The sequence below is a fragment of the Bradyrhizobium sp. NBAIM01 genome (assembly GCF_020194115.1).
In the GTDB taxonomy this organism is placed as follows: domain Bacteria; phylum Pseudomonadota; class Alphaproteobacteria; order Rhizobiales; family Xanthobacteraceae; genus Bradyrhizobium; species Bradyrhizobium yuanmingense.
This window is the reverse complement of record NZ_JADYVU010000002.1, coordinates 55471-112083: the sequence shown is the minus strand read 5'-3', so window position 1 is coordinate 112083 and position 56613 is coordinate 55471. Positions and strand designations below refer to the sequence as shown.

The following is a 56613-nucleotide window of genomic DNA, read 5'->3' as shown; positions in this document are numbered from 1 at the left end:
TTCGGCCCGGTCGTCCCGGTGGCGATCGCGTTCCTCAATGGATGGCCCACGGAAGTTCAGCTCTACCCGGAGTGGCAGCTCGGTGAGTCCTGGCGGTTGTTTCTTAGCGCCTATCTATATTGGGGCGCATCGTACGCACTCAGCCGCGCGGTGTCGTTCGCGAAGGGAAGTATCGTCCCATGATCCTGCTCCGCGATTTCGCGCTTTTCGTCCTGCCCGTGCTGATCGCCGCAGGCGGCTGGTTCTATGCGCTCAGCCTCCGCAAGCAGGCTGACCCCGGCCGCGCCCGCGATGGACGCGCCCCGGCAACATGACCGCTGCCGGCCGGTGTCGCATGGCGTGGAGTTTCAGCGCGCCGTGGCGAGTTGCGCGTGCACCGAGGCCAGGAAGTATTCGTAGGCGTGGTCGACGATCTCGTTGAGCGATCGCGTTCGCGCGAACATCGCCTTGGCCTCCGCGAGAAACTCCTCGCGTGTCGGGATCTTCGGCAGATGCAGATGCGTCAGCGCGTCGACACCTTCGTGCGCGCGATTGAGAATGTCGTGCAGCGACGGCAGCTGCAACTGGGCGAGATCGGCCCGGCGGCGTGCCGACGAAATCGCATGCGCCAGGGTCTGCGCATCGAACCGTCCGGCGAGCTGGCGGGCCGCCCGCTGGATGACCCGCGCGCCGAGCGGCTGCTCGTTGCGCAGCACCTGTTCGGGCGGCGCCTTCATGTTCCAGACGACGCCGATCCACGACAGCAGCGTCAGGATGTAGTAGGTCACGTCGACTTCCCACCAGCGAAAGCCCTGTCGCACGCTGCTCTGATAGGCGTGGTGATTGTTGTGCCACCCTTCACCGAGCGTGAACAATGCCAGCAGCCAGTTGTTACGGGAATCATCGCCGGTCACGTAGCGCTTGCGCCCGTGCACATGGGCAAGCGAATTGATGCAGAAGGTCGCGTGATAGACCAGCACCGTGCTCCAGAGGAAGCCGACCACCAGACCCGACCATCCTGCAACCAGGAAGCAGAGCCCTGCCAGCACGAAGGCCGGCAGCAGCTCCAGCCGATGCAGCCACATCAGCTCGGGATAGGCGGCGAGATCGCCGACCTTCACGAGGTCGGTTGCGTCGTGCTGCCGGTAAAAGATCCAGCCGAGATGGCTATAGAGGAAGCCGCGGTGACGCGGTGAATGCACGTCGTTTTCAGTGTCGGAATGCAGGTGATGGTGGCGATGCTTGGCCGCCCACCACAACACGCTCTTCTGGGCGCTGCTTTGCGCAAGGCAGGCCAGGATGAACTGAAACACCCGGCTGGTCGCAAACGCCCGATGCGAGAAATAGCGATGGTAGCCGGCTCCGATCGCGAACATCCGCAAGCAATAGAGTGAGACGCAGATCGCGACCGCCTGCCAGGTGACGCCCGACCAGATTGCCGCAAGGCAGCCGAGATGGACCAGCAGGAACGGCAGGGCGGATGGATACATGATGTCGTTGTGCTGGTCGTCGGCGGGGGCGTTGAGCGGCATATTTGAGCGTGACCTCGGATGACGTGGATTCGGAACTGGCCGGCAGCTTGACGTCCGGCGGGTACCAAAACCCGCGGATGCCACCGCGGGCTTCGGCCGAAGGCTGGCCGCAGCTCTCTGGCAAGCAAGCCCGTAGTCTTACGGGGAGCATGGCGCACAGGTGGCCGCGCGTGTTGCCGACGCCAATTGGCGCGCAGGCGGCCTGCGTCCTATATTCGACAGCGAGAAGCAAGCGTCAAAACACCGCAGGCGGCAATGCGGACGGAGACTGCGATCGTGGCGAGCGACATCCTCTGGCAGGAGATACGCGGCGAGGCGCGGCGCACCGCAGCGGCGGATCCCGTCTTCGGCAAGGCTGTCGCCGATGCCATCCTTGCCCATGACGATTTTACCGCTGCCTTGGCCGATCTGATCGGGCGTCGGCTGGGCGGCAGCGCCGCCGATCGCGAGCGCTTCACGACGTTTTCCCGCGATGCCTTTCGCGGCCAACCGGATCTGGTCGAAGCGGCCGGCCGCGACCTGCGCGCCATCGTGCTCCGTGATCCCGCCATCGCCGGATTGTTGCCGCCGCTGCTGCACTTCAAGGGCTATGTCGCGCTGCAGTCCTGGCGCGTCTCGCACTGGCTATGGCGTCATGACCATCGTGATGCGGCGCTGCTGTTGCAGAACGAGGCTTCGAACGTCCTGCAGGTCAGCATTCATCCGGCCGCGAGCCTCGGCTCGTCGGTTTATCTCGACCATGCCACCGGCATCGTGATCGGTGCCAATGTCGTCATCGGCGACGAGGTCACCATCCTTCAGAATGTCAGCATCGGACGCCATGGCGACCTGCCGATGCGCTCGCCTCGCATCGGTCGCGGCGTGTTCATCGGCTCCGGCGCGACCATCCTCGGCGACATCGAGATCGGCGACTTCGCCAAGATCGGCGCCGGGACTGTCGTGACCGGTGACGTGCCTGGCGGCTGCACCGCAATCGGCAATCCCGCGCGGCTCACCAATTGCCTTGCGGCCGCTTCGTCCGCTTGACTGTCGCTCAGGCGGCGCGGCGGTGGCTTTCGCCGCCATGATGCGGGTTGACCGGCTCCGAGCTGGTCTGGCCCGGCGCATCCAGCACCGCGACGTGGTGGCGATAGACCATTTCCCAGCCCTTCCATCCCGTGAACAGAAGGATGCCGACCACGACCAGGGACAGCACGACGCCCCAGGGCTTGATCGCCGCCTCCGCGCCTTGGGCGTAGCGGAGATAGAAATTGACCAGGGCCAGCACCACCGCCGCGAGATTGCCGACCATGTGGTACCAGGCATCGTTCAGGCGGCGGATGCGTGGCTCACTGACGAAATCGGTGAAGCCGGCTGCGGCGGCAACCAGCGCCATGACGATGCCGGCGCCGATCAGCCACATCGCGGCGCGTGCCCAAAAACCGTCGCCGGTTCCGATGAAGGCCAGATCGGCGATGGGAGCGCCGACCAGGAACGCGACGGGGAACGGAATCAGCATGGGGTGGAGCGGGTGATCGCCGATCGCGGCGGTCGTCTTGGGGTTGATGGACATGGCAGGACCTCGCTGAGAGTGATTTTCCGGACAATTTTTGGCACGAGAGCAGGTTCCTCCGGCCGGTGCGTCTGGAACACGGGATCCGAGGTCCATCCCCCTGCACGGACTGTCTTTCCTGCAGCCAAATGCGCCGCCGGTAACCCCGCATTAACCATCGGCGGGCTCTGGTATGTGCGGACAGGCGTGCCCGGAGCCCGACGTCAAGGCCTGGGGTCGAGGCCCCTTAGTTTTGACATCTTGGCGGGGAATGCAGGCGGCCGGCTTTTGACGAGCCTTTGGACGAGCCCTGCACCCCAGAAAGACAAGGCTTTGAGCGGGCTTGCCCGCCGCGCGGGTCCAGCGCGGCTGTTGGGGAACACCGGCCGCGATTTGCTGGCCGAAGGACATTAGGTAACGATCGCCTTGAGAGGATACTGCTTATGAATCCGGCCGAATTGGCTCAGTCAGCCCTTCCGGTTGCTGCCTCCGCCGACGTGTCGCTGATCGCGCTGTTCTGGCAGGCTCACTGGATCGTGAAAGCGGTGATGCTGGGGCTTCTGGCCTGCTCGGTCTGGGTCTGGGCGATCGCTATCGACAAGATCTTTCTCTACGCGCGCACCCGCCGCTCGATGGACCGGTTCGAGCAGGCGTTCTGGTCCGGCGAGTCGATCGAGGAGCTCTATCGCACGCTGTCGGCCAAGCCGACGCATTCCATGGCGGCCTGCTTCGTGGCGGCGATGCGCGAGTGGAAGCGCTCGTTCGAGAGCCATGCCCGCTCGGTCGCAGGGCTTCAGATGCGCATCGACAAGGTGATGAACGTCTCGATTGCGCGCGAGGTCGAGCGGCTGGAACGGCGCCTTCTGGTGCTGGCGACCGTCGGCTCCGCCGGCCCCTTCGTCGGCCTGTTCGGCACGGTCTGGGGCATCATGTCGAGCTTCCAGTCGATCGCGGCCTCGAAAAATACCTCTCTGGCGGTGGTCGCCCCCGGTATCGCCGAGGCGCTGTTTGCGACCGCCGTCGGCCTTATCGCCGCCATTCCTGCCACTATTTTCTACAATAAGTTCACCTCCGAGGTGAACCGGCAGGCCCAGCGGCTCGAGGGCTTTGCTGATGAATTTTCAGCCATTCTGTCTCGTCAGATCGACGAGCGGGGCTGACGGACGGCATGTATAGTGTGAAGGGCAATCTGGGCACGCGATCATGGCCATGAACGTTGCGAGTTCGTCCGGCGGCGGCGGGCGCCGCGGCCGGCGGAAGCCGGTCGTGGCCGAGATCAACGTCACGCCGATGGTCGACGTCATGCTGGTGCTGCTCATCATCTTCATGGTGTCGGCACCGATGTTGACGGTCGGCGTCCCGCTCGACCTGCCCCAGACCAGTGCCAAGAGCCTCGAAAACAACGACCAGAAGCCGATCCAGATGTCGGTCGACATCAAGGGCAAGGTGTTCATCAACGACACCGAGATTGCGCTGAACGAGCTGATCCCGAAGCTGAAGGCGATCACCGATGCGCGCGGCGGCCTCGAGGAACGCATCTATCTGCGCGCCGACAAGAAGGCGGATTACGGCACCGTGGCCAAGGTGATGGGCCAGCTCTCGGGCGCCGGATTCAAGAAGCTGGCGCTCGTCACGGAAGCGGATCAGGGGTCTTGAGGCCGTGAAGGTGAACGTCGACAAGACACTCGTTGCGTCGATTGCCCTGCATGTCCTCGTGCTGGGATGGGGGCTCGTCACCTTCAGCAGCAAGGCCTACATCGCTACGCAGGAATCGCTTCCGATCGACATCATCTCCTCCGATCAGCTCGCCAAGATGATGGCGGGGCAGAAGACCGGCAAGAAGGAAGAGCCGAAGCCGAAGGTCGAGAAGATCGCGGAGCCCAAGCCCGAGGAAGACGCCGTCGGCAAGGTCACCGAGAAGAAAGAGCTGATCAAGACCAACTCCCAGCCGGAGCCGCCGCCGAAGCCGGTCGAGAAGCCGGTGGAGAAGAAGCCGGAGCCGCCGAAGCCCGTGGCGGAGGCCAAGCCGAAGGAAGAGCCGAAGCCGCAGGAAAAGAAGCCTGATCCGGCCAAGGAAGATCCGATCGCCGAGCTGCAGAAGAAGATGGAGGCCAAGAAGCCGCCGCCCAAGCCCGTGGAGCAGAAGGTCGCGGCGGTGCAGCCGCAGCAGCAGCCCAAGCCCAAGGAGCGCACCTTCGACCCCGCGCAGATCCAGCGCGACCTCGACAAGCGCGCCGCGACCCGGCACGAGCAGACCGGCTCGGCGTTGAATGCATCAGCGTCGCTGGGAGCAGCAACCGGGACGGCCGCCAACAATGTTGCGACCTGGCAGGGCGCGTTCATGTCGGCGGTCAGGCGCTGCTTCACGCCCACCTACAACGGGCAGGATGCCGACCAATACGAAGTCGACATCGATATTTTTATGAAGATCGATGGAACACTGGCATCCGAGCCGGTTGTCGTTGCAGCGCGTGGGCCGTCCAGGTCGATCGCTCAGGCCGTGGCGGAGAGTGGCAAGCGTGCCATCGTCCAGTGTCAAGTCTATTCGTTCCTGCCGAAGCAGCAGTATGACACTTGGAAAACCATTCCGATGCGCTTCGGCCTGAAGGATATGTTGTGATCCGAACAAAAGAATTTTGCGATGAATGACATTCGATCGATGAACCGCCGCCGCTTCATGACGCTGACCGGATCCGCGCTTGCGACGCTTGGGGCTGGACATGCGCTCGCCCAACCGCAAAAGCGGCTTGAAATCAATCCCACCGAATTCCAGCCGATCCCGATCGCGATCAGCAACTTCCTGCCCGGCTCGCCCTCCGACGGCGACGTCGGCAACGGCGTCACGCAGGTCATCACCAACAATCTGAAGCGCTCGGGCCTGTTCGCGCCGATCGATCAGGCCGCCTTCATCGAGCGCATCAACAACATGGATGTCGCGCCGCAATTCCAGAACTGGAAGACCATCAACGCGCAGGCGCTCGTCACCGGCCGCATGACGCGGCAGCCGGACGGGCGGCTCAAGGCCGAATTCCGTCTGTGGGACGTCATCTCCGGCCAGCAGCTCGCCGGCCAGCAATATTTCACCTCGCCGGAATATTGGCGCCGCATCGCCCACATCATCTCCGACCAGATCTACGAGCGCATGACCGGCGAGAAGGGCTATTTCGACAGCCGCGTCGTGTTCGTGGACGAGACCGGGCCGAAGGAGCGCCGCGTCAAGCGGCTCGCGATCATGGATCAGGACGGCGCCAATGTGCGCTATCTGACCCGCGGCTCCGATCTCGTGCTGACCCCGCGCTTCTCGCCGAACTCGCAAGAGATCACCTACATGGAGTTCGGCCAGGGCGATCCGAAGGTCTATCTCTACAACATCGAGACCGGCCAGCGCGAGATCGTCGGCAACTTCCCCGGCATGACCTTCGCGCCGCGCTTCTCGCCGGACGGCCAGCGCGTCATCATGAGCCTGCAGCAGGGCGGCAATTCCAACCTGTTCGTGATGGATCTGCGTTCGCGTTCGACTACGCGTCTCACCGACACGCCGGCGATCGACACCTCGCCGTCCTATTCGCCCGACGGCAGCCGCATCTGCTTCGAGTCCGATCGTGGCGGCAGGTCGCAGATCTACGTGATGAGTGCGGGCGGCGGACAGGCGCAGCGCATCTCCTTCTCCAAGGACGACACCAACGCCAGCTATTCGACGCCGGTGTGGTCGCCGAAGGGCGACTACATCGCCTTCACCCGGCAGGGCGGCGGGCAGTTCGCGATCGGCGTCATGAAGCCCGACGGCTCGGGCGAGCGGCTGCTCACCTCCGGCTTTCACAACGAAGGCCCGACCTTCTCGCCGAACGGCCGCGTGCTGATGTTCTTCCGCGATCCCGGCGGCAATGGCGGGCCGTCGCTGTACTCGGTCGACATCTCCGGCCGCAACGAATTGAAGGTGCCGACTCCGGGCTTTGCCTCGGACCCGGCATGGTCGCCACTGTTGTCCTCGACCTCGGGCTGACAACGGCGCAGTTGAAACATCGCGCGTTCAGACGCGCGATGTTTTCGAAAAACCGCGCCGATTTTTTCCGAGTTTGCCGTGACCGGCAACACTTCCTTCACCTTGCGCCCGGCAAGGCTTGCCTACCTGCTTGATATTCCAGCGAAAATCATTTCGCTATTGCCGAAAAACAACCCGACTTTAACGATGTTCCCTCAGAAAAGCTTCATCTCGGCTAGGTAAGACTACGCGCTGAACAGGACGCGCGTACAAACCAAAATGCAGTTCGCAAGCCAGAGCGGAGAGCAGGGGCAGCCGCCGCCGGTCAATCCGGCGGCGCAGATCGATTCGCTCTTTGAAGCGCCCGGACCGCTGCTGGCCGGTCTCATCTTCGTGTCGATCGGTGCTGCGCTGACTGCGCTGAAGACAGGTGAGCCCCTGATTTGGGCGTGCGTGGCGCTGCTCGTCTTGGCCGGAACGGTGCGGGCGATCGATTTGCGTCGCTATCAGGGACGCAAGTCGAGCGTGACCGCCGAGGCGGCCAAACGCTGGCAGGCGCGGTATCAGATCGGCGCGAAGATCCAAGCTGCAGCGATCGGCATCTGGTGCGGCACGACTCTGCTCGCCACCGACGACGCGGTCGCGCATATGATTGCCCTGTCGGTCACGACAGGCATTGCCGCAGGGGGAGCGGGAAGGGCGTACGGACGACCGTCGATCTTCCATCTGCAGGCGCTGCTCATTTTCGCCCCGGCGGTGTTGGCATTGGCGTGGCGCGGCACGCCTTACTACATCGCGATGGCCGTTGTGAGCGCGGCCTTCCTGCTGGCGATCATGCAGCTCTCGGTCAACTTGCACCGGATCTTCATGGGCGCCGTGGTGGCGCGCGAACGCGAAGCCGCACTTGCGGGCCAGTTCGATACCGCCCTCAACAACATGCCGCACGGTCTTTGCATGTTCCATCGCGATGGCCAGCTCGCGGTGATGAATCACCGCTTCGCGGCGATGATGAACCTGCCCGACCATCTGCCTCGGAGCGGCGCCAGTGCGCGCGACATCATCGCGGCGTGCGTGCAGGCAAGATCCATCTCGAGCGCGGACGGCGAGCATATCGTCGCCGGCATCGAAAGTTCGCGGGAGAAGGAGATCATCACCGCCGAGGCGAACCTGGAGCGAAATCGGTCGCTGTGCTGGACCGTTCAGCCGATGGCGGACGGAGGGGCGGTGCTGCTGCTCGAGGACATCACCGAGCGGCGCAACGCCGAGGCCAAGATCACCCATCTTGCGCGATACGACGACCTAACGGCGTTGCCGAACAGGGTCAACTTCCGCGACCAGATCGAGCACCTGCTGGCTGTCTCCCACGATGCGGCGCAGCTCTCCGCGCTGCTGTTCATCGACCTCGACCAGTTCAAGCAGGTCAACGACACGCTGGGCCATCCCTGCGGCGACCAGCTCCTGTGCGCCGTCGCCAACCGCCTGCGCGAGATGCTGCGCCCCGAGGATTTCGTCGCCCGGTTCGGCGGCGACGAGTTCGTCGTGTTCCAGCAGAACCTCACGTCGCCCGAGGATGCCGCGGCACTCGCCCGCCGCATCGTCGAGCGGTTGAGCGAGCGGTACCGCATCGACAATCATCTGGTCGAGATCGGCGCCAGCGTCGGCATCGCGCTGACCTCGCCGGAGGGCACCAGCGCCGACACGCTGCTCAAGAACGCCGACATGGCGCTGTACCGCGCCAAGGCCGACGGCCGCGGCACCTATTGTTTCTTCCGCGACGAGATGGCCGCGACCGTCGAGGCGCGCCGTATCCTCGAGCTCGACCTGCGCAAGGCGCTCGCCAACGAGGAGTTCGAGCTGTTCTTCCAGCCGCTGGTCAATCTGAGGTCCGGCAAGATCACCACCTGCGAAGCGCTGCTGCGCTGGAATCATCCGGTGCGCGGCACGGTCTCGCCGGTCGACATCATCCCGGTCGCCGAGGACATGGGCCTGATCGTCGATCTCGGCCGCTGGATCCTGCGCCGCGCCTGCATGGAATGCATGAAGTGGCCGGAAGGCGTCAGCGTCGCCGTCAATTTCTCGCCGCAACAATTCCACCAGCGCGACGTCCTGAGCGAAATCCGCTACGCGCTCGAAGTGTCGGGCCTGCCGGCGCATCGTCTGGAGATCGAGATCACCGAGTCCTCGCTGCTGCGCAACACCCAGCTCACTCACGACATCCTGTCGCAATTGCATGCGCTCGGCGTGCGCATCTCGCTCGACGATTTCGGCACCGGCTATTCCAGCCTCAGCTACCTGCACAATTTCCCGATGCAGAAGGTGAAGATCGATCGCTCCTTCCTCGAAGGCATCGATTCCGACCGGCCGCTGACGCTGCTGCGCGGTGTCGCGCGGCTGTCCGCCGATCTCGGCATGGCCGTCGTGGTCGAAGGCATCGAGACCAACGAGCAGCTCGAGCTGATCAGCGCCGACGGCACCGTGACCGAAGGGCAGGGCTACCTGTTCAGCCGGCCCGTACCGGCGGTGCGAATCCGGCAATTGCTCAACGCCTCGCATGGTCGTCGCGTGCCCGACGACCAGCTCGCCCTCGTGTCGTCGCGATAGGCCCGATCCCTTCCCGGCAGCTCCTCTCCTCGCAATCGGCTCCCATCTGCACCGTAGTCTTGCGGGCTCGCAAAGGTTAACCCTAACGATTCTATAGCTTTGCAATTCCGTTAAGGAACCATTAAGGTCTGGCTACTCGTGGAAGTTGCTTGGAGTCAGAGGTTGCAGATGAAGTCCGGAGCCGAACCGAACACGGCGCTCCTTCCACGAGGCGCCGCGTTGTTTGACCGCATCGATTATCGGCTCATCGAAACGCCCGAGGACAAGGACAACCTGTATCTGATGCGCTACCGCGCCTATCTGCAGGCCGGTCTGATCGAGCCATCACCTTCGCTGCGCGTCAGCGATCGTTTCGACGAAACGCCCAACACCTGGAATTTCGGGGTCTATGTTGACGGAGAGCTTTGCAGCTCCGTCCGCATCCATCTGCTGACGTCGGAATGGCGGATGTCCTATACCACCGAGGTGTTCGGCGACATCCTGCATCCCCGCCTCGATCGCGGCGAGGTTTTTGTCGATCCGTGCCGGCTCGTTGCAGATCCCGACAAGCACCACCGCTTTCCCGAGCTGCCCTATTTGACCGTCCGCCTCGCCTTTGTCGCGTGCGATCATTTCAACGCCGACACCGGCCTTGCCATGATCCGGACCGATCATCAGGCGTTCTACCGCCGCATCTTCCTGCACGAGACCATTTCGCCGGAGCCGCGGGGCTTTCCGGGCTGGCCCACCAAGAAGGCGGTCCTGATGGCCACCGACGTCCGGCGGCAGCGGGACAAGGTGCTCGCGCGCTTTCCGATCATGCGCTCCAGCGCGTTCGAGCGGCGCATGCTGTTTGAACGCAGCATCCCCCGGCAGGCCGCCACGCGGCCGATTCTGCTCACCACGCCGCGCACCCTGGACGTGGCCTCTCAAGCGCTCGGTTCGGTCTAGGCGGGCGCTCCCCGGTCATTTCGGCCCAAAATTCCAGCAAGTGCCGGCTCTTTTGCCGGCCGACGCGGCTTGCCTTCACCCTCGCGCCACATTTACAACCCATTAACCATGACGTTTGCTTTTCGCTGGTTGGGGGCATTTGACCGGCTGAGGCAAGGTTCCGTCAAGGTTGACGGAACGTTCGCTTAACCAACCCCCTGTAGACCGGACAGCAGTGGACTAACGTGAGCGTGGAGGCTCCGGAATGAGACATCCTATGCGTATCCTCCAGGGATTGAAGCTGGCCGCGGTGCTCGCCGTCGCGCTGTCGATGGGCGCCTGCGCCAACAAGAATGCCGCGACGGATGCGATGGCCAATGCGGCGACGCCCGGCAGCCAGCAGGACTTCGTCGTCAACGTCGGCGACCGCGTGTTCTTCGAAAGCGACCAGACCGATCTGACCCCGCAGGCGATCGTGACCCTGGAGAAGCAGGCGCAGTGGCTGCAGACCTATCCGCGCTACTCCTTCACCATCGAAGGTCATGCCGACGAGCGCGGCACCCGCGAATACAACATCGCGCTCGGCGCCCGCCGTGCCCAGTCGGTCCGTTCGTTCCTCGCCTCGCGCGGCATCGACCCGAACCGCATGCGCACGATCTCCTACGGCAAGGAACGGCCGGTCGCCGTCTGTAACGACATCTCCTGCTGGTCGCAGAACCGCCGCGCCGTCACTGTCCTGAACGCCAGCTCCTGACGCTCGGTCAGGTCCCCGGTGGTCAGTCAGGCCCCGTTCAGCTTTGCAATTGGATGATGCCGGCGCCCTCTCGGGCGCCGGTTTCGTTTCAGCATTCTGTGACTGAAAACCCCTTGGTATCAGTCACATTTTTGGCGTACTCCACTTCAATGTGTGGCGCGTCGAGGGTTCCGTCGCAGGCCATTTCGCTTTCGTCGTCAGGGCAAGATGTCATCCAGATTTAAGGCTTTTACCGGTACCGCGGCGACCGCCGCGCTGCTCTCTTTGTGCTCGCCCGCGCTTGCGCAATCGGTCTACGGGCAGTCGGATGATGTCGACCCGGAGATGCGGATCGAGCGGCTGGAGAACCGGCTGCGCCAGCTCACCGGCCAGAACGAGGAGCTGCAATATCGCAACCGCCAGCTCGAAGAGCGCCTGCGGGCGCTCGAGGGCGGCGCGCAAGGGGCGCCCGGGCAGGCACCCAACGTCGCGGCGATGCCGCCCGCGCAGATCGCACCCAGCCAGATTGCACCGGGGCAGGTCGCGCCCGGATATCGCCAGCCGCCGCAACAGCAGGCCGCGCAGCCGAGCCAAGCCGCGCAGCCGAGCCAAGCCGCGCAGCCGAGCTACGAGCAGCCGCAGATCGCAGCGCCCGCGCCGATCGTTCAGGAGCAGCCGGCGCCCGGCGCTCCCGGCACGCGCCGCCGCGGCGATGCCTTCGACCCCAACCAGAACCCGAATGCACCCGGCGCGCCGCGCGCACTCGGCGGCGGGCAGCAGCCGATGCCGGCGGTCACGCCTGGCGGCGGCCGCAATGCGGGCGAGCCGCTCGATCTCGCCAACACCAGCCCGCGCTACCAACAAGGTGTGCCGCCGGCCGCGCAGCCCGGCTATCCGCCGGCACAATCGGGTTATCCCGCACCGGCCGGTGGCGCTGCTTTGGCCACCCTGCCGCCGTCGGCGACGCCCCGCGACGAGTTCGACCTCGGCATCGGCTACATGCAGCGCAAGGACTACGCGCTGGCCGAGCAGACCATGAAGAACTTCACGCAGAAATTTCCGAGCGACCCGCTGGTCGGCGACGCGCAATACTGGCTCGGCGAGAGCTATTTCCAGCGCCAGCAATATCGCGATTCCGCCGAAGCGTTCCTCGCCGTCACCACCAAATACGAGAAATCGGCCAAGGCGCCGGATGCGCTGCTGCGGCTCGGCCAGTCGCTCGCCGCGCTGAAGGAGAAGGAGGCCGCCTGCGCCGCCTTCGGCGAGATCGGCCGCAAATATCCGCGCGCCTCCGCCGGCGTCAAAGCCGCCGTCGATCGCGAGCAGAAGCGGGTGAAGTGCTAGAGCATGATCCGGAAAAGTGTGCAGCGGTTTTCCGAAAAGATCATGCTCAAACAAGAGCGGTCGCTGACAAAGCGGATGGCGTTGCGCTAAACATTCGATCCATTCCCGCGGACGATTGCAGCGTCATGTCAGACGACGACGATTCACCGATCTCGGCGCGCGAGGCGAGGCGGCTCTTCGCGGGCCTGAGAGATGCCCCGGCGCTGGTGCTCGCGGTCTCCGGCGGGCCCGACTCGGTTGCCCTGATGTGGCTTGCAGCGCGCTGGCAGCGCAGCCTCGCGCGAGGCCCGCAACTCACGGTCGTCACGATTGATCACGGCCTGCGCCCGGAGGCCGCCCGCGAGGCGCGCGAGGTCAAGCGGCTCGCCTCGGCGCTCGGATTGCCGCACCGGACCCTGCGCTGGCGCGGTGAAAAGCCGAAGACGGGGCTGCCTGCCGCCGCGCGCGAGGCCCGCTATCGCCTGCTCGCACAGGCCGCGCGTGCCGCCGGCGCGAGCCATGTCCTGACGGCCCACACCCGCGACGATCAGGCCGAGACCCTGTTGATGCGCCTGTTCCGCGGCAGCGGACTTGCCGGGCTCTCGGCCATGGCTCCATTCACCGAGCGCGACGGAATCGTGCTGGCGCGCCCGTTGCTCGACGTTCCGAAATCGCAGCTGATCGCGACCTTGCGGCGGGCGAGGATCGGCTTTGCCGAGGATCCCACCAACCGCGACACCGCCTTCACACGGCCGCGGCTGCGCGCGCTGCTGCCGCTCCTCGCGGCCGAGGGCGGCGACGCCAGAAATCTGGCGCGGCTCGCGGCAAGGCTGGCGCGGGCCAATGCGGCGGTCGAGGTGCTCGCCGACGGCGCCGAGCGCTTCCTCCGCCTGCGGGATCGCGGCGATGCGCCGCAGGCGGGCGCCAGGAGCTTCGAGGCCTCGGCCTTTGCCGCCCTGCCGGAGGAGGTGCGGCTGCGGCTCTTGCTGCGGGCCATCAACGCGCTCGGCCATGAAGGACCGGCGGAACTCGGCAAGGTCGAAACCCTGATGTCGGTGCTTGATCGGGCGATCGCCGGCCCCCGTGCAGCCGCAAATGGCCGGCCGGTTCTGAAGCAGACCCTCGCGGGAGCCTTGATCAGCCTTGCCGGCGGGCGTATCCAGATCGCGCCGGCGCCGGCCCGGCGGCGCAAGGGCAGATGAGCGCGACGAGAGCGGATCATGACACCGGTCAATTCGCGTCCGTGCCGTCAGGCCACCTTAACCAGGCAGGAAAAACCCGGGTTCGGACGCCATGATTTCAGCGGGAATCGCGCTAAGATGGGATAAATAGTCCCATCTCGTTCCCTTGGCAGCGACCGGGGCGGCACCTAAATTGTATCCGTCTAACGATGAGGATTCCTTGGGATTTCCTCGCATTGACCAAATCAACTGCCCAAGGATCACGGCCGCGATCCGCGCGACCACGAAGGAAGATCGATGAACGCCAATCTGCGCAATTTCGCCCTCTGGGTCATCATTGTCTTGCTGCTGTTGGCGTTGTTCACGCTCTTCCAGAATCCGGGTCAGCGGGCCTCCTCGCAGGACATCGCCTTCTCGCAGCTGCTGAGCGAAGTTGACCGCGGCAATGTGCGCGACGTCGTGATCCAGGGGCCGGACATCCACGGCACCTTCACCAACGGCTCCAGCTTCCAGACTTACGCGCCGAACGACCCGACGCTGGTGAAGCGCCTCTATGACAGCAAGGTGCAGATCACCGCGAAGCCGCCCGGCGACAACGTGCCGTGGTTCGTCTCGCTCTTGGTCTCCTGGCTGCCCTTCATCGCGCTGATCGGCGTCTGGATCTTCTTGTCGCGGCAGATGCAGGGCGGCGCCGGCAAGGCGATGGGCTTCGGCAAGTCGCGTGCGAAGATGCTGACGGAGGCCCATGGCCGCGTCACCTTCGAGGACGTCGCCGGCGTCGACGAGGCCAAGCAGGACCTGCAGGAGATCGTCGAGTTCCTGCGCGACCCCGGCAAATTCCAGCGCCTCGGCGGCCGCATTCCGCGCGGCGTGCTGCTGGTCGGTCCTCCCGGCACCGGTAAGACCCTGATCGCGCGTGCGGTCGCGGGCGAAGCCAACGTGCCGTTCTTCACCATCTCCGGTTCCGACTTCGTCGAGATGTTCGTCGGCGTCGGCGCGAGCCGCGTCCGCGACATGTTCGAGCAGGCCAAGAAGAATGCGCCCTGCATCATCTTCATCGACGAAATCGATGCCGTCGGTCGTCACCGTGGCGCCGGTCTCGGCGGCGGCAATGACGAGCGCGAGCAGACGCTGAACCAGCTGCTGGTCGAGATGGACGGCTTCGAGGCCAACGAGGGCGTGATCCTGATCGCCGCCACCAACCGTCCCGACGTGCTCGATCCCGCGCTGCTGCGTCCGGGCCGCTTCGACCGTCAGGTCGTGGTGCCGAACCCCGACGTCGTCGGCCGCGAGCAGATCCTGAAGGTGCATGTTCGCAAGGTTCCGCTGGCGCCCGATATCAATCTCAAGACCATCGCGCGCGGCACCCCGGGCTTCTCCGGCGCCGACCTGATGAACCTCGTCAACGAGGCCGCTTTGACCGCCGCCCGCCGCAACAAGCGGATGGTGACGCAGGCCGAGTTCGAGGAGGCCAAGGACAAGGTGATGATGGGCGCCGAGCGCAAGTCGCTCGTCATGACCGAGGAAGAGAAGTTGCTCACGGCCTACCACGAGGGCGGCCACGCCATCGTCGGCCTCAACGTGCCCGCGACCGATCCGATCCACAAGGCGACCATCATCCCGCGCGGCCGTGCGCTCGGCATGGTCATGCAGCTGCCCGAGCGCGACAAGCTGTCGATGTCGCTGGAGCAGATGACCTCGCGCCTCGCCATCATGATGGGCGGCCGCGTCGCCGAAGAGCTGATCTTCGGCCGCGAGAAGGTGACCTCGGGCGCGGCGTCCGACATCGAGCAGGCCACGCGCCTGGCCCGCATGATGGTGACGCGCTGGGGCCTGTCGGAAGAGCTCGGCACCGTCTCCTATGGCGAGAACCAGGACGAGGTCTTCCTCGGCATGTCGGTGTCGCGCACGCAGAACGCCTCCGAAGCCACCGTCCAGAAGATCGATTCCGAGATCAAGCGTCTGGTCGAGGAAGGCTACAAGGAGGCGACGCGCATCCTCACCGAGAAGCGCGCCGATCTCGAGACGCTGGCCAAGGGCCTGCTCGAGTTCGAGACGCTGACCGGCGACGAGATCGTCGACCTGCTCAAGGGCAAGAAGCCGAACCGCGAGTCCGTGCTCGAGCCGACCACACCGCGCGCCTCCGCCGTGCCCCCGGCCGGCAAGCCGCGCCCGCGTCCCGATCCGGATCCCGGCCTCGAGCCGCAGCCGCAGGCGTAATTCCAAGCTGCAGCTGAGAATCGAAAAACGCGGCGGTAACGCCGCGTTTTTTATTGTCCGAGCGCGCCTTCGCGAGCTGGCATTGCGCTGGCCCCTCCCGCAAGGCAGGCGCCGCCGAACCAGAGCGTTCTGTTCCGGCGCCATCGTTCGAGCCTGGGCCGTTTTGCCACAGCCATCCGGCTGAATCGGTTGCGGTGGGTCAAGAAGGAGCATCTCGACAGCGTTAGGCTCCGACTCGTCAAAGGAGGCACACATGGCTTTCAAGGATGTTCTGTTGACCCTGGCGAGCTACCCGGAGCCGACGCCGGTTTCAGTGATCGACGATGCCGTCTCGGTGGCCGCCACCCTGGGGGCGCACCTCGCAGCCATTTCCTGCGAGGTCCATGCGGAGGTGCGCACAAGCCTGCTCGGGGATGTCATCCTGGACATACCCGCGCTTATTGCGCGCGAGGCCGCCAAGAGCCGCGAGAATGCGAAAGCCCTGCTTGCCGCATTCGAAGCCTCCGCCGACAGATCCGGCGTCCGGCATGAGACCATCTTCGAGCAATGTGCAACCGCCAGCGAGGCCGCGCTGCTGGTTGACTATGCAAGGCTTCGCGATCTCACGATCATGGCGGTGCCGGACTGCCATGATCTGGGGTACGCCGAGGAGGTGATCTTCGAATCCGGCAGGCCGACGCTGATCCTGCCCACCGGCCCGCGGTCGCGTCCGTTGCGGCTCGATGCCATCTGCGTGGCTTGGGACTTCAGCCGCACCGCTGCGCGAGCGGTTTCCGACGCACTTCCTTTGCTTGAAAGCGCAAGAAGTGTGCGCGTCGTGACTGTCACCAACGAAAAGCCCCTGGATTCCAGACATTCCGGCCGAGAACTGGCGAAGAACCTGGCTCGTCACGGCATCGAGGTCGTGCTGGATGAGATCGATGCCGAGAGCAAGCCGATCGACGAGGTCCTCACATCTTACGTGCTGTCCCACGGCATCGACGTCCTCGTGATGGGCGCGTACGGAACGCCGAGGTGGCGGGAATTCGTGCTCGGCGGCGCGACCAGGGGCCTGCTGTCCAAGCCGCCGGTGCCGATCCTGTTTTCGCATTGACGCTTGGTGATGCAGGAGGTGGCGCCGCTCGGGTCTACGAAACTGGTCAGATCGCTGACGCTCACGCACGCGGTCCTCTATGGGCTCGGCGTGACGATCGGCGCCGGAATCTACGTCCTGGTGGGCGCGGCCGCTGCCCGGAGCGGAATGCATGCACCTCTGGCGTTCCTCGTTGCCGCGGTCGTGATGGGCGTGACGGCCGGGAGCTTTGCCGAACTGGGCACGCGACTGCCGGTCGCGGCGAGCGAGGCCGCCTATGTCCAGGCCGCGTTTCATCGAAAATGGCTCAGCGGTGCCACAGGGTTGCTCGTGGTGGCTGCAGCGACGATTTCGGGCGCGACCATCACCGTGGGGAGCGCCGGCTATATCAGCGTGTTCCTGCCGCTGCCTGCCAGCTGGATCATCGCCGGCGTCGTGCTCGCGATGGGAGCGATCGCCTGCCTGTCCGCGGTTCAGTCCATCAGCTTCGCCGGCTTGATGACGGTCGTGGAGATCGGAGGATTGGTCCTCATTGTCGGAGCCGGGCTGTTTGAGGGCGACGCCCTGGTCTCCCGGCTGCCCGAACTGTTGGCTCCCCTGAGCGATAAAGCAGCGTGGACCGGGATCGCACAGACGTCGCTGCTCGCCGTGTTTGCGTTCATCGGGTTCGAGCACCTCGTGAACATCTCCGAGGAAATGAAGAATCCGTCCCAAACGCTGCCTTGGGCGCTCTTCATCACCCTCGGCGTGACCGCGCTCCTCTACATGATCGTCGTCTGGGTTGCGGTGGTCGCGGTGCCCCCGGCCGAGCTCGCGCACGCCTCGGCTCCGCTTGCACTTGTCTTTCAGCGGTTGACCGGTCTTCCCCTCTCGGTATTGAGCGTCATCGCGATAGTTGCGACGGTCAACGGGATCATCGTTCACATGCTGATGATCGGACGTGTGCTGTACGGGCTTGCGGACCAAGGCAGCCTTCCGGCCTTTCTGGCCCGTGTGAACGCCAGAAGCGGAGCGCCGGTGGTTGCAACCCTCTTCGGCGTGGGCGCCATCCTGATCCTCGCCCTCGGCATTCCCTTGACCGGATTGGCCGAATGGACCTCACGCCTGACGCTCGGGATCTTCGTCCTGGTCAACCTGGCGCTTCTTCGCATCAAGACGAGAGAATCCAAGCCTCCCGCCGGCGTGTTCTTCGTGCCCATTTGGGTGCCGATCGCAGGACTGTTCACAAGCGCCGCGTTGCTCCTGATCGATCTCGTGCGATAGCGCCCGCGTGGCGTTTCGGCGGAGGACCCGGGCGTTGCGATGGCGGTTCTCTCGCTTCCGCACGCGCGATCGGTGAAACATTAAAGAACACCTTAACAATTAAGGCCTAGCTTGGCCCGCCATGACTGATCAGGTCGTCTCCAGCGCGGTTCAACCGTTTTCGGCGCGTGCAGTGCTCCCTTGGGCTGTGGGGCTCGCCGTCTACGCTGTATTGCTGGCTGTCGGCCCGAAGCTGCTCGGAGATCCCGACAGCTATTCTCACGTCGAGCTCGGGCGCTGGATCATGGCGCATGGGGCCCTGCCGACGAGTGATCCATTTTCGTTTTCGAAGCATGGCGCGCCCTGGATCACGTTCGAATGGCTGTCGGAAGTCATCTATGCCGGAGCCTACGTCCTGTCCGGCTGGTCCGGCGTCGTCGTCGTCGCGGCCGCGGCGATCGCACTCGCCTTTGGTCTGCTCACATACTTCCTGCTGCGCGAGCTGTCGCCGACCCAGACGCTGATCATGGTGATCGCGGCCGTCATCCTGACGGCGCCGCACATGTTGGCGCGGCCACACGTGCTCGTGATGCCCATCATGGTGATCTGGGCGGCTGCCCTGGTGCGTTGCATGGATCATGGCAGGCCGCCACCATACTGGGCCCTGCCGCTGCTGGTCGTGTGGGGCAATCTGCACGGCAGCGGAGTGCTGGCGCTTGGCTTGATTGGACCCGTGGTGCTCGAGGCGCTGCTGCGCGAGGAGCGAAGCCAATGGCCACGCGTGCTGCTGCGCTGGGTGCCATTCACACTGCTTGCCGTCGCCGCATCCTGCCTGACGCCGCATGGGCCGGAACCGCTGCTGATGCCGATCACGACACTCGGCCTCGGTCCCGCGCTCGCCTGGATCGCGGAATGGCGGCCGCAGGATTTCAGCCGCATCGGCGGCTTCGAGCTGCTGTTGCTGGGGGGCATCTTCGCGCTCTCGCGCGGCGTCACGCTGCCGGTCGTGCGGACCCTCGTGGTGATCGGCTTGCTCCATTTCGCGCTGGCGCAGATGCGCAATGCGGATCTGCTGGCCATGCTGGCACCGCTCTACCTCGCGGCCCCGCTGGCCCGGAGGTTCGGCGGGCCGAGCGGGAACGAGACCGACCGCTCCTCGCGTGGCTTGAACCTGGCGGCATTCGGCATCTTGGCCGCGATGAGTGGATTGGCGCTGGCGCGCGACATCCGGCCGGCTCCCCTCATCACCCCCGAGGCGGCGGTCGCCCGTGCCGACCTCGCCAAGGCGGGGCCGCTGCTCAACGATTATTCCTTCGGCGGCTATTTGGTCTTTGCCGGCATTCCAACCTTCATCGACGGCCGCGCGGAACTGTTCGGCGGACCGTTCATCGACCGCTACAATCGCGCCCTGGCGCTGATTGACCTCGGAGATTTTCTCAAGCTGCTCGACGACTACAAGATCCGCGCGACGCTGCTCGCACCGAATACGCCCGCCACAGCGATGCTTGACCGGTTGCCGCACTGGCAGCGCGTGTACAGCGACGATGTGGCGGTCGTCCACAAGCGCCGGGAGATGCAGTAAAGCCCGCTCGGCAGCAGCATCGAAGACGAGGTGTTGGCCTCACGTCCGAGATGATTGCGGCGGATCACTCGGTGATTGCGTGCTTGGCGGGTACGGTCGCCGCCTCGTTGCGATCGAAGCCGGCTCGCTTCTGGACCACGTACAGTGGACGGCGCTTTACTTCGGCATGGATGCGGCCGACGTAAAGGCCCACGATCCCCGTCATCAGCATGTTCATTCCACACAACAGCGAGAGGAGGACGATGGTCGAGGACCAGCCGGTCACGAGATGAGCGTCGTTGCTCAGCCACATCACGACGACCCAGCCGCCGTAGAGCAGTGCGAATGCCGAGACGGTCAATCCGCACCAGATCGCCAGGCGCAAGGGCAGATCAGAAAAGCCGAGCGCGGCGTTCACCGCTAGGCGGATCATCTTGAACAGGGGGTACTTGGTCTCGCCCGCGGCGCGCTCGAGACGATGGAAGGTGACCTCGGCCTGGCGGAAGCCGAGCCAGGCGATCATGCCGCGTACGAAGCGATCCTGCTCCGGCATCTGCCTGAGCGCGTCCAGCACCTTGCGATCGATCAGGCGGAAGTCACCGACGTCGGCGGGGATGCCGACGGAGGACATCTTGCCGAGCAGCCGGTAGAACAGGTGTGCGGTCGCGCGCTTGAATCGGCTCTCTCCCTCGCGCGACAGGCGGCGGGCGTGGACGACGTCGTTGCCTTCCTGCCATTTTGCGATCAATTGCTCGATCACTTCGGGCGGATCCTGCAGATCGGCGTCCATGACGATGATCGCGTCGCCCTGCGCGGCGTCCATGCCGGCGGTGATGGCGACTTGATGGCCGAAATTCCGCGACAGGCCGATATAGCGAAAGCGGGCGTCGCGCACAGCGAGTGCCTGCAGCACGATCGAGCTGGAATCGCTGCTGCCGTCGTCGACGAAAATCGCCTCTGCCGGCCCGTCGAGCCGGGACAGCAGGAAGTCGAGCCGGCGTAACAATATCGGCAGTACGGCTTCCTCGTTGAAGACGGGAATGACGAGGCTGTAGCGGATCGGTCCGGAATTGGCCGCCATGCGAAGGAGTCCAGCTGGGTTGCAGGGACGGAAGTCTACGGGCAGGTGGTTAAGGTCGCCTTTCTCAGGACTTGCGGCGAATCCTGTAGAGCACGAACCGATCCGAGGTCTCCAATAGTTCCAGCAGATCCGGCAGCGGGTTTGCGGCCCGCGGTCCCAGCACATAGAGGTAGTCGAAATCCCGGTACCAGGTGCGGACAAAGCGCGGCGAGTCCGCCGGCGGGTGGCCCGCTGCTATCGCGGTGAGCAGGCCTGAGGACACCAGTCCGCCATCCGGAGTGGCAAGATGGCGCACGGCCTCGACGGCCCGAACAGGCTGCTTGCCCGCCTCCGTGAAGAGATTGGGCACGAACGCATTGGCATAGTGCACCGCCAGCGTTGGCGCATAATACATCGGATACGCGGTGAGATCGGCGAAGGGCGGGTCGCCAGCTTCGTCCGCATTGCTGACGAGGACGCGCGAGCCACGTTCGACCTTGCGGAACGACTCGATAATGGCCGCGTAGTCAGTGCGGTAGGGCAGCCATACCGTGAAGACAACGGCGAGATTGATCAGCGTGATGCCGCTGATCGCAGCGAGTGCAGCCATTCGCCAAGCCCGGCTTGGCAGCGACAGCGAGCAGAACGCCGGCAGGATCAGCGCCGCAGCAGGAAACACGCGGAGGTCGGCAAACGAGGTCCCGAACAGCCTCGAGGGAATGGCCACGTACAGGAGCGCAAGACCGAGCGCGATCCAGATCCCGGCCGGCTCGAGTCTGAGCAAGCCGCGCCTTGCGGCGAACAGCAACGCGGTCATGAGGGTCAGCCCCGTCACCGCCGCGGCCGTCAGATTGTAACCGTTCATGATGCGGAGCGGCCAGACCGGCTTGAATGCGAGGAACCAGTCATTGCCTTGGCTTCCGATCGCGCCTGCCGTGACATGCATGATCGCAAGCAGCGCAAGCGCCGGTAGGGCTAGCGCGCCAAGCCGCGCGGCCGCGACGGGATAAGCGACCCGCCCTTGGCGGATGCGCGACAGCTCGAAAAGGCCGAGCGTTGCGCCATAGATGCCGAGCGAAAAGAAATGCGCCACATAGAGCGCGGCGACGAAGATCAGATTGGCCATGAAGCGCAGCGGCCAGGGGCCTTCGGCCAGCATCAGATAGACGGCGATGCCCCAGAGCGCGAGGCCGAGCCCGAACTCGAAGTTCACGAAACCCCAGCTGAACGGCAGGCAATAGAGGAAAGCGAGCGCGGCGAAACCGGCGAGATGGATGCGTCCCTTCCGGACCCATTCGAGCAGAAGCGCACCGGTGACGATCAGGCATTGGCTCAGCAACAGAAACAGCCGCGTCGCGTTCTCGACGCTCATCAGCCGCGCCAGCTGCGGGACCAGCAGGTCCATTCCGAGGTTGGGATAGAAGGCCCACCTCACCTCGTAATACGGATTTGCACCCGCGGTGCCGTTCTGGCTCAGAACAGACATGCGGGCGAGGTGATTGGGATAATCGACCATCGCCGGAATGGGCGTCAGCAGCACCGGAACAAACGAGACCACAGCCAGCATCGCAAGCACGATCATCGCCACGGCTCGGTCCGGGGCGGAACGCGCCGGATCTGTCAGGATCGGCTTGCTGGAAGGAACCATCTGATGAAGTCGCTGAGGCCGAAGACGCGCGCTGGAGTGGGTCGTCACTTCGAAGGCGCCGCGGTCGCGCCATCTGCGGCGTCGCGCACGTGGATCACGGCGATGTCGTCCGCATAGATCCGCTTCCAGCCCTTGAGCTGGTCGAGGATCTGCGGGCCCGGCGCATCCGCGCCCAGCAATGTCGCATCGATCTTGTGCTCGTCGAGCAGGCGCGGCAACAGCTCGGGCTTCTTGCCCTCGGTCGCCTTGAAGAAGTCCATGATGAATTTCTCGCCGTAGAGCTCGGCGCGGCCGTCGACGAAAACAGGGATATTGCGCGAGATCAGATAGCCGCCGAACTGGTAGGCGTTGAAGACGCGCTGCACCTTGCGTTGCTCGAGCAGGTCGACCGCCGCAACCGGCGTCTGCGTCGTCGTGAAGGTGAAGCGGTGGTGCCCCAGATAGAGCGAGGTCGAGGTCCAGCTTGCCGCCACGATCATCAGCGCGCCGAGCGCCGTGACATAGCGGCCCGGCCAGCTGTCGGCACCGGCGGGCTCAAGCGCCGGCTGCGGGAACATCTCGCCGAGCGGCTTTGCCAGCACCAGCGGCACCAGGAATGCAAATGCGTCGATGCTCCTGACGTGGCTCAGCGCGCTCCAGGTCAGGAACAGGATCAGGAAGATCCGGGGTGCCGACAGCACCAGGCCGCGATAATAACCGAATGCGATCAGGGCGAGCAGGGCGCCTTCGAACGGGGTGAACGTGGCGAAGTTCGCCGGCATCCATTCGACGATCAGCGTCAGCAATTCGCCGAGGCTGAGGATGTTGGTCGCGCCCTGCAGCGTTCGCCAGCCGTACGGCGTGCAGCAGCTCGCGATCAGCGCCCCGATTCCGAACAGCACCCAGCGCATGAACAGGGCGAGCCGCCGTCCCTTCTCGGCATGCTCGACCGCTTCGAGCGAGATCGGGCCGATCAGCGCGAGCCCGAGCACGAAGCCGCCGTGCAGGTTCGCCCACAGCGCCATCAGCGGCAGCCAGGTCCAGGACGGCGCGCTCCGGCGGCTCGCAGCCGCCATCAGCAAGCCGACCCACGCCACCATCACCGGCAGCGCCAGAATATGCGGCCGCGCCAGGACGTGATGGATCGACAGCAGCAGCGCCAGCATCGCGAACAGCACCGCGCGCGGGGCTCCGATATGCGCCTCGAGCAGATACACGAGGATCGCGAGTGCGAGCGCGATGGCGGCCGCGGTGAGGATGACGGGGCCTGCCCAGCCCCATTGTGCATGCGAGAAGGAGAACGCGACCTGCGACAGCCAGGACGTCGAGATCCACGGCGCGCCCGTCCGCGTGAAGGAATAGAAATCGATCATGGGCATGGCGCGGTGATCGAGGATCCATTGCCCGATCTTGATCTGCCAGAACGAGTCGGAATCCTGAAGCAGCGTATCGCCCAGGAACAGGAAGAACAGATAGGCGCCGGCGCCGACGCACAACGGCACCAGGGCACGCGCGCGGCCCTGCACCGCGATGCTGTTGGCGAAAGAAAGGGACATGCCGTCTCGTCGTCCTGGTTGTTCTTGCCGGCCCGAGCGGGCGGCATTGGACCACGCCGGTCATAACTTCGGGTAAACCGGCCGCGCCAGGCCGGCGTCAGATGCTTACAATTTAACGGATTGTTTCGAACTTGGATTTACCATGGGCCGATACACGCAATCCGCTCGGTGTTTACGCAGCCGAATTAACTGCGGTGCAATTCTTTGCCTCTACGTTCCGTTGCCATGGTCGGGCGGCGCTGGGAAGCCGAAGAGACCAGATCAGTTGTAGCCTCGTGTACTCATTTGGAGCACTCTATGAAGAACCTCGTTGCGCGTTTCATGAAGGATGAATCCGGCGCCACCGCCATTGAATACGGCCTGATCGCTGCCGGCATCGCGCTGGCGATCATCACCGTCGTCAACAACCTCGGCACCACGCTGAACACGAAGTTCAGCTCGATCTCGACCAGCCTCAAGTAAGGCCGGACGACCAGCGGAATAGCGAGGAGCCCCGTCATCGACGGGGCTCTTTTGCTTTGCCCGGGAATTCGGCGCGGGGCGTTGGACGATCGGGCTTAAGCCTCCTTCAAGTCACTCGGGTGTATGGCTTGGACGCATCCGCCTCACATGATCGCGTAAGGAAGCCGCATGGCCGAAGCCTCCTCCGTTCCGCCTGCAATCGGCCGTCACGGTGCGGTCCCAGCGATCCTCGTCAACATCTCCTTCGTGCTGGCGATCGTCACGCTGGCGTATTTTCCGACGGCCTATCTCGCCCATCTCTGGATCTTTGACGCCGACGGGCGCGGCATCCCCACGGACTTCGTCAACGTCTGGGCGGCCGGAAGACTGGCGCTCGAGGGGCACCCCGCGCAGGCCTGGGATTGGGACATTCAGAAGCAGGTCGAGCTTGCGCTGCTCAAGCAGGATTTCGTCGGCCATTTCGCCTGGCACTATCCGCCGCCCTTCCTGTTCGTCGCGTCCTTCCTCGCGCAATTTCCCTATGCGATCGCCTTCATCGGCTGGGCCGCCTTCAGCATGGTGCCTTATCTCGCCGTGATGCGCGCGATCATCGGACGCAATGCGGGCCTTGTGATTGCGGTTGGATTTCCGGCAGCCTTCCTCAACATCCTGGTCGGGCAGAACGGTTTCCTCACGGCCTCGCTGATCGGCGGCATGCTCTATCTGCTGCCGACGCGGCCGGTGCTGGCCGGCATCTGTCTCGGCCTTCTCAGCTACAAGCCGCAATACGGTCTCTTGTTTCCGCTGGTTCTCTTCGCCGCCGCCGAATGGACCGTGCTGTTCACCGCCGCGATCGTCACCGTCGCGATCGCCGCGATGTCCTGGCTCGCCTTCGGCACCGAAAGCTGGCAGGCGTTCTTCCACTGGATTCCGATGTTCTCCCAGGCCTTCCTGACCGAAGGCAGGGCGCCCTGGTTCAAGATGCAGAGCATCTTCGCGCTGGTGCGCTATGTCGGCGGCACCGAGCAGCTCGCATGGATATTCCAGTGGGTGTTGACCGCTTCTGTGGCCGTGGCGCTGGTCGTGGTGTGGCGGAGCCGGCTGCCCTACGCCCTCAAGGCAGCGATGCTCGCCACGGCGACGCTGCTCACGACGCCCTATCTTTTCATGTACGATCTGGTCGTGCTGGGCATCGCGGTGGCGTTCCTCATCCGCGCCGGGCTCGATGAAGGTTTCGCACGCCACGAGGTGATGGCGCTGGCGCTCGTCTTCGCGCTGCTTGCGAGCTTCCTGTTTCTCGGGCAACCGGTCGGCTTCCCGGCGATCCTGATCGTGTTCGGGCTGATCCTCGGACGCTGCGCAGCCTGGCGGAGTGCCGAGGCCGCATCGGCGCAGCTCGCTCTCACGCGAACGAGCTGAGGAGTTCAGTCATGCTCGGTCTCCGGGTGAGACGTTGGGGCGTGAGGCGTTCGCCGTCAGCGCAATGATGGAGGCTGCACCATCTATTAGGCGGCGGAACAATTGATATTCCTCAACTGCTGCGATGGGCCCGTTCCGGATACCGCGTTATCGCTTCCTTTCCCGCTCGGCGATAATTCGAGCCATCGAGGAAAACTCCTCCTCATGTGCAGCAACGGCCTGCTCAACGGTGGCGAACCATCGACTGCGTTTCTTCGGCTCCACTTCGATAAAGAGCTCGATGAATTGGCGGTCGAGCTCGCGACGGGCGTCGACCGTCACCGGCAAGGCATAGAAGTCGGCGCTTTGGACGCAGAAAAGGTGCGACGCAACATCCTCAAAGCATCTGAAGTGAACTGCTCTTTTGGCGTCAATTCGTTTCCAGATGGAGAGTTCTCGATACATCCGCGTCCACCGACTAGCTCATAATCTTCGCGCAATAGGTTTTCCGTCCTGCTGCTTAGATGCAGCGTATAGCACGAAGCGGAAAGTTCGCTTAGGTCAAAGGCGCCGGTTTGGCGAGCGCCAACAGCCAAGGCTCCCCTTTTTCGCCTGCGAGGTTCCCGTGCGAACCGTTGACGTCTCGCCCGCAATTGAACGGGCACTCGATGTCTTCATCGAACTCGATGGCGTCGCGCAACAGGAAATGTCGCCACTCAAGCTAACGCTGGCGACGTCACTGACGAGGCTTGCTTTGATCTATCATTGGACAACCGCCACAGCAGACGAGCGGCGAACAAGGGGAGGATCAGTAGAGCAATCGGTATTTGCGCGAAGCCGAATGGAAACATCAGAATAGGCAACATCCACAACGCAAGCGAAAGAATTTGATCGGCGAATGCTTCGTTTCCGCGCTGACGCAGAAGCGCGACAATCCATCCGAATACGACCATGTCGTAGTTCATGATCCAGGGTGAAAACAAGAAGGTGGCGGTAACGAAGAGCGCTAGTGAGAGGACCGGATCGCGCTTGCGCCAGAACGTCCAAACCACCGCACCGACGGCGCATACCGACGCCGCTCCTTGCACTACCCAGGCCAAATCAGCCGGAAGACCCGCAAGGCGGGCGTTGATCAAGGCTGAGGCAACGATCGGCCAGCCCATGATACCTGCCACGTCGAGCAGTTCGTGCTGTTGCGGCAAAACTTTATGCCAATATGCGATCCAGATTTCTGGCCCAAACCATGCTGCAGTCGCGGCGACAAGCGACACCGTCATGACGACGGCTGAACCAATGACTCGCCAGTGCCCTCCCAGCACCAGCACGATCGGAAGCAGGAGTCCGAGTTGCGGCTTGATAGTCAGCATACCAAACAAAATTCCAGCGAGTATCGGCCGCCGCTCGAGGTTTGCCAGACCGCCGATCAAGAGCGCAGCGGTCAAGAAGCCATTTTGGCCGAGGAATACGTTAACCGTGACGGCAGGTGCGACGGCCAGAAACACCCAGTATTTTCGTTCGACACCACATGATGTTGCCGCCCAAACGTACAGGGCAAGCCCGGTGACGCACCACACAATGTACGACGGCAGAAAACCGAGCAAACCAAAGGGCCAAATGAAGAACAGAAGATGCGGCGGATACGACCAATACAGAGGTGCCAAATCGGGAATGCCGGTCACCTTCGCTATCGCAGCCATGTAGGCGCTGGAATCAAACCAATCCGCAGGGCCGCCGGAAAAAGCCGATCGGCCGCCTATCCAAGTGTTCAGAAAATCTCGACCAACCGGAAAGCCGCCTGGGTCAAGTACGAACGATGGGAACGACTGGGCTGCTGCCAGTTGGAAGTCAAATATGACAACCGCCAGCAGAATGGCCGCAGCGACCACGGTGAGGGACGCGTAGATCCTTACTGATGCTGGATTGTCTGTGCCGAGCTTGCCATGACTCATTGTACGCTCAAAGGGTAAGGCCTCTGTTCGAGAGGCGCGATGGTTCTCAAGTTTGAGTTCCGCGCGGACGGCGACTAATGCGCAGTCCGCGCGATCAGCGGGCAACTTTCGATCACCGTGCCGGGGCGGGCGCCCTCAATGGTGACGCAGGGCCGGGAGCGATCGATGGTGAGCTCGTAGCGATCCAGCAGCGCGCTGCGGTCCGGATCGCCGCGCATGTGCAATTCGCGGACGCCGCCGGGCAGCGGCGTCTTCAGCCCGGCGCGAATGCGCTGGTCGAAGATGCCGCCGGGGACGATCGGCACGGCGATATCGGCGAGCAGGTAGAAGCGCGATTGGGAGGGCAGCTGCGGCGCGATATAGGCCAGCGGCTTGCCGAGGATGAAATAGGTCGCGGGCTGATCGAGCTCGTGGGCGATCTTCGGCCGGTAGACGTCGGACCAGGGGCGGTGCCACCAGTCCGCCGGCTGCGACCACGCTGCGATCGCGACTGCGAGCGTCAACGTCAACACGGCGAGCGGACGAGGGGACGCCGTCAGCGATGACGGTCCGGTGCTCGCAGCGAGGCGCGTGAGCAGGAGAACGATCAGCGGGCCGCACAGGAGCTCCAGAACCACCGCATAGCGCTGGATCGAGAACAAGCCGAGCCATGCGAGGTAAGAGGCCGCAAACAGCACCACCAGCTGCACGTCACCCCGGGTGAGGATCGCGCGCTTGCGCCTCGCGCGGACCCACAGGCCGAGCACGAGCAGGACCGTCACCACCGCGAAGCGCGCGTCGCGGAACGGATGCTCCGCGCCTCGGTGGTCGCCGATCAGCCAGTAGAAGGGGTAGGCCAGTGCGTCGAGCACGCCATGAGGCATGAACTGCGCGTCCATCAGGTTGACGCCGGCCACCTCGCTCGACTGGAACAGTGCATTGAACAGCGGGAAGATGGGATTGCCGGTGTCGCGCCACGTGATCAGGCACCATCCGCCGCCGGTGAGCGCCGCGCCGGCCATTCCGCCGATGCCAAGAAGCGTGATCGCCCGCAGCGGACGCGCGGAGACGAGCAGCGCCGCGGCAGCGCCGATCGCGTAGACGACATTGGTCAGCTTCAGCCCGACGGCGGCACCGATCAGCAATCCCGCGAGCAGGACACAGATCGCGGGTCGGCGATCCGCCGCCAGAACCAGCAGACAGCCGCCGATCACGGGCAAGGCCAGCAGCACGTCGGAAAAGCTCGTGCCGACTTCCGAGAGCGTCATCGGACCCGAGGCAGCGATGACGACCACTGCTGCGACCGACGCGATGGTTGCGGCCTGGCGCAGCACCAGACGTGCGAACAGGCAGATCAGCGCGAGGTTGAGGCCGTGAACGGCGCCGATGATCATCAGACCGTAGGGCGCCGGCAGCACATGGCGGAGATAGTAGACCGGAAAATAGACGAGCGGATTGAAGTAGGTCTGAAAGCCCGGCGGGACCACATCGACGCCATAGCGGCCGCTGAGAACGGCCCAGACATTGTATTCGTGGTAGTTCTGCCAATCCCAGTTGACGTCTTCGCCCATCGCCAGGGTGTAGAGCGCGCCCGCCAGCATCGCGCAGACGACAACGGCGATGGCTGCAAGCGCATTGCCGCGCTGCTTCGCCCCCCACGATCGCCGCGGCCTGTCGGCCGCGGGCAGGGACATGACCTCTTGCAGATCGGAGGAAATGGCCGCGCGTTCCAGCATCAAGGCGCCATCGGCGCCGGGAACATCACGAGCAGAGCCGGGCCGCTGAACCGCAGAAAGCCCGCTCGTGAAATGCATTGCCGAATTCCAATTTACAACCGTAGGACTACGGGTAGCCAGTTAAGGTTGCATGAATCTTTGCGAGAATTTTCTGATTTGACACCTAGAGATTGTGGATGTCGGAAACGGGAACGAGGGCGGAGTGCGTTGCAGAACGAAGCCCACGCGCCCGCCGACGCAGCTTGACGCCTCCGTCCGCCCACCATGACGACCCACGCATTTGCATCTTGTCATTCACCCTGAATAGTTGTTCAGTCCTTGCGGGGCGATTTGCATCTATTGCGTGAGAAGCGTTCGGCCGCAGGGCGTGCGGCCGGCGTGTGGGACAGGAAGCGCGCCATGGTTTATCGGCGGACGCATCAAGTGGTGAAGCGCCTTGCGGCGCGGCGCAGCGCCATACTGGCGGCGGCGCGGGAGGCGGCGGCGGAAGGCGGGATGGCGGCGGTGCAGATCGCGCCGGTCGCGGTCCGGGCCAATGTCGCGGCCGGCACCGTCTACCGCTATTTCCCCTCCAAGGCCGAGCTGATCTCCGAGCTCATTGCCGAGGTCTCCCGCGACGAGCTCGCGGCGATCCGAAGAGCGGCAGATGCCGCGCCGGGGCCGTCCTCGGCGCTGGCGGCCGCCGTGACCACGGTGGCGGTGCATACGCTGTCGCAGCGCAGGCTGGCCTGGGGCATCCTGGCCGAGCCGGTCGATGTCGATGTCAGCGCCTCGCGCCTTGCCAGCCGGCGCGAGATCGCCGGCGAGATCGCCTCGCGGATCGACGCCGCCGTGCGTGCCGGCCATCTGCCGGCGCAGGACACCGCGCTCGCCGCCACCGCCTTGCTCGGAGCGCTGCATGAGGCCCTGGTCGGCCCGCTCGCGCCCGACAATCTCGATGATCCCGTCAAGATGCGCGATGCGGTGCAGACCGTGACCCTGCTGGCGCTGCGCGCCGTCGGCGTCATGGACGCTCGTGCCCGCGGCCTCGTGGTGCAGCAGACGCTGCTGCCGACGACCAAGGCACTGGTCGGCGCCTGAGCCGACCCGCCACCGGGATCGCCCGGGCCCGCTGTTATCCTGCTACATCAGCATTTTCCCGGCCGGACTGATCAACCCCGGTGGGACGCTTCAGAAGAATGAGCCCGGCGGTCACAATGAGGACGGCTCCGGCGATCGTGGAGCCTTGCGGGATATCCTTGAAGACAAGATAGCCGATGGCTGTGGACCCCAGCAGTTCGAGATAGACCAGCGGCGACAGGGTGGACGCTTCGGCGAAGCGAAATGCCGCGATGGACAGGACATGACTGACAGCAGAGAGCGCACCCAAAGCCAGAAAGAACAGGACAGCGTCCCAAGCCGGTGTGGTCCAGGTCAAGATGGCTTGTGGCGTCAGGAGCACCATGCCGACGACACACTGGAAGGCGAGCGTCTTGACGGGATCGCTGACCAGAGAAGCCTGCCGCGTTGCGATCAGATAGAGCGCGAACGTTAGCCCGGCGCCGAGCGCCAGCAGGATGCCGGGCTCGATGTCGCCGTCCGGGCGCAGAATGACGATGGCGCCGGTGAAGCCCAGCGCCAGGCTCGCGATCTTTCGTTGCGTCAAACGCTCCTTCAGGACCATGGCGGCGAGCGCGACCGCGATGACCGGCCCCACGAAATAGGCGCTGACGGCTGTAGCCAGCGGAACGGTCGCGATGGACAGGAAGTAAAGTGTCATCCCGGTGACGAGGAACACCGTCCGCAGCATATGGGAGGGGCGCCGTTCGGCGGGAAAGATCTCTCCTTTGTACCTGATCGCGGCCACCGGAAGGACGACGGCGCTTGCCACGGCGTAGCGCGCCCAGGCGATGAAGAGCGGCGAATAGTCGGCGCTCAGATATTTGGCGATCCCATCGACCAGCGGGATCGAAAGCATCGCGGCCGCCATGAGCACGATGCCCAGCGTCGGGCGGGCGCGGGCTTCGGATTCTACGGTGGTGGCCATATAACCGGTTCCTAGCGATAGCGGCCTGGTGCAGCAGACGCTGCTGCCTGCGAACACGGCGCTGGTCGGGACCTGAAGAAATCGCGCCGCGAGCCAAAAGGCGACCTGATCGCGCTCAGGCCATTGCCCGAGCGTGTCTTTTCGCAAAACCCCGGCAAGGTCCGGCCGAGCGGCCGGCTACTGTGCATGGGGTTGTTTTTCGACTTTTTGTTTGGCCGCCCCCGGCGGGCCTCACATGTTGGCGTCGCCCTCGGGGCCGACCGAGGCGATGCGCACCATGTTGGTGGTGCCGGGGATGCCGAGCGGCACGCCGGCGACGATGATGACGCGCTGGCCGGCGCGGACGAAACCGTCGCGGAAGGCGATCTGGCCGGCGCGGCTCACCATGTCGTCCTGGTCGCGCGCGTCCTCCGCCACCACGCAATGCACGCCCCAGGCGACCGCGAGCCGGCGGCCGGCGGTGATGTTCGGCGTGATCGCCACGATCGGCGGCTTCGGCCGCTCGCGCGCCACGCGCACGGCGGTCGAGCCCGATGAGGTCCAGCAGATCAAGGCCGGCAGGTCGAGCGTCTCGGCGATCTGCCGCGCGGCGTCGGCGATGGCATCGCCCGCGGTGGATTCCGGCGCCGGACGTTGGGCCATGATCACCGAACGGTAGGTCGGATCGCGCTCGACCTCCTCGCCGATGCGGTTCATGGTCGAGACCGCCTCGACCGGGAATTTGCCGGCCGCCGATTCCGCCGACAGCATGATGGCGTCGGCGCCCTCATAGACCGCGGTGGCGACGTCGGAGACTTCGGCGCGGGTCGGCACCGGCGACTGGATCATCGATTCCAGCATCTGGGTCGCGATCACCACCGGCTTGCCGGCGCGGCGCGCCATCCGCGTCATCTGCTTCTGCAGGCTCGGCACCCGCTCCAGCGGCAGCTCGACGCCGAGGTCGCCGCGCGCCACCATCAGCGCATCGGAAGCCTCGATGATGTCGGCGAGGCGGTCGATCGCCTGCGGCTTCTCGATCTTGGCCATCACGGCGGCCCGGCCGCGGATCATCTTCTTGGCCTCGATGACGTCGTCGGCGCGCTGCACGAAGGACAGCGCGATCCAGTCGACGCCGGTGACGAGCGCGGCCTCGAGGTCAGCGCGGTCCTTGGGCGTCATCGCCGAGACCGGCAGGTCGGTGTCGGGCAGGCTGACGCCCTTGCGGTCGCTCATCTTGCCGCCGACCACGACACGCGTCACCGCATGCTCCTTCGAGGTCTCCTCCGCGATCAGCCGCACCTTGCCGTCGTCGAGCAGCAGCGCATGGCCGGGCCTGAGCGCCGCCAGGATCTCCGGATGCGGGAGCTGGACGCGCGTGGCATCGCCGGGCGTCTTGTCGGAATCCAGCGTGAAGGTCTGCCCGTTCTGGAGCTGGATCGCCCCTTCGGCAAAGGCGCCCAGTCTCAGCTTCGGGCCCTGCAGGTCGACCAGGATGCCGATCGGCCGGCCGTAGCTGCTCTCGACGTTGCGGATCGTCGCCACCAGCTCCCGCATCTTGTCATGCGGGGTGTGGCTCATGTTGATGCGGAACAGGTCGGCGCCGGCCTCGAACAGGCGACGGATCATCGCGAGGTCTGAAGAGGCTGGTCCCAGGGTCGCGAGAATCTTGATACGGCGAAGGCGCCTCATGGCTTATTTCCAGACGGGGGTGGCAGGCCGGGCGAGCCCGGGGGCGTAGCACCGGGCGGGCTATTGGGCAAACCCGGAACGCCGCCCGGGCCCACCGGGCCGGGCAGGCCAGGCACGCGCTGCTGCGCCGGCTGTTCGTTGGCGTCGGTCAGCTGCACCGTCCAGGCGCGCTGCTCGCCGGTGTCGACCTCGAAATAGCCGGTGCGGTCATAGCCGCGGGCCAGGCAATCCTCGGTGCCGCGGATGGTGAACTCCTTGTCGCGGGAGCACATGAAGGCTTGGCCCGACCATTCGCCGCCGCGGTCGTAGTCGATGGCGTAGATGTAGTAGTACCGGGCGACCAGCGTGCCGCGCAGCAGCGTCTCGCAGGAACGGGACGAGATGTTCCACCAGCCCTCGGTGGTCCAGCCCTCGGCGTCCTTGTAGCCGAGCGCGATCCCGACCCGGCTCGACGTGTTGTTGCAGAGGCGGAAATCGGCGGAGGCCGGGCCGGCGTAGAGGCACGCCAGGGCGACCACCAGCACCGGGACCAACCGGGCGAGCAGGTAAAGCGGGGAGTGGGGAGATTCGGCAGTCATTGTCGCGGAAGCTATACCAGATCATTGACGATTTGGCGTTGGGCCGGGGGCAGCCGGGCAGTGGCCCCTTTGCGCCGCGATATGGCAAAATCTGTGACAAGACCCACCTGATCCCGTAACCCTGCCCCGGAACGGACCTTGAGGAAAGACAGCCATGGCAATCGACGACAAAACCAGAACGGAGCTCGAGGCGGCCGCTTTTCGGCGCCTGGTCGAGCATCTGCGGAGCCGCACCGACGTCCAGAACATCGACCTGATGAATCTGGCCGGCTTCTGCCGCAATTGCCTGTCCAACTGGCTCAAGGACGCCGCGGACGCCCAGGGCGTCGCCTTGAGCAAGGACGAGAGCCGGGAAGCCGTCTACGGCATGCCCTATGAGACCTGGAAGGCGAAGCACCAGGGCACGGCCACGCCCGAGCAGCTCGAGGCGATGAAGAAGGTCCATCCCCACGGGCATTGAACGGCCCATCGCCGAGCCCTGAGTCGCACCACACAACAGCTTTCTGTGTGTCGGCGCAGGAAGGTGTGGGCGCGCTGTGGACGAGCGTGATGCTTGCTTGAACGCTGGGAGCGCCGACCCTAAGGGTCTACCCAGCACGCGCGGTGAGGGATGCCGGCGTCACCTCGTTTTGCCAGTTCCATTGGGAGTACCAAGATGGCCACCTCCGCCGCCGTCCGCGACGACGAGCCCGCGACGAAATTCGCCAAGGACCAGCTCAAATCCATCATCGAGCGCATCGAGCGGCTGGAGGAAGAGAAGAAGGCGATCTCCGACGACATCCGCGACGTCTATGCCGAAAGCAAGGGCAACGGCTACGACGTCAAGGCGCTGCGCACCATCGTGCGCCTGCGCAAGCAGGACCCCAACGAGCGCGCCGAGGCAGAGACCATCCTCGAGACCTACATGCAGGCGCTGGGGATGCTCTGAGGCGCCCCGCCCGGTCGGCGTTGCAGCGCACCAAGCTTGGGCAAAATCTCGGCATCTGCTAGGTTGCTCGGTGAAGGGACCGAGCGATGGATGTGCCGGGACCAGAGCGCAGGCTTGCCGCGGTTCTCGCTGCCGACATGGTCGGCTTCAGCCGGCTGATGGAGGTCGACGAGGCCGGCACTCTTGCGCGCCTCAAGACCCATCGTGTCGAGCTCATCGATCCTGCCATTGCCAAGAATCGCGGCCGTATCATCAAGACGACCGGCGACGGCATGCTCGCGGAATTCCACAGCGTCGTCGATGCCGTGCTATGTGCGGCCGAGGTTCAGCGCCGCATGGCGCGGCGCAATGCCGACGTCCCGCCGCCGCGGTGGATCCAATTCCGCATCGGCATCAATCTCGGCGACGTCATCGTCGATCAGAACGACATATTCGGCGATGGCGTCAACGTCGCGGCGCGGCTGGAGACGCTGGCCGAGCCCGGAGGAATCTGCGTCTCCGGCGCGGTGCGCGATCAGGTCGGCGACCGGCTCGACGGCGTTCAGTTCGACGATCTCGGTGAACAGAGCGTCAAGAACATCGCCCGTCCAATCCGCATCTTCCGCATTCGGCTGGCGGAGGGGCCCGCAAGCCTGCCTGACGGGTCCAATCGTGCTCTGACGCCGCCGGGTGTTTCGAAGAAGCCGTCCATCGCCGTGCTGCCGTTCGCCAATATGAGCGGCGATCCGGAGCAGGAGTTCTTCGCTGACGGTCTCACCGAGGACATCATCACCGAGCTTTCGCGCTTCCACGACCTGCTCGTCATCTCCCGCAACTCGACGTTCGTCTACAAGGGAAAGGCCGTAAAGGTCCAGGACATCGGCCGTGAGTTCGGAGTCGACTATGTCATCGAGGGCAGCGTTCGCAAGGCCGGCGAGCGCGTCCGCGTCACCGTGCAGCTGATCGATGCAGAGACCGACCGCCATATCTGGGCCGAACGTTACGACCGCGAGCTCCGGGATATCTTCGCCATCCAGGACGAGATGACCCGCGCGATCGTGGCGACGTTGCCGGGGCGAGTAGAAGCCGCAACGCACGACCGCACCAAGCGCAAGCCGACCGACAACATGCCCGCTTACGAATGCGTGCTGGCTGCAAAGCTCCTGCATCATCGGTCAACCCGCGACGACAACGCTCAGGCGCAGACGCTGCTCAACCGCGCGCTGGCGATGGATCCGAACTATGCCCACGCTCATGCCTGGAAGGCATGCGTGCTCGGTCAGTGCTGGATCTATGGCTGGTGCGCCGACCGCGAGGCGACCTTCGAGCAGGTTGCTTCGGAGCTGGAAATTGCGTTGGCGCTCGACGACAACGACGCGGACGTGCACCGAATTCTCGCCGCGCTGAATCTGACGCGACACGACTACGAAAAGGCCACCTATCACCAGGAGCGTGCACTCGCCCTCAATCCCAACTACGACCTCGTCGTCGTGCAACAGGGAGAGCTTCTGACCTGGCTGGGCCTGCCGGAGGAAGGCATCGACTGGATCAGGAAAGCGATGCGTCTCAACCCCTATCATCCCGAGCGCTTCTGGAGCCATCTGGGCCGCGCCTATTATTGCGCGGAGAAATACGCCGAGGCCGCCGAGGCGTTTTCAAGGATCACGCGCCCCGACTATACCCATCATGCGTTCCTGGCGGCGACATTCGCGCAGATGAAGAACGCGATCGCGGCCGGCGCTCACGCCGCCGAGGTCTTGAAGCGCGAACCGGGATTCTCGGTGGCAGCTTATCTTGCGACGCTGCACTATAAGCGCGAGCCCGACCGGCAGCGTCACGAGGCCGGCCTCATCGCGGCCGGCTTGCCGGCTTGATCAACCCCGGGCAAGGACGAACAGAGAGAGCTTTGCTGGTACAGAGGACTCAGCGCAGCGCGGCGGTGCGCACGACGAACGACGTCGTCTCGAGCTTTGCGGTCGCGCTGCCCGAGAAAATGTCGCAGGACAGGCCCTGCATCGGGTCGTCGGAGAAGCCCATCGCGATCACGGAGCGCGGCTTGACGAAATAGCCGCGCAGCGCCGCGGTATCGAGCTCGCCCATCAGCGTCACCGACATCGCGTGGCTGGCGCTCGGCGACAGCATCACGATCTTGAGCCAGATGCTCTCGCCCTTGGCCGCAGACAGGCGGGTCGCGGTTGCGACCCTGCCGTCGACGCTCTTGCCGACCACGCTGTTGATCTCCGGCGCCTGAGCCAAGCTGCGGGGGCGGGTGGTGCGCGGGATCGGCGCCGAGGCGGCGACGACATTGCCGCGGTCGACCGGGGACGCCGCCGGCGCGTAAGCCAGGGCTTGCAGGGCCGCGTTGGACACGCTCGCGGTCGGTTGCGGATCGGTGGCCGCGGCCAGCGCCTGGCGCGCCTTCAGCGCGGCGACCTGCGCCGGCGTCGCCTGCTGCGGCGTGGCCGGAACGTCATCCCAGAAGCCGCGCGCATTGATGATGTCGGCCGGGGTCTCCGGCTTTCCGTCAACAGGCTTGCCGGAAGCGGGCTTGTCAGCCACGGGCGCGGGCTTCGGCTTGGGCGGCGCGACGATCTGCGCATCGGCCGACGCGAGCTGGATCGCGGCGGCGATCTGCGGCTTGGCGCGCGGCGTCGGCACCGGCTCGGCGGGCTTGGCGGCGGCTGCGACGACGGTCGGTGCCGCCGGCTTCGCGGCCGGGGCGGGCGCGCCCTCGTCATCCTCGTCGCTGGCGGCCGGAGCTGCCGGCTTGCTCCTGAACAAGGCTGCGAAGAAATTCGGCTTGCTGCCGGCATCATCGCCGCTGCCGCGCCGCTCGATCTCGGCCTTGGCGAGCTCATAGTTCTTCAGCGGCACGCCATCGGTCGGCAGATGCACCGTCTTGCCGTCCGGGAACACGCGGGCGAGCTGGTCATGCGTCATGCGCGGCCAGTGCCGAACGCTGCCGGTGTCGAGGTGCACGAAAGGCGAGCCGGAGGTGGGATAGAAGCCGACGCCGCCGCGCTGCAGACGCAGGCCGGCGAAGCGGATCTGCTCCAGCGGCACGCCGGGGATGTAGAAGTCTATCGCATGTCCCAGCATGTGCTGGCTGGCGCGCGCCACGCCGGAGGAGCGGCGGCGGAGCATGGCGTTGGTGGCGGGGGAGCGATAGGAGGAGATGATCTGGATCGGCTGCTTGCCGTCGACGTCCCGATAGACTTCCCAGAGGATGTCGAACAGGCGACGGTCCATGACCGTCTGCTCCTGGCTGCGCCAGTCGCGCAGGAAATGGTTGAGCTGCTTCAGCGCCGCCTCGTCGTAGCGCCCGTCGCGCTTGAAGGTGACGGTGAGGTCTTCGCCGGAATGGGTGTGGTGGAACGAGAGCGTCTTGGTCTCGTTCAGAGCGGCGGCGTCATGAACCGAACCGGCGGCCGCAAGCAGCAATGCAGCCGCAAGGCCGATCCGGGATCCGGCCTTCACGCCCGCATGGGACAACGACAGCACAACGAATTGGCGTGCGAGACCAGTCAGCACGTATGAGCCCACCCAGTCGACGAGCGTTCAAATGGACTCTCCCGCCAACCCCGTTAGCAGCGCGAAAGAGGATGAACGCTTTCTTAAAGCGAGAAGGTTAATTTGAGGTTGACCTTCTCGCCCCCAAACCAAGTCAGATTACGATCCTAAGCGGTTGACTGTGGCAAAAAAACGCCCGCCGCCCCATCGCAGGTCGCAGCATGGTTAACGTCAACGACCCCATCCTGGGGACGGGGTCGCTGATTTCCTTGCAGAATTTCAGGAAAACGAGTGCGGGACGGGCGTCAGCGGGTAAACACCCGCTGCTGTTGCGGACGGCGGCCGACCGGTGCCGGCGGCACGGCCTGGGTGGGCGCCCCGAACAGCCGCTCGAAGAAGTTCGGCCCGGACGAGCCGAAGCCGCTGCCGTTGTTGGCCACGGCCACTCCGGAGGGCAGCGTCGTTGCCGGACGCGAATAGCTCGGCTGGGAATGCGCCACGACGGCCTCGAGGTCCTTGCCGCGGTTGTTCTTCAGGACGTTGATCATGGCCGCGTCGCGGCCATAGACGTCCTTGCGGAACTGCAGCTTGCCGGCCTCATCCACGAACGCGGTCTGATAGGTGATGTTGACCGGGATTGGGGTCGGGAATTTCAGGTCGATCTCGCTTTTGCCGTACATGCTGCGGATGCGCTCCGGCGTGTACTTCTCGTTCGGCATGACGATGTTGAGCAGAACGGAGGCGTACTGATCCGGATTCTGCACGCGCATGCAGCCATGGCTGAAGGCGCGCTCTTCCTTGGCGAACAAATGCTTGTCCGGCGTGTCGTGTTGATAGACGAGGAACTTGTTCGGGAAGTTGAAGCGGATGCGGCCGAGCGCGTTGGCTTCGCCCGGCGGCTGCGAAATGTGCACCGAGCCGTCGCGGTTTTGCTCAAGCCTCAGGCCCATGCGTTGAAGCACGGTCGGGTCCTGCTGCAATGCCGGCAGGTACTCGTTGTAAACGATGGATGGCGGCACATTCCAGGTCGGGTTCACCGTGATGTACTTCATCGTCTCGGTGAGGAGCGGGGTGGCTTGCTTGCCCGGCTTGCCGGTGACGACGCGTGTGGTCCAGACCTGCTGGCCGCGTTGCATCACTTTCAAAGTGAAATCGGGAATGTTGAGGATGACATAGGCGTCACCCAGCGCCGGCGCGCCGAGATCGCGCGGCAGCCAGCGCCAGCGCTCCATGTTCACCAGCACCACGTCGATCTGCTTGTCGCGCTTGGGGGTGTTGAGCGCCTTGACCGTCTTGTCGTCTAGGATGCCGGTCGGCTTCAGCTCGGCGCCGGTCTGGAACTTGCGCACGGCTTCGGCGACCGCAGCGTCGTAGCGGGTGTCGCTGGCATTCTCGGCGAGGCCGAGCTTGGCGCGCAGTTGCGGCACGCGCGGATCTTCCACGACGATCTCAGCCTGCTTCTTGCCGGCAGGGGTGTATTTCAGCGCAGGGCCGTCGGCGATCTCGATCACCGGACCGCTGCCCTGGCCGCGCAGCTCGGCGAGCTTGGCCTTCAGCTCCTTGTAGAGCTTGTGCGGCGGGTTGTAACTCTCGAGCGCCGCGGAGGCGTCCGCCGCCGTCGTGACCTTGGCGAGCACTTCGCCGGGATCGACCGGATGCTCGGGATAGAGAATGTCGCCGCCGGCCTGCGACCAATGCATGCGGCCGCTCTGGGCGTGGCGGGCATAGTCGAACATGCTGGCGGTGAGCTTGAGCTCGGCATCCGCCAGCGCATCGGGGGTCGTGGCGGCGAAATCCGGCACCGGATAGTCGGCGGGATTGAGACCGTCGGACGCCGCGTCCTTGAGCCGTGCGATCACGCCCTTGGCCGCAGCAGTCAGGTTGCCGCCTTGCGTCCAGACCGGCGCGAAGTCGCGCGCGCCATAGAACTTCTCAATCGCTGCACGCTCGTTCTTGCGGTCGAAATGGCGCGAGGTCTTAGCGCCGATGATGTCCTTGAGCTTGTCGGCGACCGGTTGGTCGGCGGTGGGCACGTTGCTTGCGGCCTTCACCGGTTCGGCGGCCGGTGCTGCGGGAGCCGCCGGCGTGGCCGTTGCGGTGTCGGCCTTGGCCGGCTCGGTTTTCGCAGTCTCGCTCTTCGGCGCTTCCGGCGCGGGTGTGGTGGCAACGTCGGAGGGCTTGGTCTCCACCTTGTCCGCCGTGGGCGCGACGTTCACCTTGGCGGAATCCCTTGCGACGTCCTTCGTGGAATCCTGCACCGTGGCGGTGGTGTCGAGCTTGATGTCGGCTGCAGTCGGGGGCGGGACGTTTGCCGGTTCGGGGCGCGGGATCGCGGCTTCGATCGCGAGTTCCGCGGCGCTGCTGCGCGGCAGATCCTGCGCCAGGGCCGAGCTGGCCGACACCGTGAGGAAGGTCGCCGCGACCGTCATCAAGACACGGTCAAAGCCCACACGGTGGTTCAAACAGTCACGCATTGTGTCGCACCCCTCGGGTGAACTGTTCCTTCATGGAACAGCTCGTTATCGCTTATTGATGTTTCGGCTAAACCGCGCCGGCCTCTCGAAAGTTGCACGCCTGCACGCAACGATTCTGACGCAGACGATATACAGGCCCCGATTTTGCGGCCAGCGCTGCCCGGGGCAACTCACGACAAACTGACTTCAAGGGAGCCTCTTGGCAACGGATTGTACGCTTCTGCCACGCGCTTTTCCCTCTGTCTGTCACTTCCAAGTCACGGTTCAAATCGCAGACGAATTCCGTCGTCACGCGAACGGCTTAGAGCGATCTCGCACCGCCGTGCGAAGCTTCGTTCGCACTGGGCTCAATGCGTCTCCTCGCCGCTTTTGCCGCCATGCCCGGGAACCCCGGCCTCGTCGAGTTTGCGGTAGAGCGTCGAGCGGCCGATTTTGAGTCGGCGAGCCACTTCGGACATCTGGCCGCGATAATGCGAGATGGCGAAACGGATGATCTCGCTCTCCATGTCCTCCAGCGGGCGGACATCGCCGGTCGCAGTGAGCATAGACAGCGTTCCCACCGCGGGGAGCGGGGCGATTGGTATTTCATTACCCGACACTACGGAGGGCGTCGCCGCCGGCTCGAGCAGCAACGGAGCGGTCGGAATATCCGTGACGGGATGCGCCTGCGAGGCGAGCAGGGGGAAGTCGCCGAGACCAAGCTGGTCCCCGTCGCTCATCACCACGGCGCGATAGACCGCGTTCTCGAGCTGGCGGATGTTGCCGGGCCAGTCGAGCTGGGCAAGATGGGCCACCGCCTCGCCGCTGATCCCGGTGATCGGGCGGCTCTCCTCGGCGGCAAAGCGCGCGATGAAATGCCTGAGCAGGTGCGGGATATCCTCACGCCGCGCGCGCAGCGAGGGGATCGTCAGCGGCAGCACGTGCAGCCGGTAGAACAGGTCTTCCCGGAATTGTCCCTGCTTCACCCGCTCCAGCAGCTTGCGATTGGTGGCCGAGATGATGCGGACGTCGACCTTGAGCGGCTTGCGGCCGCCGACCGATTCCACGGCGCCCTCCTGGAGCGCACGCAGCAGCTTTACCTGCGCCGTCAGCGGCAGCTCGCTGACCTCGTCCAGAAACAGCGTGCCGCCATGAGCCTCGACGAACTTGCCCGTGTGCCGCTCGGTGGCCCCGGTGAAGGCGCCCTTCTCATGGCCGAACAGGATGGACTCGACGAGGTTGTCGGGAATTGCGCCGCAATTGACCGCAACGAACGGCTTGGCCTTGCGCTCGCCGCTGCCATGGATGGCGCGCGCGAACATCTCCTTGCCGACGCCGGACTCGCCCTCGATCAGCACGGGGATCGCGGAGTTTGCCGCCTTCTGGGCGGCGCGCATCACGCCCGTCATCGCTTCGGAGCGGGTGATGATGTCGGAGAAGGTGAGCCGTCCTTCGCGGCTGTGACGGATGCGCTGCAATTCCCCCTTGAGCGCGGACGTGTTGAGCGCGTTGCGAAGCGAGACCTGGAGCCGCTCGACGCCGACCGGCTTGACGACGAAATCGGCCGCGCCCGCGCGCATCGCGGAGATCACGTTGTCGATACCGCCATGAGCGGTCTGCACGATGACGGGGACGCTCAGGCCGGCTTCGCGGATCTTCGCCAATACGCCCATGCCGTCGAGGCCGGGCATGACGAGGTCGAGGATGACGGCGTCGATGGCCGGTCCGTCGGGGGCAGTGAGGGCGGCAATTGCGGCGTCACCGGAGTCCACGACGACCGTCTCATAGCCGCATTTCTGCACCATGTTCTCGACCAGCCGGCGGGCTACAGCGTCGTCGTCGGCGATCAAAATACTGGCAGCCATGGTGTTCCCCGCACGCTACTACTATCTGTCTCGAATCGGGGCACTCTGGCCGAAGCCGATTAACGCACGCTTAAACCTTGATGCCCCCGCCTGCCGCCGCGATTGTTGAACACAGGTTTCCCACACAATGAATTCGCGCTCCAAGTCCGCCTTGAACAAATCTGCCTTGAACAAGTCCGCTCTCAAGAAGTCCGCTCCCGGCAAGCCCGCTCTCCGCAAGCCAAGCACCAAAAAATCCGCCCCCAAGGCAAGGCCCTCCAAAGCTGCACCCTCCAAAGCTGCGAGCAAGACCGGCAAGCTTCCGGAGTGGAACCTGGCCGACCTCTATTCCGGGATCGAGGCGCCGGAGGTGGCGCGCGACCTCGAGAGAATGGATGCCGACTGCGTCGCCTTCGAGACGGACTACAGGGGCAAGCTGGCGACAGGGACAGCAAACGAAGATGGCGGAAAGTGGCTCGCCGAGGCGGTGCGACGCTATGAGGCGATCGACGATCTCGCCGGCCGTCTCGGCTCCTATGCCGGGCTCGTCCATGCCGGCGACAGTGTGGACCCTGCGATTTCAAAGTTTTACGGCGACGTGTCCGAGCGGCTGACGGCGGCGTCCACGCATCTGTTGTTCTTCGCGCTCGAGCTCAATCGGATCGATGACGATATTTTGAATCGCGCGATGCAGGCCGCCGAGCTCGCGCACTACGGTCCCTGGATCGAGGATCTGCGCAAGGAGAAGCCGTACCAGCTCGACGACAAGCTGGAGCAGCTTTTCCTGGAGAAGGCGCAGACCGGCTATTCAGCCTTCAACCGGCTGTTCGATCAGACCATCTCCAGCCTCCGCTTCAAGGTCGGCGCCAAGGAGCTCGCGATCGAGCCGACGCTGAATCTGCTGCAGGATCGCGACGGCGCCAAGCGCAAGAGCGCGGCGGAGGCACTGGCGAAGACCTTCAAGGCCAATGAGCGCACCTTTGCGCTGATCACCAACACGCTCGCCAAGGACAAGGACATCTCCGACCGCTGGCGCGGCTTCAAGGACGTGGCCGATTCCCGCCATCTGAACAATCGTGTCGAGCGCGAGGTCGTCGATGCGCTGGTCGCCTCGGTGCGCGCAGCCTATCCGAAACTGTCGCATCGCTATTATGCGCTGAAAGCGAAATGGTTCGGCAAGAAGCGGCTGGCCTATTGGGACCGCAACGCGCCGCTGCCTTTCGCGGCGACCGATGTCATCGCCTGGCCGGAGGCGCGCAGCATGGTGCTGACGGCCTATCGCGGCTTCTCGCCCAAAATGGCCGATATCGCCGAGCGCTTCTTCACCGACCGCTGGATCGACGCGCCGGTCCGGCCGGGCAAGGTGCCCGGGGCGTTCTCGCATCCGACCACGCCGTCAGCGCACCCTTACGTTCTCATGAACTACCAGGGCAAGCCGCGCGACGTGATGACGCTCGCGCATGAGCTCGGCCATGGCGTCCATCAGGTGCTCGCGGCAAAGAACGGCGCGCTGATGGCGCCGACGCCGCTGACCCTGGCGGAGACCGCGAGCGTGTTCGGCGAAATGCTCACCTTCAAGCGGCTGCTGGCCCAGACCAAGAGCGCGAAGCAGCGCCAGGCGCTGCTCGCCGGCAAGGTCGAGGACATGATCAACACCGTGGTGCGGCAGATCGCGTTCTACTCCTTCGAGCGCGCGGTCCACACCGAGCGCAAGAACGGCGAGCTCACCGCGACGCGGCTCGGCGAGATCTGGCTGTCGGTGCAGGGCGAGAGCCTGGGGCCGGCGATCGAGATCAAGGCGGGCTACGAGAACTACTGGATGTACATCCCGCACTTCATCCACTCGCCGTTTTACGTCTACGCCTACGCGTTCGGCGACTGTCTCGTGAACTCGCTCTACGCCGTCTACGAAAACGCGGCCGAGGGTTTCGCCGAGCGCTATCTCGACATGCTCGCCGCCGGCGGCACCAAGCACTATTCCGAGCTGCTGCGGCCATTCGGGTTAGATGCGAAGGACCCGAAATTCTGGGACGGCGGGCTCAGCGTCATCGCCGGAATGATCGACGAGCTGGAGGCGATGGGCTGACGCATTCGCCCTCCGTAAAACAGCCGTTGAACCGACTCGTTGGTTGTGTTATACAAGTGTATAACGCGCCGGAGGTCAGCCATGAAAATTGAGATCAAGAAGATCGGCAATTCGGATGGTTTGCTGTTGCCACGCGAGCTGATGCAGCGCCTCGATCTCAAGCGCGGCCAGCAATTGCATGTGGTGGAATTGCCTGGTGGTGGTTTTCAGCTGCTGCCCTACGACCCCGATTTCGAGCGGACGATGGAGATCGCCGACGAGATCATGGATAAGTATCGCGACACGCTCGCTGCGCTCGCAAAATAGCTGGCGATGCGCATGAGCGATCCTCAGGAGCCGCTCTGGGTCACTTACGAGCAGGCTGTCGCAATTCATGGTCGACAGCTCCGGCGCTTCGGCGGTGCGCCGGGCTTGCGCGACGAAGGCATGCTGCGCTCGGCGCTGGAGCGCCCGATCAATAAATGGCGCTACGAACAGGCGCCGTTGGACGAACTCGCTGCAGCCTATGCGTTCGGCCTCGCGAAAAATCATGCATTCGTCGACGGAAACAAGCGCATTGCCTTCATGGCCATGATGGCTTTTCTTCACAAGAACGGCGTAGCTTTCAGCCCCGATCCCGCGGAAGCGACAACGATCATCCTCTCCCTCGCCGCCGGCGAAGTCAGTGAGGAGAGTCTGACGCGATGGATCCGGGACAATTGGAATTCCAAATGACCCGATTTGCGGGAAAACCCCGCCTCGGTGCCGTTGCCCTGTCTAAATCTTTCAGGTATCCCAGCCCGAGAATTCGACGTTCGACTGGGGACATTCCATGGCTGACCATAGCGAAGTGGCGTACACCACCGCCGACGGCAACGACTACGTTGCCCACGAGCAGACCTATGAGGGCTTCATCAAGCTGGTGAAGTACGGCACGGTCTCGGTCGCGCTCATCGTGATCCTGATGGCGGTCTTTCTGACCTGATCCATCGTCGGCTGCATCCGCCAACGCCGGCGGCTGCTCATTAAATTTGCATACAAGCCGGTTTCAAAACCGGTATCCAAACGTTGCGGGAGTAACGCTAAGTTCGCGTGCGCGTTTTTGTCCGCGTCGCCGGAGGGCCTATGAAGATCGCCGTTGCCAAAGAAATAGATCCGTCGGAGCCGCGGGTCGCCGCTTCGCCTGATACGGTGAAGAAGTTCAAGGCGTTGGGCGCCGAGATCGCCGTCGAGCCGGGTGCCGGCATCAAATCGGGCCTGCCGGATTCCGAATTCACCGCGGTCGGCGCCACCGTCAGCGCTGACGCGCTCAAGGACGCCGACATCATCATCAAGGTGAAGCGCCCTGAGGCATCCGAGCTGGCGCAGTACAAGCGCGGCGCCCTCGTCATCGCCATCATGGACCCCTACGGCAACGATGCCGCGCTGAAGACGATGGCCGATGCCGGCATCGCCGCCTTCGCGATGGAATTGATGCCGCGCATCACCCGAGCGCAGGTGATGGACGTGCTGTCCTCGCAGGCCAACCTCGCCGGCTACCGCGCCGTGATCGAGGGCGCCGAAGCCTTCGGCCGCGCCTTTCCGATGATGATGACCGCAGCCGGCACCGTGCCTGCCGCAAAGGTGTTCGTGATGGGCGTCGGCGTCGCCGGCCTCCAGGCGATCGCGACCGCGCGCCGTCTCGGCGCCGTCGTGACCGCGACCGACGTGCGGCCCGCCACCAAGGAGCAGGTGGAATCCCTCGGCGCGAAATTCCTCGCCGTCGAGGACGAGGAGTTCAAGAACGCGCAGACCGCCGGCGGCTACGCCAAGGAAATGTCGAAAGAATACCAGGCCAAGCAGGCCGCGCTCACCGCCGAGCACATCAAGAAGCAGGACATCGTCATCACCACCGCGCTGATTCCGGGCCGCCCGGCGCCGAAGCTCGTCAGTGCCGACATGGTCAAGTCGATGAAGCCCGGTTCGGTGCTGGTCGATCTCGCCGTCGAACGCGGCGGCAATGTCGAGGGCGCCAAGGCCGGCGAAGTCGTCGACCTCGATGGCATCAAGATCGTCGGCTACACCAACGTTGCGGGTCGCGTTGCGGCCTCGGCCTCCAGCCTCTACGCGCGCAACCTGTTCTCCTTCATCGAGACCATGGTCGACAAGAAAGAGAAGAAGCTCGCCGTCAACTGGGACGACGAACTCGTCAAGGCTACCGCGCTGACGAAGGACGGCGCCGTGATCCACCCGAACTTCCAGCCGAAAGCTTAAGGAGAGATTGCCATGGAGCACGCTGCACAGGTCGTCGACCCCTTCATCTTCCGGCTGTCGATCTTCGTCCTCGCCGTCTTCGTCGGCTATTTCGTGGTGTGGTCGGTGACGCCCGCGCTGCACACGCCGCTGATGAGCGTGACCAACGCGATCTCCTCGGTGATCGTGGTCGGCGCGCTGCTCGCGGTCGGCGTCGGCATGGTTTCGAGCGGCTCGGGCTGGGCGCGCGGCTTCGGCTTCGTCGCGCTCGTCTTCGCCTGCGTGAACATTTTCGGCGGCTTCCTTGTCACCCAGCGCATGCTGGCGATGTACAAGAAGAAGTCGAAGTAAGCGGCCACCTCGGGCTGAAGGGATCAATGGGGACCTGAGATGAGCGCCAATCTCTCTGCATTCTTGTATCTCGTGGCGGGGGTGCTGTTCATCCTGTCGCTGCGCGGGCTGTCGAGCCCGGCAACCTCGCGCCAGGGCAATCTGTTCGGCATGATCGGCATGGCGATCGCGGTCGCCACCACGCTGGCGAGCCATCCGCCGGCGGATGGCGTGGCCTGGGTCCTCGTGATCCTCGCGGTCGCGATCGGCGGCGGCATCGGCGCGGTGATCGCCCGCCGCGTGCCGATGACCTCGATGCCGGAACTGGTCGCCGCCTTCCACTCGCTGGTCGGCATGGCCGCGGTGCTGGTCGCTGCCGGCGCGTTCTACGCGCCTGAGGCCTTCGACATCGGCAAGCCTGGCGCCATTCATGCATCAAGTCTGGTCGAAATGTCGCTCGGTGTCGCCATCGGCGCGCTGACCTTCACCGGCTCGGTGATCGCCTTCCTGAAGCTGTCCGCGCGCATGAGCGGCGCGCCGATCATCCTGCCGTTCCGCCACATCATCAACATCGCGCTGGCCGTGGCGCTGGTGTTCTTCATCGTCCGTCTCGTCCTCACCGGCGGCGCGTTCGACTTCTGGATGATCACCATCATCGCGCTGGCGCTCGGCGTGCTCATGATCATCCCGATCGGCGGCGCCGACATGCCGGTCGTGATCTCGATGCTGAACTCCTATTCCGGCTGGGCCGCCGCGGGCATCGGCTTCACGCTCGGCAATTCCGCGCTGATCATCACCGGCGCGCTGGTCGGTTCCTCGGGCGCGATCCTGTCCTACATCATGTGCCACGCGATGAACCGGTCCTTCATCTCGGTCATCCTCGGCGGCTTCGGCGGTGAGACCGCGGCGGCCGGCGGCGCCACGGGCGAGCAGAAGCCCGCCAAGCTCGGCTCGGCGGACGATGCGGCCTTCATCATGAAGAACGCCTCCAAGGTCATCATCGTGCCCGGCTACGGCATGGCGGTGGCGCAGGCCCAGCACGCGCTGCGCGAGATGGCGGACATGCTCAAGAAGGAAGGCGTCGAGGTGAAATACGCCATTCACCCGGTCGCCGGCCGCATGCCCGGCCACATGAACGTGCTGCTGGCCGAAGCCAACGTGCCCTATGACGAGGTGTTCGAGCTCGAGGACATCAACTCCGAATTCGCGCAGGCCGACATTGCCTTCGTGATCGGCGCCAACGACGTCACCAACCCGGCGGCCGAAGAGGACAAGACTTCGCCGATCTACGGCATGCCGGTGCTCCAGGTCTGGAAGGCCGGCACGGTGATGTTCATCAAGCGCTCGCTGGCGTCGGGCTATGCCGGTATCGACAATCCGCTGTTCTACCGCGACAACACCATGATGCTGCTCGGCGACGCCAAGAAGGTCACCGAGAACATCGTCAAGGCGATGTGACGGGGGAGGGACCGTGGCCATCAATTAGGAATGGCACCAGTCCGATCGCATGCCGCCCAAGGCGTGCGCGAGCAGCGTGTCGCCTGGCACGCTGCCCACAAGGCGGCGTGCAGCTGCCGCGACGTTCCGGCGAGCCTGCGACCGACGTCATGAAATTGCTGCGGAGCCGTCGCAAGCCCTAGTCTCAAGCGAGGGAGCGGCCGCGCAATGATGAGCATTGTCAAGTGGATCGCCATCGTGCTCCTGACCGTCTATTGCGCCGGTCTCCTCGTGCTGTACGTCCGCCAGCGCGAGATGCTGTTTCCGATCCCGCCCGCCGGCCGCACCGCACCCGATGCTGCGGGCCTTCCCGAGGCGCAAGAGCATGTCCTGACCACGTCTGATGGCGAGCAGGTCATCGTCTGGCACGTGCCGGCCAAGCCCGGTCGTTCCGTGATCCTCTACTTCCACGGCAATGGCGATTTTCTCGCCGGCCGCGTCGGCCGTTTCAAGGCGATGACTGCCGACGGCACCGGCCTCGTTGCGCTGTCCTATCGCGGCTATGGCGGCTCGAGCGGGATGCCGAGCGAGCAGGGCCTGCTGCGCGACGCTGCAGCCGCCTACGCGTTCACCACCGCGCGCTATGCGGCGGAACGAATCGTCGCCTGGGGCTTTTCGCTCGGGACGGGCGTCGCGGTCGCGCTCGCCTCGGAGCATCGCGTTGGAAAACTCATCCTGGAGGCGCCCTATACGTCGACAGCCGACATTGCGGCGTCATCGTTCCGGTTCGTTCCGGTCCGCCTTCTGATGCGCGACCCTTTCCATTCGGACCAGCGCATGTCGCGCGTCACGGTGCCGCTGCTCATCATGCATGGCACCAATGACCTTGTCATTTCGATCGTCTTCGGAGAGCGTCTGTTCGCGCTCGCCCGCGAGCCCAAGCGGTTCGTTCGCATCGAGGGCGGCGGGCACGACGATCTCGATCAATATGGCGCGATCGAAACGGCGAGAGGCTTCATTGGCGGCTGACGGCTTGGCTCAACGTTACATCCCCGCGCTCGCCGTCTCCTGCTTGACGCTTCTGCCGCAGAATGCGCTTGCCGCGACCGGCCTCGATGGTGCGGCGATGCGCTGGCCCTATGCGCTGCCCTTTGCCGGCTTGTTGCTGTCGATTGCAATGGGGCCGCTGCTGTTGCCGAAGATCTGGCATCACCATTACGGCAAGATCACCGCTGCCTGGTCGCTGCTGGCGCTCGCCGCGCTCGTCGTCTTTGCCGGCGGCGCGGCGACCTTGGCGGCGCTGGTCCATGCCATGCTCGCCGAATATCTCGGCTTCATCGTGCTGCTGTTCGCTCTCTATGTCGTGGCCGGCGGCATCCTCATCACCGGCGACATCAAGGGCACGCCGGCGGCGAATGTCGGCATCCTCGCGCTCGGCACGCTGGGGGCGAGCATCGTCGGGACCACGGGTGCCGCGATGATCCTGATCCGCCCCTTGATCCGCGCTAACCGGCAGCGGCGCCACAACACCCATGTCGTCATCTTCTTCATCATCCTGGTGGCCAATGTCGGCGGCGCGCTGAGCCCGCTCGGCGATCCCCCGCTGTTCGTCGGCTTCCTGCATGGCGTTGACTTCTTCTGGACCACGCGGACCATCTGGTTGCAGACCGCACTCGTCGCCGTCCTGCTGCTCGCGATCTTCGCCGTCGTCGACGTCTGGCGCTTTCGCAGTGAGCCGCCGCCCGCCGACACAGGCCGGGGAGAGCCGTTGCGCATCCGCGGCCTCGTCAATCTGGTGCTGATCGCAGCCATCGTCGCCAGCCTTCTCGCTTCGGCGATGTGGAGGCCCGACATTGCCTTCGACATTTTCGGTACCAAGCTGGAGCTGGAGGACGTCGCGCGCAACCTGGCGCTGCTGGCCATCGCGGCGCTGTCGGTGTGGCTGACGCCCGACGAGCACAGGCAGGCCAACGGCTTCACCTGGGAGCCGATCCGCGAGGTCGCAAAACTGTTCGCGGGCATCTTCGTCGCCATCATCCCGGTCATTGCCATGCTCAATGCCGGCCATCACGGCGCGTTCGCCTGGCTGCTGTCGGCGGTGACGGCGCCGGATGGCGCGCCGCGCGAGGTCGTTTATTTCTGGTTCACCGGCCTGATGTCCGCGTTCCTCGACAATGCGCCGACCTATCTGCTGTTCTTCGAGCTCGCCGGCGGCAATCCGCAGGTGCTGATGCATCAGCTCTCGGGCACGCTCGCCTCGATCTCCATGGGAGCGGTCTACATGGGAGCACTCACCTATATCGGCAACGCGCCGAACTTCATGGTGAGCAGCATCGCCCGCGAGAACGGCGTCGCGATGCCGAGCTTCTTCGGTTATCTCCTGCGCGCCGGCGCCGTGCTGATCCCGCTGTTCCTGTTGCTGACGTTCCTGCCGGTCGCACCGATCCTGCACTGGCATTGAATCCGCCGGCCGATTTGCTATTGCTCGCTTTCGTAGTTGGAGCCGATGATGAGCGCGCATGATCCGATGCCCCGGTCGGCCTGGGTCTTTCCGGCGCTGGCCCTGCTGTTGTTCGCAGCCGTCAGCGCCACGGATTACGTCTTCACGCTGTCGTTTGGCGGTCTTCTCTTCACCGTCGTCCTTCTGGTCATCCTGTTCGGCACGGTGTTCGCGGCGGTTCATCATGCCGAGGTGATCGCGGAGCGGGTCGGCGAACCCTACGGCACGCTGGTGCTGACGCTCTCGGTGACCATCATCGAGGTCGCGCTGATCACCACGATCATGCTGGGCGACAAGCCTGCCCCGGCACTGGCGCGCGACACCGTGTTCGCCGTGGTCATGATCGTCTGCAACGGCCTCGTCGGGCTCTGCATCTTCATCGGCGGCCTGCGCTATCGCGAGCAGGGTTTTCAGCTCTCCGGCGCCAACGTCTATCTCAGCGTGCTGTTCGCGCTCGCGACCATCACGCTGATCCTGCCGAACTACACCACCACCACGCCGGGGCCGGTCTATTCGGCGGTCCAGCTCGGCTTCGTCGACGTGGTCACGCTGGCGCTCTATGCGGTGTTTCTCTACACCCAGACGGTCCTGCACAAGGATTACTTCGTCCACGAGCGGGCGTACGCCGGCAGCGGCGAGGTGCATCTGTCGGGCAGGATGCTGGTGCTCAGCGTCGTGCTGCTGCTGATCGCGCTGCTGGCGGTCGTGCTGCTCTCCAAGAAATTCTCGCTGGTGGTCGACGCCGTCGCGGCCAAGATCGGCGCGCCGCCGGCCTTTGCCGGGCTTCTGGTCGCGCTTCTGATCCTGATGCCGGAAGGCGTCGCGGCCGTCTCGGCGGCCCGCCAGAACGACCTCCAGAAGAGCATCAACCTCGCTCTGGGATCGTCGCTGGCGACCATCGGCCTGACCATTCCTGCCGTCGGGGTCGCCACTTACGCGCTCGACAAGGAGCTTGAGCTCGGCCTCGGCGCCCAGGGCAGCGTGCTCCTGCTGCTGACCTTCTTCCTGAGCATGCTGACCTTCGGCACGGGCAGGACCAATGTCCTGTTCGGCCTGGTGCATATGGTGGTATTTGCCGTCTACGTGTTCATGGTTTTCGTACCCTAGAAGGAGCTCCCGGTGCTTGCCGCCAAGTCCGAGGTTCAGGTCGACAACGAAGAGGTCCGGGTGACCGAATGGCGGCTTGCCCCCGGCAGCGCCACCGGCCATCACACCCATGGCATGGACTATGTGATCGTTCCGGTCGCCGCCGGCGAGATGACCATCGTCGCGCCCAATGGCGAAAGGTCCAAGGCGCAGCTTGCCGCCGGGAAATCCTATTTCCGCAAGGCCGGCGTCCAGCATGACGTACTTAACGAAACCTCAACTGAGATCGTGTTCCTTGAAATTGAGCTGAAACGCTAGGGTCGCGCCCCTGTTTGCCATCGATCCGTCGCAGTTGATCCCTCACAATGCCCTAAAGTTCCCGCATCAGGTCGCGCGGGGAGTGTGGTCGGAATGCTGAAATACCTCGCAAAAATTTCGATGGATATTTTCCCCTCGGTGCTCGCGACGATCATCGGGGCCTACATCGTCAATCATTACATCAACGCCAAGCCGGCCGCCGACACCCCAGCCGCCGTGACCGCGCCTGCCCAGACCGGCAGCGACGGCAAACCCACCGATACCGCCAACCTTCCCGCCTCCGGCGTCAAGGCCAAGGGCATCCCCGAGAAGAGCGTGACGGACAAGGCGGCGGTCGAGAAGCCGGTCGATCATCCGCCGGCCGCCGAGACCAAGGCCGCAGACGTGGCTCCCGCTGACACCGGTCCGCGCGGACGTCCCTCTGCCCGCGACAAGGCCGCGGCGAAATCCGCACCGGCGGCTTCTGCTCCCGTGGTTGAGGCCAATTCGGCCCCGACGGCGGCTTCCGCGGCTCCCGACGCCAACGATCTGGCGCGTGCTGCGATCGAGCGCCTGCGCAAGTCGCCCGAGGGCAAGGCTGCCGAGGCCAGGTCGTCGGAAACCAAGCCTGCCGAGGCTCGCGCGTCGGAGACCAAGCCGGCTGAGCCTGCGGTGCGGGACGCCGCCCGCACGCCGGAGGCTCCGCGTGTCGTGAATGTGGAGCCGTCTCCAGTCCGTCCGCTGCCGCCGCCGATCAATGTCTCGACGCCCTCACCCGAGGCCTATGGCAATGGGGGCTCCAATCCGCCCTACACGGCCTCGATCGGCAACGATGATCCGAATCGGGTGACGCCGCCGGCCGACATTCCCGTGCCGGTCATCGCACCGCCGCTCGACCTGCGTGCCGATGCGGGCGCCGCCCTGCCGCGGCCGAAGAAGACCAATGTCGCCGACGAGATGCTGTCGGGCATGAAGTCGATGTTCAACGCCGTTCTGCCCAAGAGCGCCACGCCCGACTAGAACTCCGCTCAGCCTCCGCCAAACCGTCAGCCGCCGACGCGGGCGAGACCGCTGCGAGCGGGTTCGTCGCGTGGACGAAGCGCAACCGCCTTGGTGTAGGACGCCGCCGCCTTGGCTTTGTCGCCCAAGCGCTCATAGACCTGACCGCGCGCGGTCCAGACCTGGGCATTGTTCGGATCGGCCTCGGAGGCTTCGTCGAGATCGGCTGCGGCCTCCTTGACCTTGCCGAGCGCGAGATAGCTGTTGGCGCGGCCCAGCAGCGGCTCGGCCTTTTGCGGGTTGAGTCCGCTGGCGGCGCTGAAATCGGCGATCGCGAAGTCGTGCTGGTTGTTGCCCTGGTAGATCAGGGCGCGGCCATAGAGCGCCTGCGCATTGTAGGGATCGAGGCCGATCGCGCGATTGAACTCGTCGAGCGCTGCCGCGGCCTCGCCTGACTTCGCCAGAGACTGAGCCTTCGCGGTATGGGCCTGGGCTTCGGTGACGTTGCCGGCGCTCACCGCGCTCTCGGCCGGCGCGGCGGCCTTGGGGGCCTCCTGCGGCTTGTCCTTCTCCGGCATCAGTGATCCCAGATCGAACGAGCAGCCGCCCAGCACGATCCCCGTCAGGGCCGCCGCGAGCGGCGGCTGCCAGATCCGGCGCCGTCGCGGAAGGCCGCGCTGGGAGAAAGGGGAGGCCATCTACGGTTGGCTCGCGCTAGAGCTTGATCCGACAAGTCCTCAAAACAATAACGCGGGCCCGGGGCCCGCGTCATCGAAAACTAAAGTCTTGCTGAATCGGCTCAGCGCGGTCCGCGCGGACCTGCACCGGGGCCGCCACGACCGCCGCGATCACCGCCCGGGCCGGCGCCGAACACCGGCTTCGGCTTCATCGGCAGCAGGCCTTCGCGCTGCAGCTTCTTGCGGGCCAGCTTGCGCGCGCGGCGCACGGCCTCGGCCTTTTCGCGGGCCTTCTTCTCGGAGGGCTTCTCGTAATGACCGCGGAGCTTCATCTCGCGGAAAATTCCCTCGCGCTGCATCTTCTTCTTCAGCGCCTTGAGGGCTTGATCAACATTGTTATCGCGAACGAGAACCTGCACGCGGCATCCTCTTCAGGTGGATCGGATTTGAATTCTGGTAAGTCAAAGGGGATGGCGAAACGCGCAAGCCCTTAACCTTGAGCGCGCGGATGTATCAGACAAAACCGCAGATGTCCACCGGCCAAGCGGATTTTCGGGCCAAGTTCGGCCATTAAATGCGGCGAAAATACCTCCATGCGGCCCCGATTTGGGCGATTTGGCGCCGAGGACGGGGCCGCACCGGAGCTTTGTTCCGGAATCTTTGCAATGAGGGACTACAATGGACATCAAAAAATATGCTGCCGAAGCCATCGGCACCTTCTGGCTGACATTCGCGGGCTGCGGAAGCGCGGTGATCGCCGCCGGCTTCCCGCAGGTCGGGATCGGGCTGGTCGGCGTGTCCCTGGCTTTCGGATTGAGCGTCGTCACCATGGCCTACGCGATCGGCCACATCTCCGGGTGCCATCTGAATCCGGCCGTCACGGTCGGTCTCGCCGCCGGCGGCCGCTTTCCGGCCGGCCAGATCCTGCCTTATGTGATCGCCCAGGTGGCGGGCGCGATTGTCGCCGCATCGCTGCTCTATGTCATTGCGAGTGGGGCGCCCGGCTTCGACGTCAGCAAGGGCTTCGCCTCCAACGGCTATGGCGCGCATTCGCCCGGTCAGTACAGCATGATGGCCGGCTTCCTCACCGAGGTGGTGATGACCATGATGTTCCTGTTCATCATCATGGGGGCGACCCATGGGCGCGCGCCGGCGGGATTCGCACCGCTGGCGATCGGGCTCGCGCTGGTGATGATCCACCTCGTCAGCATTCCCGTCACCAACACCTCGGTGAACCCGGCGCGCAGCACCGGCCCGGCGTTGTTCGTCGGCGGCTGGGCGCTGTCGCAGCTGTGGCTGTTCTGGGGCGCGCCGCTGATCGGCGGCGCGCTCGGCGGGGTGATCTATCGCTGGCTCAGCGAGGAGCCCACCGGCATCGTTGCGGGTGTGAAGACGGCGTGATCGCAATCACCCGACGGGATTGCAGCTCTTGCTGCGATCCCGTCACTTGTCCCGGGGCGGCCTGACTTCGGTCACGTGGCCCATCTTGCGGCCGGGGCGCGGCGCGCCCTTGCCGTAGATGTGCACGGTCGCGCCCGGCACGCTCAGCCACTTTTCGTAATCGTTGATCTCGTCGCCGATCAAATTGGTCATAGTGACGACCTCGCCGTGGCGCACCGGCTTTCCGAGCGGCCAGCCGGCGATGGCGCGGATGTGCTGCTCGAACTGTGAGACGGAGGCGCCGTCGAGCGTCCAGTGCCCGGAATTGTGCACGCGCGGCGCGATCTCGTTGACCAGCACCTTCGGTCCGGTGCCGCCTGCCAGCACGAACATCTCGACCGCGAGCACGCCGACATAGTCGAGCGCGCTTGCGATTTTGCTCGCGATGCTGCGCGCCTCCTCGGCGAGCGCGTCAGGAATCGGCGCGGGCGCACGCGATATCTTCAGGATGTGGTCGCGGTGCTCGTTCTCGGTGACGTCGAAGCACTCGACCTCGCCCGTGGCCGCGCGCGCGGCGATCACGGAGATCTCGCGCTCGTAGGGCACGAAGGCCTCCAGGATCGCCGATTTGGTGGCGAGGCTGGTCCACACCTTCGCGATGTCGTCGCCCTCGCGGATGATGGCCTGGCCCTTGCCGTCATAGCCGAAGCGGCGGGTTTTCAGCACCGCTGGAAGGCCGATCCTGGCGATCGCCTCGCGCAGCGAGGAGACGGAGGTGACGTCGGCGTAGGCGGCAGTGCCGATCCCGAGCTTCGTCACGAAATCCTTCTCGGCGAGCCGGTCCTGGGTCGTCTCGAGGATCTTGCGGTTGGGCAGCACCGGGCGGCGCGCGTCCAATACCAGCGCGGCTGCCGCCGGCACGTTCTCGAATTCGTAGGTGATGACGTCGACATCATGCGCGAACAATTCGAGCGCCTCGACGTCGGCATATTCGGCGCAGGTCGCGTTCAGC

General features: G+C 64.8%; 53 protein-coding genes (2 of these 53 cut by a window edge). 36 read left to right on the top strand and 17 right to left on the bottom strand.

The window, feature by feature from the left end; genetic code table 11:
* Both I6F31_RS06865 and I6F31_RS36495 read left to right on the top strand, forming a co-directional pair.
* Window positions 1-183, top strand: the 3' portion of a protein-coding gene (locus tag I6F31_RS06865; RefSeq protein ID WP_057028074.1) for a hypothetical protein. The gene continues 75 nt to the left of window position 1, outside the view; 183 of the gene's 258 nt are visible here — the last part of the coding sequence; its start codon lies beyond the left edge, outside the window; it ends in the stop codon at window positions 181-183.
* Complete coding sequence (locus tag I6F31_RS36495; RefSeq protein ID WP_276326279.1) at window positions 180-314, top strand: hypothetical protein; 135 nt, start codon at window positions 180-182, stop codon at window positions 312-314. Before I6F31_RS06865 ends, I6F31_RS36495 begins: the two co-directional genes overlap by 4 nt.
* 33 nt (window positions 315-347) lie before the next feature.
* On the opposite strand, the gene I6F31_RS06860 is transcribed toward I6F31_RS36495, so the two are convergent.
* The gene (locus I6F31_RS06860) at window positions 348-1511 is read right to left on the bottom strand and encodes a fatty acid desaturase (RefSeq protein WP_225141155.1); all 1164 of its coding nucleotides are present in this window, start codon (window positions 1509-1511) and stop codon (window positions 348-350) included.
* Window positions 1512-1766: 255 nt separating this feature from the next.
* Here I6F31_RS06860 and I6F31_RS06855 point away from each other — a divergent pair, with 255 nt between their 5' ends.
* Window positions 1767-2537: a DapH/DapD/GlmU-related protein gene (locus I6F31_RS06855; protein WP_036021861.1), complete on the top strand. Its 771-nt coding sequence runs from the start codon at window positions 1767-1769 to the stop codon at window positions 2535-2537.
* Between the two features lie 7 nt (window positions 2538-2544).
* Here the strand turns inward: I6F31_RS06855 and I6F31_RS06850 are convergent, their stop codons facing one another.
* Window positions 2545-3063, bottom strand: coding sequence for a DUF2231 domain-containing protein (locus I6F31_RS06850; protein WP_225185182.1), 519 nt, complete (start codon window positions 3061-3063; stop codon window positions 2545-2547).
* A gap of 422 nt (window positions 3064-3485) precedes the next feature.
* On the opposite strand from I6F31_RS06850, the gene tolQ reads away from it, so the two are divergent.
* The 14 genes from tolQ to I6F31_RS06780 all read left to right on the top strand — a co-directional run bounded on the left by tolQ (window position 3486) and on the right by I6F31_RS06780 (window position 19887).
* Window positions 3486-4202 (top strand): protein TolQ, encoded by a 717-nt coding sequence (gene tolQ / locus I6F31_RS06845; protein WP_008546343.1) that lies wholly within the window; start codon window positions 3486-3488, stop codon window positions 4200-4202.
* Between the two features lie 43 nt (window positions 4203-4245).
* The gene (gene tolR, locus I6F31_RS06840) at window positions 4246-4698 is read left to right on the top strand and encodes a protein TolR (protein ID WP_036021864.1); all 453 of its coding nucleotides are present in this window, start codon (window positions 4246-4248) and stop codon (window positions 4696-4698) included.
* 4 nt (window positions 4699-4702) lie between these two features.
* Window positions 4703-5662 carry a protein TolA gene (locus I6F31_RS06835; protein ID WP_081494442.1) on the top strand — a complete coding sequence of 320 codons (960 nt, stop codon included), beginning with the start codon at window positions 4703-4705 and terminating at the stop codon, window positions 5660-5662.
* A gap of 39 nt (window positions 5663-5701) precedes the next feature.
* Window positions 5702-7045: a Tol-Pal system beta propeller repeat protein TolB gene (tolB, locus tag I6F31_RS06830; protein ID WP_035998559.1), complete on the top strand. Its 1344-nt coding sequence runs from the start codon at window positions 5702-5704 to the stop codon at window positions 7043-7045.
* A 78-nt stretch (window positions 7046-7123) separates the two neighbouring features.
* Window positions 7124-7267, top strand: a complete 144-nt coding sequence (locus I6F31_RS06825; protein ID WP_225185181.1) for a hypothetical protein — start codon at window positions 7124-7126, stop codon at window positions 7265-7267.
* Window positions 7268-7303: 36 nt separating this feature from the next.
* Entirely contained in the window at window positions 7304-9625 is a 2322-nt protein-coding gene (locus tag I6F31_RS06820; RefSeq protein ID WP_036021865.1) for an EAL domain-containing protein, read from the top strand.
* Window positions 9626-9793: 168 nt separating this feature from the next.
* Entirely contained in the window at window positions 9794-10555 is a 762-nt protein-coding gene (locus I6F31_RS06815) for a hypothetical protein (RefSeq protein ID WP_035998571.1), read from the top strand.
* 244 nt (window positions 10556-10799) lie between these two features.
* A complete protein-coding gene (pal, locus tag I6F31_RS06810) occupies window positions 10800-11288 on the top strand; it encodes a peptidoglycan-associated lipoprotein Pal (RefSeq protein ID WP_035998574.1) in 489 nt (162 codons plus the stop codon).
* Between the two features lie 207 nt (window positions 11289-11495).
* Window positions 11496-12611, top strand: coding sequence for a tol-pal system protein YbgF (gene ybgF / locus I6F31_RS06805; RefSeq protein ID WP_225185180.1), 1116 nt, complete (start codon window positions 11496-11498; stop codon window positions 12609-12611).
* A 125-nt stretch (window positions 12612-12736) separates the two neighbouring features.
* Complete coding sequence (gene tilS / locus I6F31_RS06800) at window positions 12737-13792, top strand: tRNA lysidine(34) synthetase TilS (RefSeq protein ID WP_225185179.1); 1056 nt, start codon at window positions 12737-12739, stop codon at window positions 13790-13792.
* Between the two features lie 276 nt (window positions 13793-14068).
* Window positions 14069-15991, top strand: coding sequence for an ATP-dependent zinc metalloprotease FtsH (gene ftsH / locus I6F31_RS06795; RefSeq protein ID WP_035998585.1), 1923 nt, complete (start codon window positions 14069-14071; stop codon window positions 15989-15991).
* Window positions 15992-16244: 253 nt separating this feature from the next.
* The gene (locus tag I6F31_RS06790) at window positions 16245-17084 is read left to right on the top strand and encodes a universal stress protein (RefSeq protein ID WP_225185178.1); all 840 of its coding nucleotides are present in this window, start codon (window positions 16245-16247) and stop codon (window positions 17082-17084) included.
* 9 nt (window positions 17085-17093) lie between these two features.
* Window positions 17094-18326: an APC family permease gene (locus tag I6F31_RS06785; RefSeq protein WP_225151209.1), complete on the top strand. Its 1233-nt coding sequence runs from the start codon at window positions 17094-17096 to the stop codon at window positions 18324-18326.
* 121 nt (window positions 18327-18447) lie between these two features.
* Window positions 18448-19887: a hypothetical protein gene (locus tag I6F31_RS06780; RefSeq protein WP_225146445.1), complete on the top strand. Its 1440-nt coding sequence runs from the start codon at window positions 18448-18450 to the stop codon at window positions 19885-19887.
* A 64-nt stretch (window positions 19888-19951) separates the two neighbouring features.
* Here the strand turns inward: I6F31_RS06780 and I6F31_RS06775 are convergent, their stop codons facing one another.
* The 3 genes from I6F31_RS06775 to I6F31_RS06765 all read right to left on the bottom strand — a co-directional run bounded on the left by I6F31_RS06775 (window position 19952) and on the right by I6F31_RS06765 (window position 24109).
* Complete coding sequence (locus I6F31_RS06775) at window positions 19952-20947, bottom strand: glycosyltransferase family 2 protein (RefSeq protein WP_035998595.1); 996 nt, start codon at window positions 20945-20947, stop codon at window positions 19952-19954.
* Between the two features lie 64 nt (window positions 20948-21011).
* Window positions 21012-22574: a hypothetical protein gene (locus tag I6F31_RS06770; protein WP_035998596.1), complete on the bottom strand. Its 1563-nt coding sequence runs from the start codon at window positions 22572-22574 to the stop codon at window positions 21012-21014.
* A gap of 44 nt (window positions 22575-22618) precedes the next feature.
* Window positions 22619-24109 carry a hypothetical protein gene (locus I6F31_RS06765; RefSeq protein ID WP_225185177.1) on the bottom strand — a complete coding sequence of 497 codons (1491 nt, stop codon included), beginning with the start codon at window positions 24107-24109 and terminating at the stop codon, window positions 22619-22621.
* A 297-nt stretch (window positions 24110-24406) separates the two neighbouring features.
* On the opposite strand from I6F31_RS06765, the gene I6F31_RS06760 reads away from it, so the two are divergent.
* Both I6F31_RS06760 and I6F31_RS06755 read left to right on the top strand, forming a co-directional pair.
* The gene (locus I6F31_RS06760; protein WP_035998610.1) at window positions 24407-24571 is read left to right on the top strand and encodes a Flp family type IVb pilin; all 165 of its coding nucleotides are present in this window, start codon (window positions 24407-24409) and stop codon (window positions 24569-24571) included.
* 168 nt (window positions 24572-24739) lie between these two features.
* Complete coding sequence (locus I6F31_RS06755) at window positions 24740-25969, top strand: glycosyltransferase family 87 protein (RefSeq protein WP_035998612.1); 1230 nt, start codon at window positions 24740-24742, stop codon at window positions 25967-25969.
* Window positions 25970-26116: 147 nt separating this feature from the next.
* Here the strand turns inward: I6F31_RS06755 and I6F31_RS06750 are convergent, their stop codons facing one another.
* From I6F31_RS06750 to I6F31_RS06740, 3 genes are all read right to left on the bottom strand, one after another.
* Entirely contained in the window at window positions 26117-26413 is a 297-nt protein-coding gene (locus I6F31_RS06750) for a hypothetical protein (RefSeq protein ID WP_035998615.1), read from the bottom strand.
* Window positions 26414-26664: 251 nt separating this feature from the next.
* Window positions 26665-27897: a glycosyltransferase family 87 protein gene (locus I6F31_RS06745; protein ID WP_051056817.1), complete on the bottom strand. Its 1233-nt coding sequence runs from the start codon at window positions 27895-27897 to the stop codon at window positions 26665-26667.
* Between the two features lie 74 nt (window positions 27898-27971).
* Complete coding sequence (locus I6F31_RS06740) at window positions 27972-29570, bottom strand: glycosyltransferase 87 family protein (protein ID WP_157783955.1); 1599 nt, start codon at window positions 29568-29570, stop codon at window positions 27972-27974.
* A 441-nt stretch (window positions 29571-30011) separates the two neighbouring features.
* On the opposite strand from I6F31_RS06740, the gene I6F31_RS06735 reads away from it, so the two are divergent.
* Window positions 30012-30692, top strand: coding sequence for a TetR/AcrR family transcriptional regulator (locus I6F31_RS06735; protein ID WP_057028549.1), 681 nt, complete (start codon window positions 30012-30014; stop codon window positions 30690-30692).
* Between the two features lie 34 nt (window positions 30693-30726).
* On the opposite strand, the gene I6F31_RS06730 is transcribed toward I6F31_RS06735, so the two are convergent.
* The 3 genes from I6F31_RS06730 to I6F31_RS06720 all read right to left on the bottom strand — a co-directional run bounded on the left by I6F31_RS06730 (window position 30727) and on the right by I6F31_RS06720 (window position 33884).
* Window positions 30727-31638: an EamA family transporter gene (locus I6F31_RS06730; RefSeq protein ID WP_225185176.1), complete on the bottom strand. Its 912-nt coding sequence runs from the start codon at window positions 31636-31638 to the stop codon at window positions 30727-30729.
* 231 nt (window positions 31639-31869) lie between these two features.
* The gene (pyk, locus tag I6F31_RS06725) at window positions 31870-33306 is read right to left on the bottom strand and encodes a pyruvate kinase (RefSeq protein ID WP_035998645.1); all 1437 of its coding nucleotides are present in this window, start codon (window positions 33304-33306) and stop codon (window positions 31870-31872) included.
* The gene (locus I6F31_RS06720) at window positions 33303-33884 is read right to left on the bottom strand and encodes a DUF1036 domain-containing protein (RefSeq protein ID WP_225136421.1); all 582 of its coding nucleotides are present in this window, start codon (window positions 33882-33884) and stop codon (window positions 33303-33305) included. The genes pyk and I6F31_RS06720 overlap by 4 nt, the downstream gene beginning before the upstream one ends.
* Before the next feature lie 154 nt (window positions 33885-34038).
* Here I6F31_RS06720 and I6F31_RS06715 point away from each other — a divergent pair, with 154 nt between their 5' ends.
* From I6F31_RS06715 to I6F31_RS06705, 3 genes are all read left to right on the top strand, one after another.
* Window positions 34039-34344 carry a DUF1244 domain-containing protein gene (locus tag I6F31_RS06715; protein ID WP_035998652.1) on the top strand — a complete coding sequence of 102 codons (306 nt, stop codon included), beginning with the start codon at window positions 34039-34041 and terminating at the stop codon, window positions 34342-34344.
* A 195-nt stretch (window positions 34345-34539) separates the two neighbouring features.
* Window positions 34540-34812 (top strand): DUF2312 domain-containing protein, encoded by a 273-nt coding sequence (locus tag I6F31_RS06710; RefSeq protein WP_018641571.1) that lies wholly within the window; start codon window positions 34540-34542, stop codon window positions 34810-34812.
* Between the two features lie 86 nt (window positions 34813-34898).
* Window positions 34899-36665 (top strand): adenylate/guanylate cyclase domain-containing protein, encoded by a 1767-nt coding sequence (locus I6F31_RS06705; protein WP_035998656.1) that lies wholly within the window; start codon window positions 34899-34901, stop codon window positions 36663-36665.
* 49 nt (window positions 36666-36714) lie between these two features.
* Here I6F31_RS06705 and I6F31_RS06700 read toward each other — a convergent pair whose 3' ends face one another.
* From I6F31_RS06700 to I6F31_RS06690, 3 genes are all read right to left on the bottom strand, one after another.
* Window positions 36715-38322 (bottom strand): DUF882 domain-containing protein, encoded by a 1608-nt coding sequence (locus I6F31_RS06700; RefSeq protein ID WP_225185175.1) that lies wholly within the window; start codon window positions 38320-38322, stop codon window positions 36715-36717.
* 284 nt (window positions 38323-38606) lie between these two features.
* Window positions 38607-40775 carry a L,D-transpeptidase family protein gene (locus I6F31_RS06695; protein ID WP_225139254.1) on the bottom strand — a complete coding sequence of 723 codons (2169 nt, stop codon included), beginning with the start codon at window positions 40773-40775 and terminating at the stop codon, window positions 38607-38609.
* Between the two features lie 347 nt (window positions 40776-41122).
* The gene (locus I6F31_RS06690) at window positions 41123-42619 is read right to left on the bottom strand and encodes a sigma-54 dependent transcriptional regulator (RefSeq protein WP_225185174.1); all 1497 of its coding nucleotides are present in this window, start codon (window positions 42617-42619) and stop codon (window positions 41123-41125) included.
* 127 nt (window positions 42620-42746) lie between these two features.
* Here I6F31_RS06690 and I6F31_RS06680 point away from each other — a divergent pair, with 127 nt between their 5' ends.
* From I6F31_RS06680 to I6F31_RS06625, 12 genes are all read left to right on the top strand, one after another.
* Window positions 42747-44684, top strand: a complete 1938-nt coding sequence (locus I6F31_RS06680; RefSeq protein ID WP_225139252.1) for a M3 family oligoendopeptidase — start codon at window positions 42747-42749, stop codon at window positions 44682-44684.
* An 81-nt stretch (window positions 44685-44765) separates the two neighbouring features.
* The gene (locus I6F31_RS06675; protein ID WP_035998672.1) at window positions 44766-44990 is read left to right on the top strand and encodes an AbrB family transcriptional regulator; all 225 of its coding nucleotides are present in this window, start codon (window positions 44766-44768) and stop codon (window positions 44988-44990) included.
* A gap of 12 nt (window positions 44991-45002) precedes the next feature.
* Window positions 45003-45398 (top strand): type II toxin-antitoxin system death-on-curing family toxin, encoded by a 396-nt coding sequence (locus tag I6F31_RS06670; protein WP_225185173.1) that lies wholly within the window; start codon window positions 45003-45005, stop codon window positions 45396-45398.
* A 97-nt stretch (window positions 45399-45495) separates the two neighbouring features.
* Complete coding sequence (locus I6F31_RS06665) at window positions 45496-45648, top strand: aa3-type cytochrome c oxidase subunit IV (RefSeq protein WP_035998674.1); 153 nt, start codon at window positions 45496-45498, stop codon at window positions 45646-45648.
* Between the two features lie 140 nt (window positions 45649-45788).
* Window positions 45789-46916 (top strand): Re/Si-specific NAD(P)(+) transhydrogenase subunit alpha, encoded by a 1128-nt coding sequence (locus I6F31_RS06660; RefSeq protein WP_036021943.1) that lies wholly within the window; start codon window positions 45789-45791, stop codon window positions 46914-46916.
* A gap of 12 nt (window positions 46917-46928) precedes the next feature.
* A complete protein-coding gene (locus I6F31_RS06655; protein ID WP_035998681.1) occupies window positions 46929-47246 on the top strand; it encodes a proton-translocating transhydrogenase family protein in 318 nt (105 codons plus the stop codon).
* A gap of 39 nt (window positions 47247-47285) precedes the next feature.
* The gene (locus I6F31_RS06650; RefSeq protein ID WP_035998685.1) at window positions 47286-48683 is read left to right on the top strand and encodes an NAD(P)(+) transhydrogenase (Re/Si-specific) subunit beta; all 1398 of its coding nucleotides are present in this window, start codon (window positions 47286-47288) and stop codon (window positions 48681-48683) included.
* 210 nt (window positions 48684-48893) lie between these two features.
* Window positions 48894-49691 (top strand): alpha/beta fold hydrolase, encoded by a 798-nt coding sequence (locus tag I6F31_RS06645; protein ID WP_225112987.1) that lies wholly within the window; start codon window positions 48894-48896, stop codon window positions 49689-49691.
* A gap of 4 nt (window positions 49692-49695) precedes the next feature.
* Window positions 49696-51123 carry a sodium:proton antiporter gene (locus tag I6F31_RS06640; RefSeq protein ID WP_225146460.1) on the top strand — a complete coding sequence of 476 codons (1428 nt, stop codon included), beginning with the start codon at window positions 49696-49698 and terminating at the stop codon, window positions 51121-51123.
* A gap of 48 nt (window positions 51124-51171) precedes the next feature.
* Window positions 51172-52269 carry an ionic transporter y4hA gene (locus I6F31_RS06635; protein ID WP_035998688.1) on the top strand — a complete coding sequence of 366 codons (1098 nt, stop codon included), beginning with the start codon at window positions 51172-51174 and terminating at the stop codon, window positions 52267-52269.
* Between the two features lie 12 nt (window positions 52270-52281).
* Window positions 52282-52566 carry a cupin domain-containing protein gene (locus tag I6F31_RS06630; RefSeq protein ID WP_036021948.1) on the top strand — a complete coding sequence of 95 codons (285 nt, stop codon included), beginning with the start codon at window positions 52282-52284 and terminating at the stop codon, window positions 52564-52566.
* A 93-nt stretch (window positions 52567-52659) separates the two neighbouring features.
* Window positions 52660-53565, top strand: a complete 906-nt coding sequence (locus tag I6F31_RS06625) for a hypothetical protein (RefSeq protein ID WP_036021950.1) — start codon at window positions 52660-52662, stop codon at window positions 53563-53565.
* 26 nt (window positions 53566-53591) lie between these two features.
* On the opposite strand, the gene I6F31_RS06620 is transcribed toward I6F31_RS06625, so the two are convergent.
* Both I6F31_RS06620 and rpsU read right to left on the bottom strand, forming a co-directional pair.
* A complete protein-coding gene (locus I6F31_RS06620; RefSeq protein WP_074447704.1) occupies window positions 53592-54242 on the bottom strand; it encodes a tetratricopeptide repeat protein in 651 nt (216 codons plus the stop codon).
* Window positions 54243-54343: 101 nt separating this feature from the next.
* A complete protein-coding gene (gene rpsU / locus I6F31_RS06615; protein ID WP_008546194.1) occupies window positions 54344-54640 on the bottom strand; it encodes a 30S ribosomal protein S21 in 297 nt (98 codons plus the stop codon).
* A gap of 259 nt (window positions 54641-54899) precedes the next feature.
* Between rpsU and aqpZ the strand changes: the two genes are divergently transcribed.
* Window positions 54900-55622, top strand: coding sequence for an aquaporin Z (aqpZ, locus tag I6F31_RS06610; protein ID WP_225185172.1), 723 nt, complete (start codon window positions 54900-54902; stop codon window positions 55620-55622).
* A gap of 42 nt (window positions 55623-55664) precedes the next feature.
* On the opposite strand, the gene I6F31_RS06605 is transcribed toward aqpZ, so the two are convergent.
* A protein-coding gene (locus I6F31_RS06605; protein WP_036021959.1) for a 5-(carboxyamino)imidazole ribonucleotide synthase crosses the window boundary here: on the bottom strand, window positions 55665-56613 show its 3' portion. The gene runs 158 nt beyond the window's last position; only the last 949 of its 1107 coding nucleotides appear in the window; the start codon falls outside the window, past its right edge — the gene reads right to left on this strand; the stop codon is at window positions 55665-55667.

Bases quoted from the DNA above. Each gene is read 5' to 3' on its own strand.
- I6F31_RS36495 (WP_276326279.1), top strand. From the start codon at position 180: ATGATCCTGCTCCGCGATTTCGCGCTTTTCGTCCTGCCCGTGCTGATC.
- I6F31_RS06860 (WP_225141155.1), bottom strand. From the start codon at position 1,511: ATGCCGCTCAACGCCCCCGCCGACGACCAGCACAACGACATCATGTAT.
- I6F31_RS06855 (WP_036021861.1), top strand. From the start codon at position 1,767: ATGCGGACGGAGACTGCGATCGTGGCGAGCGACATCCTCTGGCAGGAG.
- I6F31_RS06850 (WP_225185182.1), bottom strand. From the start codon at position 3,063: ATGTCCATCAACCCCAAGACGACCGCCGCGATCGGCGATCACCCGCTC.
- tolQ (WP_008546343.1), top strand. From the start codon at position 3,486: ATGAATCCGGCCGAATTGGCTCAGTCAGCCCTTCCGGTTGCTGCCTCC.
- tolR (WP_036021864.1), top strand. From the start codon at position 4,246: ATGGCCATGAACGTTGCGAGTTCGTCCGGCGGCGGCGGGCGCCGCGGC.
- tolB (WP_035998559.1), top strand. From the start codon at position 5,702: ATGAACCGCCGCCGCTTCATGACGCTGACCGGATCCGCGCTTGCGACG.
- I6F31_RS06820 (WP_036021865.1), top strand. From the start codon at position 7,304: ATGCAGTTCGCAAGCCAGAGCGGAGAGCAGGGGCAGCCGCCGCCGGTC.
- I6F31_RS06815 (WP_035998571.1), top strand. From the start codon at position 9,794: ATGAAGTCCGGAGCCGAACCGAACACGGCGCTCCTTCCACGAGGCGCC.
- pal (WP_035998574.1), top strand. From the start codon at position 10,800: ATGAGACATCCTATGCGTATCCTCCAGGGATTGAAGCTGGCCGCGGTG.
- ybgF (WP_225185180.1), top strand. From the start codon at position 11,496: ATGTCATCCAGATTTAAGGCTTTTACCGGTACCGCGGCGACCGCCGCG.
- tilS (WP_225185179.1), top strand. From the start codon at position 12,737: ATGTCAGACGACGACGATTCACCGATCTCGGCGCGCGAGGCGAGGCGG.
- ftsH (WP_035998585.1), top strand. From the start codon at position 14,069: ATGAACGCCAATCTGCGCAATTTCGCCCTCTGGGTCATCATTGTCTTG.
- I6F31_RS06790 (WP_225185178.1), top strand. From the start codon at position 16,245: ATGGCTTTCAAGGATGTTCTGTTGACCCTGGCGAGCTACCCGGAGCCG.
- I6F31_RS06785 (WP_225151209.1), top strand. From the start codon at position 17,094: ATGCAGGAGGTGGCGCCGCTCGGGTCTACGAAACTGGTCAGATCGCTG.
- I6F31_RS06780 (WP_225146445.1), top strand. From the start codon at position 18,448: ATGACTGATCAGGTCGTCTCCAGCGCGGTTCAACCGTTTTCGGCGCGT.
- I6F31_RS06775 (WP_035998595.1), bottom strand. From the start codon at position 20,947: ATGGCGGCCAATTCCGGACCGATCCGCTACAGCCTCGTCATTCCCGTC.
- I6F31_RS06770 (WP_035998596.1), bottom strand. From the start codon at position 22,574: ATGGTTCCTTCCAGCAAGCCGATCCTGACAGATCCGGCGCGTTCCGCC.
- I6F31_RS06765 (WP_225185177.1), bottom strand. From the start codon at position 24,109: ATGTCCCTTTCTTTCGCCAACAGCATCGCGGTGCAGGGCCGCGCGCGT.
- I6F31_RS06760 (WP_035998610.1), top strand. From the start codon at position 24,407: ATGAAGAACCTCGTTGCGCGTTTCATGAAGGATGAATCCGGCGCCACC.
- I6F31_RS06755 (WP_035998612.1), top strand. From the start codon at position 24,740: ATGGCCGAAGCCTCCTCCGTTCCGCCTGCAATCGGCCGTCACGGTGCG.
- I6F31_RS06750 (WP_035998615.1), bottom strand. From the start codon at position 26,413: ATGTATCGAGAACTCTCCATCTGGAAACGAATTGACGCCAAAAGAGCA.
- I6F31_RS06745 (WP_051056817.1), bottom strand. From the start codon at position 27,897: ATGAGTCATGGCAAGCTCGGCACAGACAATCCAGCATCAGTAAGGATC.
- I6F31_RS06740 (WP_157783955.1), bottom strand. From the start codon at position 29,570: ATGTCCCTGCCCGCGGCCGACAGGCCGCGGCGATCGTGGGGGGCGAAG.
- I6F31_RS06735 (WP_057028549.1), top strand. From the start codon at position 30,012: ATGGTTTATCGGCGGACGCATCAAGTGGTGAAGCGCCTTGCGGCGCGG.
- I6F31_RS06730 (WP_225185176.1), bottom strand. From the start codon at position 31,638: ATGGCCACCACCGTAGAATCCGAAGCCCGCGCCCGCCCGACGCTGGGC.
- pyk (WP_035998645.1), bottom strand. From the start codon at position 33,306: ATGAGGCGCCTTCGCCGTATCAAGATTCTCGCGACCCTGGGACCAGCC.
- I6F31_RS06720 (WP_225136421.1), bottom strand. From the start codon at position 33,884: ATGACTGCCGAATCTCCCCACTCCCCGCTTTACCTGCTCGCCCGGTTG.
- I6F31_RS06715 (WP_035998652.1), top strand. From the start codon at position 34,039: ATGGCAATCGACGACAAAACCAGAACGGAGCTCGAGGCGGCCGCTTTT.
- I6F31_RS06710 (WP_018641571.1), top strand. From the start codon at position 34,540: ATGGCCACCTCCGCCGCCGTCCGCGACGACGAGCCCGCGACGAAATTC.
- I6F31_RS06705 (WP_035998656.1), top strand. From the start codon at position 34,899: ATGGATGTGCCGGGACCAGAGCGCAGGCTTGCCGCGGTTCTCGCTGCC.
- I6F31_RS06695 (WP_225139254.1), bottom strand. From the start codon at position 40,775: ATGCGTGACTGTTTGAACCACCGTGTGGGCTTTGACCGTGTCTTGATG.
- I6F31_RS06690 (WP_225185174.1), bottom strand. From the start codon at position 42,619: ATGGCTGCCAGTATTTTGATCGCCGACGACGACGCTGTAGCCCGCCGG.
- I6F31_RS06680 (WP_225139252.1), top strand. From the start codon at position 42,747: ATGAATTCGCGCTCCAAGTCCGCCTTGAACAAATCTGCCTTGAACAAG.
- I6F31_RS06675 (WP_035998672.1), top strand. From the start codon at position 44,766: ATGAAAATTGAGATCAAGAAGATCGGCAATTCGGATGGTTTGCTGTTG.
- I6F31_RS06670 (WP_225185173.1), top strand. From the start codon at position 45,003: ATGAGCGATCCTCAGGAGCCGCTCTGGGTCACTTACGAGCAGGCTGTC.
- I6F31_RS06665 (WP_035998674.1), top strand. From the start codon at position 45,496: ATGGCTGACCATAGCGAAGTGGCGTACACCACCGCCGACGGCAACGAC.
- I6F31_RS06660 (WP_036021943.1), top strand. From the start codon at position 45,789: ATGAAGATCGCCGTTGCCAAAGAAATAGATCCGTCGGAGCCGCGGGTC.
- I6F31_RS06655 (WP_035998681.1), top strand. From the start codon at position 46,929: ATGGAGCACGCTGCACAGGTCGTCGACCCCTTCATCTTCCGGCTGTCG.
- I6F31_RS06650 (WP_035998685.1), top strand. From the start codon at position 47,286: ATGAGCGCCAATCTCTCTGCATTCTTGTATCTCGTGGCGGGGGTGCTG.
- I6F31_RS06645 (WP_225112987.1), top strand. From the start codon at position 48,894: ATGAGCATTGTCAAGTGGATCGCCATCGTGCTCCTGACCGTCTATTGC.
- I6F31_RS06635 (WP_035998688.1), top strand. From the start codon at position 51,172: ATGAGCGCGCATGATCCGATGCCCCGGTCGGCCTGGGTCTTTCCGGCG.
- I6F31_RS06625 (WP_036021950.1), top strand. From the start codon at position 52,660: ATGCTGAAATACCTCGCAAAAATTTCGATGGATATTTTCCCCTCGGTG.
- I6F31_RS06620 (WP_074447704.1), bottom strand. From the start codon at position 54,242: ATGGCCTCCCCTTTCTCCCAGCGCGGCCTTCCGCGACGGCGCCGGATC.
- aqpZ (WP_225185172.1), top strand. From the start codon at position 54,900: ATGGACATCAAAAAATATGCTGCCGAAGCCATCGGCACCTTCTGGCTG.